Source organism: Flavobacterium flavigenum (assembly GCF_027111255.2).
Classification (GTDB): Bacteria; Bacteroidota; Bacteroidia; order Flavobacteriales; family Flavobacteriaceae; genus Flavobacterium; species Flavobacterium flavigenum.
In genome coordinates, this window is record NZ_CP114285.2 from 2,710,559 (window position 1) to 2,768,229 (window position 57,671).

Sequence of the window (57,671 nt, forward strand, 5' to 3'; positions counted from 1 at the left end):
CAGTAGCATTTCAGTCTGATTACGGACAAAGACACGATCAATCTACAAATATCGGAAATACCGGATTTGGAATTGGTGCGGTTCATTGGATAAACTTTTCATCAGCTGCTAATGGCAATGAATATTTTAATGAACACTTTAAAGTTCGTTCTGAAATTTCGTTTTCTCATACGAACTTTCAACATTATGGAAAATGGATTGAAGGCAAGCCATCTGCCGGAAAAGAAAAACTAAAAGCGATGAGTGGAAAAACCAGTATGCTAAATATTGGAGCTCAACTAAATTATTCGCCCTTTATGACGATTCATGAATTCGAAAAGTACGTAGGCAGTTTTTATCCTTATATAAGTGTTGGTGCTATGGCAAGTTACTATGACACTAAAGCGAATTCTTCTCTAGGCCCATTAGGATCGCCAGCAACAACATTTGATAAATATCTAGTGCCATCAGACGGGCATAAATATGGTTTTGCATCCGAAAACGGCATTGCATTTTCCCTGCTTCTTGGAGTTGGGGTACAATATAAACTGGATGAAATGAACGATTTGCTTTTTGAAGTACGCTATCAGGGATTCAATTCTGACTGGATTGACGGATTAAATCCGAACCGGGATCTTTACAAAGAAAACAAAGCAAATGATTCGCAAGTGTGGTTTAATTTTGGATATTCCCACTATTTAGAATTCTAAAAGCAATAATAATATTAAAATACAAACCCCAATTCTTTCGAGTTGGGGTTCTGTTTTTTATGATAAAGCTTGTTCTAAATCCGCTATTAAATCTTCAGCATCTTCAATACCTACACTTAGACGAACCAAGTCATCTGTAATTCCAACCTCAGCTCTTTTATCTGCCGGAATTGAGGCATGGGTCATTAAAGCAGGGTGATTCGCCAATGACTCTACTCCTCCTAAAGATTCAGCCAAAGTAAAAACTTTTAGTTTCTCCAAAAAAGCAATTGAATCTTCCTTTTTACCTGAAGCGAATGTAAAAGACACCATTCCGCCAAAAGCTTTCATTTGTTTTTTAGCAATTTCATGAAACGGATGACTTTCTAATCCAGGATAATAAACGGTTTGAATTTTTGGATGGTTACTTAAAAATTCAACTACTTTTTCTCCGTTTTCACAATGTCTCTGAACTCTTAATGAAAGTGTTTTTATTCCTCTTAAAACCAGAAAACTATCCATTGGTCCTAATGTTGCACCAGTTGCAAATTGCTGGAAATGTAGTTGTTCACCCAAAGCTTCATCTTTCACAATTAAGGCTCCGGCAATAACATCTGAATGACCACTCAAATATTTGGTTGCTGAATGCATTACGATATCAGCACCTAAATCAAGTGGTTTTTGCAAATAAGGTGTTGCAAAAGTATTGTCTACCGCCAGCCAGATTTTATTTTGTTTTGTGATTTTGGCGATTTCCTCAATATCGGCCAGCTTCATTAAAGGATTCGTTGGCGTTTCTACCCAGATTAACCTGGTGTTTTCATTGATCAAAGATTTCAGTTTTGCAATATCAGTCATATCAACAAAATGGAATTTAATTCCCGAATCTTTGTAAATTCTGGAGAACATTCTATAAGTTCCTCCATACAAATCATCCATAGCAATTACTTCATCACCTGCTTTAAATGATCTCAGGATACAATCCGTAGCCGCCAAACCCGATGAAAATGCCAGTCCGCGGGTACCGTTCTCAATACTTGCCAATGCATTTTCTAAAGCCGTTCTTGTAGGATTTGAGGCACGGCTATATTCGTAATCACCCAATGGTTTACCCGGACTTGTCTGAACATATGTTGACGTTTGATACACCGGAGGCATAACAGCTCCTGTAGCCGGATCATGATGCTGACCTCCATGAATCACTTTTGTATTGAATTTCATATAGTTATAAATTTTAAATACTTAATACTTTCACAAATTTACTTTTAAATTTATTCAAATCCAGATACAACTTCTTACCTTTAAGTATAATTAACACTTTTAAGATGAAACTTTATTCTCTTCTTGCTGCGGTGGTCCTATTACTAACAGGCTGCACAAAAACATTAACTTTTGAAAATGAGGTATTTGAAAAAGAATCTAAAATACCTTGTAAAAAAGATTGTCCTAAAATTACAATCGAAGTGCCAATTGCAAAAAATATTCCTGTTGTAGCTGATAGTATTAATAAAAAGATATTAGGTGTTTTAAAAGACATTGTTTATTTCGGAGAAAAACCTTCAGAAATTAAAGATTATAAAAGCCTGGTTGATTCTTTTATTGGTTCTTATGAAGAAATGCATAAAAAATTCCCAACTGAAACATTCGGCTGGGAAGCTAAAGTGAAAGGAAATATCGAATATCAATCCGATCAGATTTTAAACATTAAACTGGATCACTATACTTTTACAGGCGGTGCTCACGGATATCAGGGCTTTCGTTCGCTTCTATTTAATCCTGATACCGGAAAAACCATTTTTAGCGATGAATTATTTAATAACGAAAAAGAGTTTAAAGCTTATGCCGAAAAAGAGTTCCGAAAAAAATATAAAATACCGGCTAAAGCCAATATAAATGCAACAGGATTGATGTTCGAAAAAGATGTTTTTCAATTGCCTCAAAATATATTTTACACTGAGGAAGGCCTGTTACTATATTACAATTCGTACGAAACAGCTTCCTATGCGGATGGCCCAAAAGAGATTTTGTTTCCGTATGAACAGATAAGTAAATATTTAAAATTTAAATAATTAAGTCATATCATGGCAGTAAATCTCTGCAGAAGATTACTAAACATCATATTTCATTTTACGTAAAACCCGTAATGATTCCTTAAAAGAAAGATATATTTGGCTAAAGGGTTTTAAAAGTAATTTGGCATCAATAAGTTTTTGTCTGGCTTCGTCAAAACCATTCAGATAACAAATCATAAAAGTGGAAGGCAAGTTTTCTAAATCTTTTAATTCACGCTCCGACAAAGCAAAACCATTTTGCAGTTTTTGAAGCAATGCAATATTCGAATTATAAATATGAAAAAGCATTCGTTTATTGAACTCCGGAGGCTGAAAAAGCATTTGACGGTCTATCTTATAATAACCGTTATCAAAAAAATGTATAGTTTGCTTTTCTAGTGGATAATAACTGGTTTTATCGTTTAACCCCAGAGGAATATATTCGGTTATAGTAAAAGTATCATCATCAAAAACAATTGTAACAACATCCTGAGCCGAATAAAAAAGCTTAATCTGTTCATTTATCAATTCAATATCTACCCGGGAAAGAAAGGTTTTATCTCTGGATTTTTTTGGTACTCCGGCCCAGCAGATCACAAACAATTCTTTAAAAACACGATACTTTGGAGACATATCTTTATGCCTGAAATTCATAAAATCGAATACACCGTCAAGCGTATACTGGATACTGTTTCGGGAACTATTTTCGATTCCGATAACTGTTTCGGTATTCTGATAATTTTTTTCAATTTCACCTTCTACAGGAACCGAATTGCTTCCCCGCCTAATAAAAATACTATTGGCCGGAATAGTATGAATTCCTTTTTTGAAAGATGAAATCTGGCTTTTGGGCTTTATCGTAACCAGTCCAATCACCTTATCTTTTGGAAGATTGGGAAAAGGCACATTTTCGTACTGAATTTTAGGCGGATTTTCCAGAAAAGCATTGACAAGATTCTGAATCCGGCTATCATCAAAGAAATCATCGCCCACAATTTCGTTATCATGATCTTCAACACCAACAACGATATACGAATTATTCGCAGGGTTTGAATTCGACAAAGCACAAATATGCTTTAAAAACTTTCCTTTACCTTCGCGTGAATGCAGATTCAACTGCCTTTTTTTGTCATAAAAACTGCTCTCGTCATTATGAGCAAGCAGGTTTTTTATTAAAAGGCGTTTATTGATCATTTTCGCTGATTATTTTTTGCCACAAATTGCATTAATTTTCACAAATTTTTATTTTCAAACACATAGAAACATAGATTATTACAACCTATAAAAAGGCATTTCACTTTTTCTAAATACACATAGCTATGAATTGATGCAAATGAAATGCCTTTTAAGATAAAGCAAAACTATGTTTCTATGTGTTAAAAAATCTTCTAACTATTTTTCTTAACAATCGTTGAAGAGGCCTGTGCCGTACTCATCACAATCAAATCGGCAATATTAACGTGATAAGGTCTTGAAACTACAAAATGAATAATGTCGGCTATATCTTCTGCTTTCAGTGGATCAAAACCTTTGTAAACATTTGAAGCTCTTTCGGTATCTCCTTTAAAACGTACTTCACTAAATTCTGTTTCAACCAAACCCGGATGTATTCCGCTTACTTTAATTTTGTGTGGGTTCAAATCCATTCGCATTCCCTGAGTAATGGCATCCACAGCATGTTTTGATCCGCAGTATACATTCCCATTCGGATAAACCTCTTTTCCGGCTGTTGAACCAATGTTGATAATGTGTCCCGATTCCCTTTCAGTCATTTGCGGAATAATAGCTTTCGAAACATATAAAAGTCCTTTTACATTGATATCAATCATGGCATCCCAATCTTCAATATCTCCATACTGAATTGGATCTAATCCGTGTGCATTTCCTGCATTATTGATTAAAACGTCAATTTTCGAAAAATATTCCGGTAAGGAATTTATACTTTCAAAAACAGCATTTTTATCCCTGACATCAAAAGACAAAGAATGTACTTCCGTATATTCTGAAAGTTCTTTTTCGAGTTCGCTTAAACGTTCTTTACGTCTTCCGCAAATGATAACTTTATAATGATTTCGTGCAAAAATCTGAGCTGTTGCCTTCCCAATTCCGCTTGTAGCACCGGTAATTAAAACTGTTTTTTTCATCCTGATTATATGTTTTGCCATAAATTAAACAACTTTCATTTATTGAAAACTCCATTTTAATTTGTGACAACTATCTTCGCTTAAGCGAATTTCACTTTTGTTATGTTTATAAATATTATTTTAAAGCAACTCTTCTCCCCTGCTTTCAGTCCATATTGCAAACCAGTCTTCTTTATCCATTTCAAGTTCTACTGCTTTCATCAACGATTGAATTCTGGCGACATTTACAGTTCCTGCAACCGGAATCACTTTTGCTGGATGTTTTAAAATCCATGCTAATAAAAGTGTATCAGATCCTAAATGATATTTTTCTACTAATGTCGAAAGTAATTTCTTCAGACGGCGTGTTTGTTGACTATCTTCCCTAAAAACAGTACCCAGCGGATTCCATGCCAACGGACGGATTCCGTGTATTTGTGCATAATCAAAAGTTCCGTCAGTCATTGGCTCAAAATTCGTAGCTGAGAATTGTACTGAATGATAACTAACATCTGTTTTCTGACGAATTAACTCAACTTGTGAATTGCTGAAATTTCCAACTCCAAAATCAATGATTTTCCCTTCTGTTTTTAGCTTTTCAACCGCTTCAGCAATTTCATCAGCCTGCATTAACGGACTTGGTCTTTGCAATAAAAAAACATCGATATAATCTGTTTTTAATTTTTTCAGGGATTCTTCTGCTGACCAGATTATATATTCTTTAGAATGTTCATAATGCCTGACTTTATTATTACGGTTTTCGGTAACCATCTGAATACCGCATTTGGTAATTAACTGCAACTTTTCGCGAGAAATTTTACTGTCATGAAGTGCTTTTCCAAAATCTGCTTCGGTGGTGTAATCTCCGTAAATATCAGAGTGGTCGAAAGTAGTAATTTTGTTTTCGATACAAAGCTGTATCATGCTTTCCATTTCTTTTGATGTAAGATTTTTATCCCAAACTCCCCAATTCCTAACCCCTGAAATTACAGGTGATAATAAAGTTTTGCTCATGTTTTGTTGTATTATTTTTAGTAATAATGATGTCTGCTTACAGCATAATCACCAAAGTTCTTAAAAATATAAAAATAGATTCACAATTCGTCCTTAAAATTAGGGTTTTGGTCGAAGTTTTAACCATTTTTTAACATCTTACTTCTTAAAAAATATTCAATTTGCACTCTCAAAAATCAGGTATAAAAATCACAAGTTTTAAAAGGTTTTTAAAAATATTTATATGGAAGAAAATACAACGACTTTAGACATTAGAGCGATAAATGAAAAAATTGAGAGAGAAAGTGCTTTTATAGACCTTCTTACAATGGAAATGAACAAAGTTATTGTGGGCCAGAAACACATGGTCGAGCGTTTATTAATCGGGCTATTAGGGCAAGGGCATATTTTACTGGAAGGTGTTCCTGGTTTAGCAAAAACTTTGGCGATTAATACTTTATCACAAGCAGTTCAGGGTTCTTTCAGCCGTATCCAGTTTACTCCGGATTTATTACCTGCCGATGTTATCGGGACAATGATTTACAACATTAAAGCAAACGAATTCTCTATTAAAAAGGGGCCAATTTTTGCTAACTTCGTACTTGCCGATGAGATTAACCGTGCTCCTGCCAAAGTTCAGTCTGCACTTTTGGAGGCAATGCAGGAAAAACAAGTTACGATTGGCGATACGACTTTCAAACTCGATCGTCCGTTTTTAGTATTGGCCACGCAAAACCCCGTTGAACAAGAAGGAACATATCAGCTTCCTGAAGCTCAGGTTGACCGTTTCATGCTTAAAACTGTTATTGATTATCCAAAAATTGACGAAGAACGCTTTGTAATTCGCCAAAACCTAAAAGGAAGTTACGAAAAGGTAAATCCTGTAGTTTCTGTAGAACAAATTCTGCGTGCACAGGAAGCTGTTCGTGAAGTTTACATGGATGAAAAAATCGAAAAATATATCTTAGATATCATCTTTGCAACACGTTACCCTGAAAAGTACAAACTGGCCGACTTAAAACCTCTTATCAGTTTTGGAGCATCACCACGTGGAAGTATCAATTTAGCCAATGCAGCAAAATGTTATGCTTTCATCAAACGTCGTGGTTACGTAATTCCAGAAGACGTTCGTGCCGTTGTGCATGATGTTTTACGCCATAGAGTTGGGATAACATATGAAGCTGAAGCTGAAAACATTACTTCTGTAGACATTATCAACAAAATCGTAAACGAGATTGAAGTACCTTAAAAAGTTGATGGTTGATAGTTTTTTGTTGATGGTTCATACGCCATCAACCAACAACCACAAACCATAAACCAAATCTAAAATGGATACAAAAGAGCTTTTAAAAAAAGTACGGAAAATAGAAATCAAGACCAAAAGACTGAGCAATCATATCTTTTCGGGAGAATACCACTCTTCATTTAAAGGACGAGGAATGACGTTTAGCGAAGTGCGTCAATACCAATACGGAGATGATATTCGTAATATCGATTGGAATGTAACCGCACGTTATAACGAAGCCCACGTAAAAGTTTTTGAAGAAGAACGTGAATTAACCATGGTTTTAATGGTTGATATTTCGGGGTCCGAAGGTTTTGGATCAAAAAGTCAGTTTAAAAAAGACATCGTAACTGAAATAGCGGCAACGATGGCTTTTTCGGCTACACAAAATAACGATAAAATTGGTTTGATATTATTTTCTGATAATGTCGAATTATACATCCCACCAAAAAAGGGGCGTTCACATGTTTTGAGAATTATTAGGGAATTGATCGAATTTGAACCAAAAAGCCAAAAAACAGATATCGCCCAAGCTTTAAAGTTTCTTTCCGGAACTCAAAAAAAGAAAGCAATTGTTTTTATGATCTCTGATTTCATGTCTGAAAACTATGAGCATACTTTAAAAATTGCTTCCAAAAAACATGACATTACTGGTGTCCGCGTTTACGATATCCGTGAAGAGAAAATTCCGAATTTAGGAATGGTAACGATGCTTGATGCCGAAACCGGAAAAATTCAGCTCGTAGATACCGGTTCTAAAAAAGTTCGAATGAATTATGAAAAACACTATCAGGAACGTGTAAGCTACTTTAAGGAAATTTTCAGCAAATCTGGAGCCGGTGTCGTAAACACAAGAGTTGACGAAAATTACGTAACTAAATTACTGGGGTATTTCAAATCAAGATAATTTTAGATTATCAGAGATCTTAGTTTGTTAGAATATTAGATTAATTTGAAGAATAATCGTAAATAAATCGCTTAAGCTGAATCTGTTTTAAGCTTTCATTTTAGACTAAAATCTGAAATCAAATCAAATGAAATTAAAATTTTACATATTTCTATTTTTACTTTCCTCAACTGTTTTTGCACAAAATAAGCAGATTGAAACCAGTATTGATACTACAAAAAATAAAATTGGCGCCGAGTTTAAGCTAACACTTAAAACGATCGTAAGTTCAAAATCTAAAGTGGTTTTCCCTGCATTAAAGAATATTGGCCCGTTAGAAGTTATTCAATCATACCCAATAGACACGGTTAAGAAAGACGGCACTTATGAGCTTATCAAAAAATATGGCTTAACACAATTTGATTCCGGAAAATATGTTATACCTCCGGTGAAGATTCTGATTGATAAAAAACCTCATTTAAGCGATCCGGTTTCTGTTGAAGTAGCCAGTGTGAAAGTAGATACTCTACAGCAAAAAATGTATGATATTAAAGATATCTCAACTGTTGAAAATGGTATTGGAGAATGGTGGATTTATCTTTTGATTGTGGTTCTGATTATAGGAATTGGTGTTTTCGTTTATTGGTATATGAAAAAACACCAAAAGAAAAAAATTGAAGAAGAAGTTTATAAAACGCCTATTGAAAAAGCGACAAGCTTATTAAACAATCTTGAGAAAAAAGAACTTTGGCAAAAAGGCGAAGTAAAAGAATATTATAGTGAACTGACTGATATTGCCCGTAATTATATAGAAGAAGCAATTCAGATTCCGGCAATGGAAAGCACTACTTCTGAACTGATTCAGGCACTTAAAACGGCTTCTGCCAAAAAGAAAATGAGCCTGACTCCGGAAACTGTTGAAAATCTCGAGCGTGTTTTAAGACAGGCAGATTTGGTAAAATTCGCGAAATCTAAACCATTAGAATTTGAAATTACTGAAGACAGAAATAAGATTCAAAAAGCAATTTTAACGCTGGATAATGCTATCCCTACAGAAGTTCCTGTTGAGGAAGAAGATCAATTATTAAACGAAGCCCAAAAACAAAAACAAATTCAGCTTCAGTTAAAGAAAAAAAGAAATAAACGTATTGCAATTGCCGCTGCAACTGTAGTTTTTTTACTTACTGCAACCACTACTTATTTCGTTGTCACTAAAGGCTTCAATTATGTAAAAGACAATATAATTGGACACCCAACCAAAGAATTACTGGAAGGGGAATGGATAAAGAGCGAGTATGGTAATCCTGGTGTTTTAATTGAAACCCCAAGAGTTTTACAACGACTTGATACTCAAAAAGTATTACCAAAAGAGGCTATGGCCCTTATAAAGGAAATGCAGCTTTTTGGTTACGGGAGTTTACTGGATAATTTTTATGTAACGGTTTCTACAGCTAAATTTAAAAACCCTACAGACATTGATTTATCAAAAGCCCTTGAAGGCAATTTAAAAATAATCGAAGCTCAGGGTGCCAGAAATATGATTACAAAACAAGAAGATTTTGAAACTAAAGAAGGCATTACAGGAATAAAAGGGTACGGAACTTTTACGTTTATTAATGAAAACCTGAAAACAAGCGCTAAACTTTACTACGAAGTCCTGATGTTTAAACAAGATGGCGGATTACAGCAAATTGCTATATTCCATGAAGAAGGAGATACGTATGCTAATGATATTTCGGACAGGATTTTAAATTCTGTTGAACTTAAAAGAGCAAGCAACTAATGGAAAAAATAACTTTTTTAAATCCGGAATTTTTTTGGCTGTTTTTATTAATCCCAATTGCAATAGGATGGTTTTTCTGGAAACGCAATCAGCAATCAGCTACTTTAAAAATGAGTTCAACTCAGGGTTTTAAAAACAGCGAATCACTATTAACAAAATTAAAACCTTGTTTGTATGTTTTCAGGATTATTGCTCTGTGTTCTCTGATTGTGGCTTTAGCAAGACCAAGAACTGTTGACATCAGCAACGAAACTAAAACAACGAAAGGAATTGATATTGTAATGGCAATTGACGTTTCGGGAAGTATGCTTGCAAAAGATTTAAAGCCCAACCGTATGGAAGCTTTAAAAAGAGTTGCGGCTGATTTCGTTAACGAAAGACCAAACGACAGAATCGGATTGGTTTTATATGCCTCTGAAGCCTACACTAAAACTCCTGTTACCAGCGATAAAGCCATCATTTTAGAAGCTATTAAGGAAATCAAATACGATAATGTATTACAGGATGGTACCGGAATTGGGATGGGACTTGCAACGGCTGTAAACCGACTTAAGGACAGTAAAGCAAAAAGCAGGGTGATTATTCTTTTGACAGATGGTGTAAATAATGCGGGATTCATTGAGCCGGAAACAGCTTCTGACATTGCAAAACAATATGGGATAAAAGTATATACGATTGGAATCGGAACTAACGGAATGGCTGAATTTCCTTATGCATATGCCCCAAACGGCGGTTTCTTGTTTAAAATGCAAAAAGTAGAAATTGACGAACAGTTATTAAAAAGTATTGCCAGAAAAACCGATGGAACTTATTTCAGAGCTACCAGCAATGACAAGTTAGCCGAAATATACAATTCGATCAACAAATTAGAAACCACTGAAATTCAGGAATTAAAATTCTACGATTACGATGAAAAATATAGGTTTTTTGTATTGCTCGCAGGAATTTTGTTATTGTTGGAAGTAGGTTTAAGAAATACGGTTTACAGAAGCTTCATTTGATTTTTTTAAAATCAAAAAATACCAAATTCAAAAATACCAAATTACAAAATTGGGATTTGGAATTTAAAAATTGGAATTTAAAAAATTTATGGAATTAGACGAAAAAAAATATTTATATCTATTGTTTCTCATCCCGATTGTGGTATGTGTTTTTCTTTTTAATATGTATTGGAAAAGAAAAAAACAACGTGAATTTGGTGATTTGGAAATGGTAAAAAAGCTAAGCCCTGAACGCTCAGTTTTTAAACCTGTTTTAAAATTAGTAGTTTTTCTTTTGGCACTGGCTTGTTTGATCATAGGTTTGGTAAATCCGAAGATTGGAACCAAAATGGAAACGGTTAAACGCGAAGGAATTGATATCGTTTTTGCTGTCGACGTTTCAAAAAGTATGCTGGCTGAGGATGTTGCACCTAGCCGTTTAGAAAAAAGCAAACAATTGGTTTCTCAGATTATCAATAATTTAGGCAGCGACAGGATCGGAATTGTTGCTTATGCCGGAAGTGCTTTCCCAGTCTTACCAATTACAACAGATTACGGTGTTGCTAAAATGTTTCTGCAAAGCATGAATCCCGGAATGGTGTCATCACAAGGAACCTCACTTGACGAAGCGATTAAATTATCAGCAACCTATTTTGATGAAAAAAGTAAAACCAGCAAACTTTTAATCCTTATTTCTGATGGAGAAGATCACTCTGAAGGTGCTGAAGCAGCTGCAGATGAAGCCAATAAAATCGGAATGAAAATCATTACCATTGGTGTTGGAACAGAAAAAGGAGCTACAATTCCGTTGAAGGAAAACGGTGTAGTCAGAAGTTATCAGAAAGACCAAAATGGTGAAACAGTTATTACAAAACTAAATCAGGAAGGTTTAAGAGCAATTGCAAAAGCAACCAAAGGCGGGTATGTTTATGGAGGAAGTACAAAAGAAGTACTGGAATATGTAAAAAATGCATTGAATAATATTCAGAAAACTGAGTTTGAAGCAACACAAATGGCAGAGTTTCAATCGCAGTTTCAATGGTTTTTAGGCTTTGCCTTTTTCCTGTTATTTCTGGATATCTTTTTATTGGAAAGAAAAACAAACTGGATAAACGAGTTGAATTTATTTAACGAAAAGAAATAATTGTTCTGGACAAATCGGGAGCAAAAAAATAAAAACACAGAATGAAAAATTTACTTCTTTATATTTTACTAACCTTTTCTTTGGCAGTTTCTGCTCAGGAAAAAGACAAAACATTGCCTGAAGCCAATGAAGAATATAAACAGAATAAATTTGTTGATGCAGAGGCAAATTACAGGATTTCACAATCAAAATTTCCTAAAAAAGCTACAGCTTCTTATAATTTGGGAAATACAATTTACAAACAAAACCAGGCATCAGAAGCAAAATATGCTTATGCAAAGGCTATTAAAAATGCCAAAACCAGACCTGAAAAGCACAAAGCTTTCCATAATTTAGGAAATGTTTTTATGAAAGAGAAAGATTATACTCAGGCTGTTGAAGCTTATAAAAACGCTTTGCGTAACGACCCTACTGATGATGAGACACGTTACAATTATGCTTTAGCCAAACAAAAACTAAAAGAAAACCCTCCGAAAAACGACAAGAATAAGGACAAGGATAAAAAGAACGACAAAAAAGACGATCAGAAAAAGGACGGCGACAATAAAGATAAAAAAGACGGCAAAGACGATCAGAAAAAAGACGACAAAGGCGATAAGGACAAAGATAAAAAAGACGGTAAAAACGATCCTAAAAAAGATGATAAATCAAACAATAACGGAGAGCCAAAACCTATGCCGGGAGGAATTTCAAAAGATCGTGTCCAGAATTTATTAGATGCGGTGAATAATGAAGAAAAGAAAATTCAGGATAAAGTTAATGCCCAAAAAGTAAAAGGAAGTCCTAAAAAAGCAGAAAAAGACTGGTAGAATTGTTATTGTTTTTGGTTTATTGTTTTTCTGATTTAATAAAAACAGTTTACCATTTCATCTAAATTAAAAGAATAAACTTTTAAAAGATAACCAGAAACTATAAACTACTAACAAACAAAAATTGATTAAACAAGTAATGAAAAGATATTTAATTCTATTACTATTCACTTTTCAGGGACTTATGGCTCAGGTTCAGTTTGAAGCCAGGGTAAGCAAGAATACGCTTGGAGTTAACGAAAGACTCCGTATTGACTTTATCATGAATGTTGATGGGGATAACTTTGACCAGCCTTCTTTTGAAGGTTTCAGAATTGTTGGAGGGCCAAGCCAGCAGATAAGTCAGTCATGGGTAAATGGAAGAAGTTCATTTCAGAAAATTTATTCTTATTTTTTGCTGCCGAATCAAAAAGGTACATTTACCATCAAACAGGCTTCAATTGAATATAATGGGCAGGTTTATAAAACATCTCCCATAAAAATAACAGTTACCAATGCAGTTCCACAAGAAAGAGATCCAAATTCACAACAACAGCATCAAGGGGGCGGAAATGAGATACTGAATCTGATTGCAGAAATTTCCAAAACGAATCCTTATATAAATGAACCTATTACAGTGGTTTATAAACTATATTTTAATGGTATTGGTGTAACAGGATTTAAAGAACTGGCTAAACCTAAATACAAAGACTTTTGGAATCAAAATATTGACATCAAACAGCTTCAAATTGAAGAGGGAATGTACAAAGGTGAACGCTCTTACTTTGTAGTCCTTAAAAAAACGATTTTATACCCTCAAAAATCAGGAAAACTTACTATTGAACCGCTTTCTTTAGACATCGGAATTCAGGTACCAAGAGGCCGGAACATGTTTGGCCAGATGATGCTGGATGATGCAAACAAAACCGTTTCTGCCGGAGCCAAAACAATTAATGTAAGAGCGCTGCCTGAGGCAAATAAACCTATTGGTTTTACCGGAGCTGTAGGTAAATTTGATTTTAGTGTTACCCCATCAAAAACTACCTTAAAAAGTGGAGAAAGCCTTGATTTGATTGTTAGTGCAAACGGAACAGGTAACATGAAACTATTTACTTTGCCAAAACCAGTTGTACCTAATGCATTAGAAATGTATGATCCGGTTCATGACGAAAAAGTAAATACATCACTTGCAGGAATGTCTGGAAAAATTTCGGACAAATATACTATCATACCTCAATTTAAAGGAAAGTATGCTATAAAACCAATGGAATTCTCGTATTTTGATTTGAATTCCGGAAGCTATAAAACCATAACTTCCCCTGAAATCATGATTGATGTTTTGGATGGTCCTGTACAGGCTGAAGCAGTGGCGTCAAATACGTCTAAAAATGTCATTACAAAATCAGAACAATTTAAATATATCAAACCAAAAACTGTTTTGATTTCAACGGTAAAAGATGATTTTTACGGCTCCGATTTATATTACAGTCTATTGTTACTGCCTTTTGTAATTTTACCAATTATTGTAATTGCCAAGAAGAAAAAAGAGGCAATCGACAGTGATGTTACCGGTAACAGAATTAAAATGAATAACAAACTGGCGAAGAAATATCTGTCTGAAGCCAAAAAACAGCTTAATAATAAAGAATCGTTTTATATTGCCCTTGAAAAAGCAATGCATAATTTCCTGAAAGCCAAATTACACATTGAGACCTCAGAAATGAGTAAAGACAATATTCTCGAATTGCTGTTATCAAGAAGTGTAAATCCGGAAACGGTTCAGAACTTTATTAATTTGACCGAAAACTGCGAGTTTGCGAGATATGCACCTGCATCAAGCACATCTATCCAACAGGATTATGACAAAGCTGTTTTGATTATTTCGGAATTAGAAAAACAAATTGTTTAAACCTAACGTCAAAGTTTACGAAAGGTTAAAATTTACAGAAAATGAAAAATATAGTATATCTCTTTTTATTAATCTCACAGTTTTTCTTTGCTCAGGGCAGTTTTGAAAAAGCAAATGCCTTATATCAAAAGGCAAAATACCAGGAAGCAGCACAAACTTATGAAAGCATTATTAAGGATGAAAAACAACACTCTGCCGAGTTGTATTTTAACTTAGGGAATTGTTATTACAAACTTAATAAAGTGGCACTTTCGATTTATAATTATGAAAAGGCTCTTGTCCTGAAACCACATGATGCTGAAACTTTAAACAATCTGAAATTTGCCAAAAAACTCACTATAGACGAAATTAAAGAAGTTCCAAAGGTTGGTTTTGCAAAGCTGATTCAGAATTTTACAGGTATTTTTAATTACAATACCTGGGCCTGGATTTCAGTAGGAATTGCATTTGCTTTTCTGCTTAGTTTTATTGGCTATTATTTTTCACAGCTTACACTTTCCAAAAGAATCTATTTTATCGGAATGTTTATTTTACTGTTTGCCTTATTATTAAGTGTTTCAGCAGGAATAACTGAAAAAGATCATTATAATAATGATCGTCCTGCAATCGTTTTTGCTGAAATGACGGAAGTACGAAGTGAACCTCAGAAAGGAGCATCAAGTATTTTCTTATTACACGAAGGTGCTAAGGTTTACGTAACCGAATCCCTTGAAAACTGGAAAAAAATTGAATTGACGGATGGCACCGAAGGATGGATTGATGCTTCTGCTATAAAAGAAGTAAAATAGAAAATTATTATACAAAAAGAGTCCATTTCTGCGATAGAAACGGACTCTTTTTTTGTCTTGAACTTTTTAATTCTTAATCTAAAGATTCTGTTAGTTTTTTGAAAACGGTCTTGGCATTTTTACCTTCGTATAAGACGGCATAAACCGCATCAATAATTGGTGTTTTGGCACCATAACCCTGATTTAATTTATAAGCACTTTTAGTTGCATAATATCCTTCGGCAACCATACTCATTTCCATCATCGCACTTTTTACTGTATAGCCTTTTCCAATCATATTGCCGAACATTCTATTTCTTGAAAATACGGAATATCCTGTTACCAATAAGTCGCCCAAATAAGCAGAATCATTAATATTTCGTTTCATTCTGTGTACTTTCTTGATAAATTTTCGCATCTCACGGATTGCGTTGCTCATTAATACAGACTGAAAATTATCGCCATATCCCAGACCATGAGCAATTCCGGCAGCTATTGCATAAATATTTTTAAGCATTGCTGCATATTCAGTCCCGATGATATCGTCTGAAATTTTAGCTTTTATATAATTACTGGATAAGGATTTTGCAACTGTGCAGGCTTTCTCCGGATCACCGCAGGCAATCGTCAAATAAGAAAGTCTTTCTAAAGCTACTTCCTCAGCATGACAAGGTCCTGTAATAACCCCTATATTGTAATAGGGAATATCATACTGAATGTGAAAATGTTCACCCACAATCAAACTTGTCTCAGGAACAATTCCTTTAATGGCTGAAAAGATAATTTTATTTTCAAGAGAAACTGTCAAATGTTCTAATTCAGCATTTAAAAAAGCAGAAGGAATTGCAAAAATAAGGTAATCTGCATATTCAATCGCTTCGTTTATATCGTTGGTTAATTTAAGTTTATTGATATCAAACTCAACTGAACTCAAATAATTTGGATTATGTTTATATTTTAAAAGGTGCTCTATCGCAGCGTCATTTCGCATATACCACGAAATTTCATCCAGGTTCACACACAGCATTTTTGCAATAGCTGTTGCCCAGCTCCCACCACCAATTACTGCAAATTTTAAATTTTGGCTCATTATTCAAATAATTTAGAGCAAAAGTACTTAATAATGCAGTAATATCACAAAATGTAATTTAAGAATTTTAAAAACAGCTTTAAATACAAAGTTTTTTAAAGAATTTCAAAAAAACGAAAAATATTTTCTCTTCTGTACAATAAAAAACAAACAGTTGCGTTGTAAACTATCATTAATTAGATTATTAAATGAATTTAGTAAGAATTGAGTTAGTTAGTTTTGTTTTAGTATTTTAAAAAGGCGTTCCTAAAAATTTAAGAACGCCTTTTTTGTTATAAAAATTCCAATATTTTAAAATCCAAATCCCAAATTTGAAAATCTGAAATAATTAAATTGAAATGCCAAAATTGGAATTTGGAATTTATAATAATTTGAAATTTGTTTTTTTAATAACTAAGCTCCACAATAGATTTTACTTTATCTAAAGTCACCAGTTGTTTTTCGCCTAAGCCTTTCCACCCTCTTTCATCAAAACGACTAACAATAAAATCAGCTGTTTTATCATAATCGTTTGTGTATTGTGAAAGTTTGGTATCCATTCCCATTGTATGGAAAAATTCAACGGTTTTATTGATCGCTTCTTTAGCAACTTCATCGTCTGAACCTGTTAAGTTGAAGATTCTTCTGCCGTATTGGGCCAGTTTTCCTTTTTTGGTTTCAAACATGACATTATATAGACTTGGACCAATAATAGCCAGAGTTCTCGCATGATCAATTCCGTATAAAGCTGTTAGTTCATGACCAATCATGTGCGTTGCCCAGTCGCTTGGAACACCTTTCTGGATTAATCCGTTTAAAGCCATCGTACAGCTCCACATAAAGTTAGAAGCCAAAGTATAATCGGTTGGGTTTTCTACAACGCCTGGACCAACTTCTATTAAAGTCTGCAAAATTCCTTCTGCAATTCGATCCTGAAGAAAAGCATCGGTTGGATACGTTAAATATTGCTCCATAACGTGAGTATAAGCATCTACAACACCATTTTCAAGTTGTCTTTTAGGTAAAGATGCAATTACAGTTGGGTCACAAATAGAAAATTGTGGAAATAATGCACTTCCGCCTGAAGCTAATTTTTCCTGAGTCGCTTCGATCGTCACCACATATCCTGAATTCATTTCGCTCCCCGTAGCCGGAAGAGTCAAAATTGTTCCAAACGGCATTGCATTTTCTTTAATTAAAATTCTCTTTTGAAGAATATCAATCGGATTTCCATCAAAATTAACTGCTGCCGAAATAAACTTTACACCATCAATAACAGATCCTCCTCCTACTGCGAGAATAAAATCAATTTTTTCTGCTTTTATAACTTCTACGGCTTTCATCAAAGTTTCAAAATGTGGATTGGGTTCGATTCCGCCAAACTCTACAATTTCAAAACCTTTCAGATTGCTGATTACCTGATCGTAAATTCCGTTTTTAAAAATACTTCCACCACCGTAAGCCAAAAGGATTTTAGCTTCTTTTGGAACCAAAGTCGAAAGTTTTTCAATTTGTCCTTTCCCGAAAATTAAATTAGTCGGATTGTATAATTCAAAGTTTAACATCTGCTTATTATTTTAATTTTGCCATTAATTTTTCAGCTACCAGTTTTGATGAAGCCGGATTTTGACCTGTAATCAACAAACCATCTTCTACTGCATAAGGCGCCCAATCAGCTCCTTTTGAATATTCGCCACCATTAGCTTTCAAAGCATCTTCCAATAAAAACGGAACCACTTTTGTTAATCCAACTGCTTCTTCTTCAGTATTTGAAAATCCGGTAACTTTTTTGTCTTTTACTAAATAAGAACCATCAATCTTTACATTTTTTAATGCTGCCGGTGCGTGACAAACAAAACTTACTGGTTTTTTATGATTGTAAAAAGATTCAATCAAAGCGATAGAATTTTGATCAACGGCCAAATCCCACATTGGTCCGTGGCCACCCGGATAAAAAACTGCATCAAAATCTTTCTGATCCACTTCTGTAATTTTATGCGTACGTTTTAACTTTTCCTGTAAAGCTAAATCGGCATCAAAACGTTTAGTGTCTTCTGTAGCAGCACTCGGATCATTACTTTTTGGATCAATTGGCGGCTGACCACCTAAAGGACTTGCAATTTCGACAACATATCCCTGATCTATAAGGGTATAATATGGCGCAGCAAATTCTTCTGTCCAAAATCCTGTTTTTTCACCTGTATCTCCTAATTTGTCATGGCTCGTAAGCACAAATAATACTTTTTTCATCTTTTTTTTATTTAATTTTTGAGCAGTAGTCGAAATACTACTAACCGTTAAAGCTATAATTGCAAATAATGCTATTTTGTTCATTTGATTAATTTTAAACAAATTTACAGCTTATATGATATTTGTAAAAATAAAATAAACTATGTTTGTTATAAGTAAATTTATAGCTATGGTCAATTTAGAATGGTATAGAACATTTAAGGCGGTCTACAAAAACGGAAACTTTTCTGTTGCCGCAAAAGAGCTTTTTATGAGTCAGCCCGCAGTTAGTCAGCAAATCTCAATGTTGGAAGCTCATGTTGGGAATAAATTATTTATTCGAAAGTCAAAAGGCGTAGAACCAACAGAGTATGCTAAGTTACTGAATAACTTGATTATAGATGCACTTGACCGTCTTGAAAATGTAGAAACTACTTTTAGGTCAAAAGCTGAAGATGCTACGCGGTTAATTTCTGTGGGCATATCAAAACATCTTTTCAGCAGTGTTGGCAATGCTTTAATTGCAAAATTTGATTTAATCGATTTTACTTTTGCCGATGATGACACGCTGTTTTCCTTAGTCGATTCTAAAAAACTGGACTTTGCCATTGTTTCCAAAAAATACGATACGTTTGATACCATTCAGGAAACGGTTGCTAAGATTAAATTAGTAATGGTTGGACCAACGAATTTGGATATTACCGAATTTCGCCAGAAACTAAAATCAGATAATTTTACTGAAGCGGAACAATGGCTGAACGAGCAAAAATGGTATTCACATGATGCCAGAATTCCACATATAAAATTGTTCTGGCTTCATGCTTTTCATAAAAAAAGACCATCCATGGTTCCTAATTACATTATTCCATCAGAATTTGAAATGCTGGAGATGCTCTCTAAAAATTCCGGTGTTGCTGTAACATGGAATTGCAATGCCAGAAAATTTATTCAGCAAAACAAGCTCCAACTGGTATGGAACAGCTTCCACGTTCCGGAAGAATATGTTTATTTACTGGCAGCTAAGAACAACAATTTGAAGACCTTTTTTGATATCATTGCCAACGAAGTAAGAATTGCATTATCGACTTAAAACTTAAGATAGTTAATGAGTTGAGTGTATTTTTTTTAATACAAATTAAAAACGCTGATAAAACAGATTTGCTTTCGCAAAAACACAGATTTACACGGATTTATATATAGAATCAAAAAGAAATCAGTGTAAATCTGCGTCAAAATATGCGTCTTTAATAATTAGACTCAACGGATTTGTCCTTACTTAAAATCATCAAAAATGATGAGTTGTACTATTCCATCCCACATTAAATTTGTCGTATGCCGAAATTTGATTTTTACGATCTTTTTCTGAGTTAAACTTTAATTAGCTCAGCGTAAGAAATATAAAATTTTATATTTGTGTAAATCTTACGCATTTTAATTATGACTGAAAATCAAAATATCAGAGTTGCTGTGGATGCCATTGTTTTTGGTTATCAAAACAGCCAGTTGTACGTTCTTTTAATCCAACAGAAATTTGGAACTCAGGAATCGTACTGGGCATTGCCCGGAGGTTTGGTTAAAAATGACGAATCACTAAAAGACGCTGTAAAAAGAGAATTGAAGGAAGAAACAAATGTTGAAGTAAATTACTTTGAGCAACTATTTACTTTTGGCGATGATACAAATCGGGATCCCCGAAACCGTGTAATTTCTGTAGCCTACTATGCCTTGGTAGATCCTTCAAAACTAAAAGTTCAGGCTGATACAGATGCAGAACATGCGCAATGGTTTATAATTGATGAAGTCCCTGCCCTTGCTTTTGACCATAATCAGATTCTTAAAAAAGGATTGGAACGTTTAAAAGCCAAACTCACTTACGAGCCCATTGGTTTTGATTTGCTTTCAAAAGAATTTCTTTTCTCAGAGCTGGAAAACCTCTATTGCACTATTTTAGAAAAGGAAATCGAACGCCGAAATTTCAGAAAAAAAATCCTGAGCTTCGGAATCGTAGAAGAAACAGAAAATTATTCCCCGGTAAAAACAGGGCGGCCGGCCAAATTATTTCGGTTCAACCATAAGAAATACAATGATTTACGCAAAGAAGGCTTTCATTTCGAAATAAAGTTTGCGTAATTTTTACACAAAATAGATTGTTTATTCAAAATTAAATTCTACATTTGCGTATAATTAACGCAAACAACAACACTATGATACTAAATCTCGACCCAAAATTTACTCCGATACAAAACCAGAAACAAATCAATTTTCAAAGTTTTACCTTTTCTGGAGGAGAGCCACACATCAAAATCGATCCTAATTTTGATATCAATGAAAAAGTAACTATTACTCACAGATTAAATTCATTCAATGATTTGGGCTTATTGTGTATCACAGTAGATGCTTTACGCAGAATGGATGTTAAGGTAATCGATTTGTTTATTCCGTATTTTCCGGCCGCAAGACAGGATCGTGTGATGATTAAAGGAGAATCTCTTTCTGTAAAAGTGTACGCGGATATCATCAACGGATTACAACTGAATAAAGTTTTTGTTTTTGATGCACATTCTGAAGTTACGCCCGCTTTAGTTAATAATTGTGAAGTGATTCCAAATCATGCTTTTATCGCAGCAGTTTTAAAAGTAATTGGAGAAAACGTAAAATTGATTTCTCCCGATGGAGGCGCTTTGAAAAAAATCTACAAAGTCTCTGAATTCTTAGGTGGAATTGAAGTTGTAGAATGCAGTAAAAGCCGTGACGTAAAAACCGGAAGATTATCTGGTTTCAAAGTCTACGAAGAGGATTTAAACGGAATAGATTGTCTAATTGTAGACGATATCTGTGACGGCGGAGGAACTTTCGTAGGATTAGCAGAAGAATTGAAAAAGAAAAACGCCGGAAAATTATATTTAGCAGTAAGCCACGGAATTTTCAATAAAGGTTTTGAAGTTTTAAACTGCTTTGATAAAATCTTTACCACCAATTCTTTCAAAGATTTTGATGATGAAAAGGTAGAGGTTATAAAATTAAAATTATGAATAAAAATTATAGAGTAGAAATAGCAAATAAAACCTTAGAAATCATAAAAAATGGTTTTTATGAATACAAAGGAAAAAAGATTGTCATAGAAAAAGAACTTGAAGAGTCCAAAAAAAATACGATTACCATTGTACCAAACGACTGGGACGAAATATTGAAAAGTCCAATTGAAAATAAGTTTAAAACAGAAATTGTGACAAAAAACTGTTCGACAATTGAAGCAATTGCTCAAGAGGAAAACGGAAAAATCTGTGTCTTGAACTTCGCTTCTGCAAAAAATCCGGGCGGTGGTTTTTTGGGAGGTGCTTCCGCTCAGGAAGAAAGTTTGGCTCGATCATCTAATCTTTATGAAACGCAGATCAAAGACAAAACGATGTATGATTTTAATAGAAATCAGTCTTCGTTTTTATATTCAGATTACATGATTTATAGTCCGAATGTTTTGTTTTGGAATGATGATAATGGCAATTATTTTGAAAAACCATTTGTAGTTGACATTATTACAGCACCAGCACCAAACAAAGGCGCGATGTTGCAGCATAATAGAAAAGAAGAAATTGCTGAAACAGAAGTGATTTTCAAAAAAAGAATGGACAAAGTATTGGCAATTGCGGCAAAACAAAATATTGACACACTGATTTTGGGAGCCTGGGGTTGCGGTGTTTTTAGAAATGAGCCCAAAGATGTTGCCCATTTTTTCAAAGAAATTATTGCAGAAAAATATACAGGTGCTTTTAAAAAAATAGTTTTTGCAGTATTTGACAATTCGGAAAAAAAATCAAATTTTAAACATTTCGAAGATACATTTAATTGATATGAAAGTCATTTATCCAGTAAACGAAATTGAAAAAGAAGGAATCAAAATCTTTCTTGCCGGAACAATCGAAATGAGTAATTCGGAAGATTGGCAGCAAAAAATAGTCACAGATTTTCAGGATTTTTACAAGGAAAAAGAAGTCGTTGTTTTTAATCCAAGACGGTTTGACTGGGATTCAAGCTGGGTGCAGTCAATCGAAAATAAACAGTTCAGTGATCAGGTAAACTGGGAGTTAGATGCTTTAGAAGCATCAGATTTCATCATTATGTTTTTTGATAAAAACTCTAAATCTCCCATTTCAATGCTCGAACTTGGATTGTTTGCCGATTCAAAAAAAATGCTGGTATGCTGTGAAGAAGGTTTTTGGAGAAAAGGAAACATCGACATTGTTTGTAAACGAAAGGGAATTTCAACTTTTGAAACATTAGATGATTTAGTATTAGAATTAAAAACTAAAATTAATTAACTATTAATCAGATTCCATGTTTTAAGTATCAAAGCAATCTGAAACCTAAAACAACAAACTATTAACAATAAACCAAAAAACCATGAGCGACGATTTAAAACCAAGATTTATTGAGTCTTTAAAAAGAAACAATGATCAGATTAGAGAAGACAGAGCCAAAGTAATTGGCGAAGATTCTGAATTAATTTACAGACGCAGAGTTGAAGATATTGAGCTAAAAATCAAAAGACTCGAAAGAGAACAGGAAGGATTGATCGATATTAGTCCACTGGATAAAAACAGTCTGACATTTACTGATTTTCAGCCCGAGGCCTTTGTTCAGAAAGATATGGAACTTTCGCTGACCATCAGAAATCTGAATATCCAGTTTGAAGTAACAAAAAAGAGATTTGAGTATTTATTCGGTAAAACATTTTAATCATGGGAGGAACAAGATACGATTTCGGTGCTCGCGAAAGCAGAGCAAAAAAAGTAGGTTACGCCAGTAAATCAGCAGGCGAAATTTTTACACAGAATGCATTACGAATGGCTCATGAGTCGATGAACCCAAACGGAGTGATTGTAAGAGAAGCCAGAGATTCTGAGGTGCATCCAAACACAGTTCCGATTATTTTAGGACTGGACGTTACCGGAAGCATGGGTCATATTCCGCATGAACTGATTAAAGATGGATTGCCTAAATTAATGGGCGGCATTATTCAGGGAGGCGTTCCGGATCCGGCACTTTTATTCTTAGGAATCGGAGATCATGAGTGCGACAGATATCCGTTACAGGTAGGACAGTTTGAATCTGGAGATGAAGAATTGGATATGTGGTTAACGAGAACGTATATTGAATCTGGCGGTGGCGGAAACGCTGGTGAAAGTTATCTTTTAGCTTGGTATTTCGCAGCATTTCATACCAAAACCGATGCTTTAGAAAAACGTGGACAAAAAGGATTGTTGTTTACCGTTGGTGACGAGCCGGGTTTAAAAACACTTCCGGCTTCTGCCATAAAAGAAATTATGGGTCAGGGACAACAGACTTATACGCATCTTGAATTATTAGCAGAAGCTCAAAAACGATACGATGTATATCACATTAGTGTTTTGCACTCAAATCAGGCGATTAATGCCGATGTAGAATGGAAAGAATTGTTAGGTCAGAACTGCTTGTCTATTGAAGATCACAGAGAAATTCCAAACGTAATCAAAAATATTATCTGCGACCGATACAAAAGTTCTGGTTTAGGAACCACCGTTTCAGGAACAGACAGTTTAGATAATATCGAAATGCTTTAAAGTTTTGCGACTCTGCGTCTTTGCGAGATTAAAATAACAACAAAATGAAAACAGCAAAAATAGTTATAGGTTTAGGATTTGGTGATGAAGGAAAAGGCATCACAACCGATTTTCTTGCAAAGCAAAATCCTGAAGCTATGGTTATTCGGTTTTCGGGAGGTCAGCAGGCAGCGCATACGGTTATGATTGGTGACAAGAAACACGTTCATTCGAGTTTTGCGAGTGGTGCGCTTCGGGGTTTGCCTTCTTATTTTAGTGAACATTGCACGGTTCATCCTCTTTTTTTATATAATGAAAAAGCGGAGTTAGAAAAAAATGGAGGGAATACGGAAATTCACATTCATCCTTTGGCAAAAGTTACCACGCCTTTTGATGTCTGGCAAAACAGAAATAATGTTCGAAATCTCGATCATGGAACCTGCGGAAAAGGTATCGGGGCAACCATGAAAAGAAACGAAGGTCCGTACAAATTGTTTGCGATAGATTTGATTGCGCCACGCGAAATGCTTTTAGAAAAGTTAAACCAAATCGCCTATTACTATGGTTTTCTAAACGAAAGTGAAATCGATCAGGAAGTCGAAAAATATCTGGAAGCCATTGACCAAATAAAATGGATCATCAGTGATTATAGTTTTTTAGAGAATTATGAGACTTTAATTTTTGAAGGCAGTCAGGGAATCCTGCTCGATATGGATCATGGTGTTTTTCCGAATGTGACGTATGCAAATACGACTTCAAAAAATGCAATTGAAATTTGTAATAGATTAAAGATTGAAAATATTGAAGTGTTTTATGCAACCAGAAGTTATACCACAAGACATGGACACGGCTGGATGCCAAATGAAAGGGAATTAAAATTAAAAAACAACGAAGAAGAAACCTGTGTGTTCAACGAATATCAAAAAGAACTTCGCTTTGGCGATTTAAATTATGATTTATTGAATTACGCTTTAAAAATCGATGCAGCTTACAGTCCGAATGCGAAAAGAAATTTGGTCGTAACCTGTATGGATCAACTCGAGAAAGAATATGAATTTGAAAAGCTGACGACCGATTTTAATGAAATTTACGGATCATTTTCGCCCGATTCAAAAGATTTTAAAAACATCACTTCTTTGTTTCAATAAGTAAAAGATGAAATATACGATAGAAAATATAGCTCCTGAAAGTAAGTTTTTGTTTTTCTGGGGACATCAGCCCAATAAAGACGGGAAAATTACCAAAACCTGTTTCAGTCAATGGTGGTTAAGTTCTTTTAAAGTAGATAAAGTTACCTACAAAACTGCCGAACACTGGATGATGGCCAAAAAAGCCGAATTATTTCAGGATCAGGAAATTTTAGAAAAAATCCTTGAAGCTGATTCTCCGGCAGAAGCCAAAAAGCTAGGAAGAGAAGTTAGAAACTACGATGACAAAATCTGGTTAGAAAATCGTTTTGAGATTGTAAAAGAAGGAAATCTTCATAAATTCAGTCAAAATAAAGCGTTAAAGGAATTTTTGATCAATGCGAAAGACAGAGTTTTGGTAGAAGCAAGTCCGGTGGATCCTATCTGGGGAATTGGAATCGCGAGTGATCATAAAGATGTCATGAATCCGGAAAAATGGAAAGGACTGAATTTGTTGGGTTTTGCTTTGATGGAAGTTAGGGATGAATTGAAATAAATTGATTATGGAAGATGTTGAAGTTATATTAGAAAGAGCAAAAGCTCTTAATGCGGATAAAAAATGGGATGAAGTCCTAAAATTTCTTCCTGAATCAGTACTTAAAACGTACAAAAATTCGAATTTATATTTGGAAAAAGCTGAAGCTTTTTGGCATCTAAAAAAGTTTCTAAATTGTGAAAAAGTTGCAAAAATATCTTTAGAAATTTTATTAAGTGCAAAAGCACTCAATTATTTAGGATTAGTTTCTACTTATAAAAAAGATTATAAATTAGCTGAAAATTATTTTAAAAAATCAATTGAAATCAACTCAGAATTTACATCTCCCTATTATAACTTAGGTAACTTATATCGTCAATTAGGAAAATATAAATTAGCGACTACTTTTTTTGATAAATTTCTAAATTTAAAACCATCTTCTGTAAATGGATATATTGCACTAGGAAGGATTTATATTAGAAAAGAGGAATATGATATTGCAAAAAAAAATTATCTTAAGGCTCTTGAGATTGACCCAAATAATTCTTTGTCCCACTACAATTTAGCATTAATCTATACTTTATTAAAGGAAAATTCTTTAGCAGAAAATCATTTCAAAGAACTTATACGCTTATATCCTAATTATACTTATGCATACAATGGCTATGGAAATTTGTATAAAAATATGGGTAAGTATAAAGAAGCAGTAGATTGTTATAAGAAATCAATAGAATTGGATGCTTCATATGCTACACCTTATTATAATTTAGGTTTGCTTTATGATGAACAAAATAAAATAGAAGAAGCTAAAGAAAATTTTGAATTATATGTATTATTTACAAAGGATAAGGAAAGTTTTACATACAAAAATGCATTGTCAAAAATTGACGAGATAAATAAAAAAATTGATAACTCTTCATATAAAAGGATAAGTGAAATTATCAAAAAAATTAAACTCTTAATTAAGTTTGAGGAAGATTGTATAACTCATTATACAAGTATAACAACGGCTCAGTTTTTAATTCTAAAAAATAGTTCATTCAGATTATCAGAAGGTACTTTTTTAAATGACACATCTGAGGGAGAAGAGTTGTTTAAATTTTTAGAAGTAACAACTACTAATACTAAAATTAATAATAATCAGTCAGAAATCTTTACTAAGAGACCATTTATAGGAAGTTTTGTTGATGCTACTAAAAATAATGATTTGACCTTATGGAGAATGTATGGTAAAGAAGGGCTTGAAGAAGCGAAGGGTTGTTCTTTAACAATGAATATTAAGGAATTCAAAGAAGAGATTAAGAAGTTGGTAAATACTGGTGGAGAAGCAAATCTACCAAATAATTTAGATGCTGAATTTTATAAAGTTATTTATAGAAAAGATGAAAAGTTCTGTTTCTCAGGTTCAACATCCGAATCTAATGAAATTTTGGCTAAATTAATGGCTGATTTAAAAACAGAATATGCTAAATTTTTTAAAAAGAAAAATAAAGCAAAGAATGAAGAGCTGGAAATTGTTGAATTACTTAATGAAATTGCCTATCTATTCAAAAGCATAGAATATCTATATGAAAATGAAATCCGCCTTGTGATTAATGAAGCTGTTGGGTTTGATAAAAAAATAGATTTTAAAGAAGAGAATTTCCTTCCATCTCTTTACCCTAATCGAGTTTATATTGAATTAATATCAATCGCACCTTTATTAAAAAATATTACTATTGGACCAAAAGTTGAAAGAGCAGAGGAATGGGCTTCAACATTTCATTATTTTCTTTCAAATAAGGCGTTTAAACCTGAAATTCATATATCAAAATTACCTTTTAAATAAATCTGATAAATTGAAATTATGAATGAAAAAACAGCAAAAAGCGTCAGCAAGTTTTTGAGCCTGGTGCTGCGACATTCGCCTGAAACTATCGGATTAAAATTAGACGAAAATGGATGGGCAGATGTAGAAGAATTAATTATAAAATGTAATAATAGAGGAAGTCAGAATCAAATGACAGCCGAAATTTTGGATTATGTTGTCGAAAATAACGACAAAAAGCGTTTCGCATTTAGTGAAGACAAAACCAAAATCCGTGCAAGTCAGGGACATTCGATTTCAGTTGAATTGCATTTAGCAGAAGTTCAGCCATCAGAATTTTTATATCACGGAACAGTCTCAAAGTTTTTAGATAATATCAAAAAGGAAGGTTTACAAAAAATGAGCCGTCAGCATGTGCATCTTTCACAAGAAAAAGAAACAGCGACAAAAGTGGGAAGCAGAAGAGGAATTCCACTGATATTAACCATTAGAAGCGGTGAAATGCATAAAGACGGATTCAAATTTTATTTGTCCGAAAACAATGTCTGGCTCACTGATGAAGTACCGGTAAAATATATAGAGTTTTGATAAAATTGTTTTTAATGAAAGATAAAATAAAATCAGGTTTATTAGGTTTGGCAATTGGCGATGCTTTAGGTGTTCCGGTAGAATTTCAATCCAGAGGGTATTTGAAACAGAATCCAGTTTCGGAGATGTTTGGTTTTGGAACCCATCATCAGCCGGCAGGAACCTGGAGCGATGACAGTTCGCTTGCTTTTTGTTTAGCCGAAAGTTTGTGCAAAGACTATGACTTGAATGATATCGCCAGAAATTTTGTAAAATGGTACAGTGAAGAATTATGGACACCACACGGAAAAGTTTTTGATATCGGAATAGCAACCAGACATGCGATCCTTAATATAGCAAAAGGTCATCAGCCGGATTTATGTGGAGGCTTTAATGAAGAAGATAACGGAAACGGTTCTTTAATGCGTATTTTGCCTTTGGTTTTTTATCTCCAAAATGAAAAAGATCTAAACGTTATTTATCAAAAAGTAAAAGAAGTTTCATCCATCACACATGCTCATTTCCGGTCTGTATTTGCCTGTTTTATTTATGTAATTTATGGTTTGAAAATTCTAAAAGATAAAGATAAATTCGAATCATATAAAGAAATGCAAAATACTGTTTCGGCATTTTTGGAACATAAAAATTTTAATCCTTCAGAAATTCAGTTATTTGACAGGATTCTTAAAAATGATATTTCGAAGTATAATGAAAGTGAAATTCATTCTTCGGGATATGTATTGCATAGCTTAGAAGCAAGTTTATGGTGTTTCCTGAATTCGGACTCGTATGAGGAAACAGTTTTAAAAGCCGTTAATTTAGGCGAAGATACCGATACAACCGGAGCAATTGCAGGAGGTCTCGCAGGCATTTATTACGGAATCGAAAATATTCCAAAAAAATGGATTGATGAGTTAGTCAAATCCAATGATATAAAAAATTTAGCAGAACGATTATCAGATAATTTAAATAACAATATATGAACCCATTATTATTAACTGACGGTTACAAAGTTGACCACAGAAGGCAGTATCCTGAAAAAACCACTTTAGTATATTCTAACTGGACACCCAGAAAATCAAGAATTGAAGGTCTTGAAGAAGTGGTCTTTTTCGGATTGCAGTATTTTATCAAAAAATACATTATTCATGATTTTGATACACATTTCTTCAAACAGCCAAAAGAAGAAGTCGTTAAAAAATACGCCCGAAGAATCAATAATTATTTAGGCGAAAATCAGGTGGGCACCAAACACATTGAAGATTTACATGACTTAGGATACATTCCGATGGTTTTTAAAGCATTGCCTGAAGGTGCAAGCGTTCCGTTGAGAGTACCAATGTTTACAATGTACAATACCATTCCGGAATTTTTCTGGCTGACCAATTATTTCGAAACCTTGCTTTCTGCCGTAATCTGGCTGCCTTGCAATTCTGCTACAATTGCAAGAGAATACAGAAAGGTACTGGACAAATACGCTGAAGAAACTTCATCTGCACCTGATTTTGTAAACTGGCAGGGGCATGATTTCTCTATGAGAGGAATGGGCGGAATCGAAGCAGCCGTAACTTCTGCAGCAGGCCACTTATTGAGTTTTACAGGATCAGATACCATTCCGGCAATTGATTTCTTTGAAGAATATTACAACGCCAATTCTGATACCGAATTAATCGCAGGTTCAGTAGCTGCAACCGAGCATTCTGTTATGTGTATGGGAACTACCGAAGGCGAATGTGAAACTTTCAAAAGATTAATTACAGAAGTGTATCCAAAAGGAATCGTTTCTATCGTTTCTGACACCTGGGATTTATGGAAAGTTTTAACCGATTATCTGCCACGCTTAAAAGAAGAAATCATTTCAAGAGAAGGCAAAGTCGTAATCCGTCCTGACAGCGGTGATCCTGTGGATATCATCTGCGGAAACCCGAACGGGAAAACAGAACAGGAAAAGAAAGGTGTTATCGAACTTATCTGGGATGTTTTTGGCGGAAGCGTAAATGACAAAGGATTTAAAGAATTGGTACCGCAAATTGGCGCTATTTACGGCGACAGTATCACGGTTGCCAGAGCGATTCAGATTTGCGAGCGATTAAAAGCAAAAGGATTCGCTTCTACCAATGTAGTTTTGGGAATTGGCTCTTTTACGTATCAATATAACACCAGAGATACTTTTGGTTTTGCGATGAAAGCCACATATGGAGAAGTTGATGGCGAAGGAAGAGCCATCTTCAAAGATCCGATCACGGATGACGGAACCAAAAAATCGGCTAAAGGCCTTATGAAAATTGATCTCGTTGATGGCGTATATCATTTAACAGACAATGTTTCATGGGAAGAAGAAAAACAAGGCGAACTGAAAGAAGTGTTCAGAGACGGAAAACTTTTGGCAGATCAGTCTTTAAGTGATATTAGAGCGAGAGTAAAATGCGACATAATTATTGAAGCTTAATCACCATCAAGAAATGCTATAAAAACTAAAGCCTGAAACATGCCCTAAAAGTTAACCACTCTTTAGGGCATTTTTATTTCTTATAAAAATTATTGTGATCAATATATTCCCAAACTTTTGAAGGCAAAAGCGGCCGGATATTTTTTCCTTTTTTGATATTGTTCCGAATAAAAGTAGACGAAATTTCTACAACCGGTGCGTCAATAATATGAATTTTAGGATGCGATTTTAATTCGGTATTTTCTGCTTCTGCTGAAATGCGTGGGTACACGAAAATATCATGATTCTCTAAAATTACTTCATAGTTTTTCCATTTGTGCAATGTCTTCAGATTATCTTCCCCCATAATCAGCGAGAATTCATGGTTTGGGTATTTATCGTGTAAATGAGACAGTGTGTTTACAGTATAATTCGGCTGGGTCAGTTTAAACTCAATATCCGAAGGTTTTATCTTTGGATAATCTTCTGTTGCAAGAAAAACCATTTCCAGTCGATGGTGATCATCTAAAAGTGTTGCTTTTTTCTTCAATGGATTGTGAGGCGTAACCACCATCCAGATCTGATCCAGATCAGTAAATTCAGCCATGTGATTGGCAATAATCAAATGACCAACATGAATGGGATTGTAGGTTCCGAAATAGAGTCCTATTTTCATTTTTTGAAGTTTCACAGAGATTCGCTAAGATAGCACAAAGATTCGCAAAGTTTAAAAAATACTTTGCGAATCTCTGTGTATAACCTTTGTGAAACTCTGCGGAATAATTACTTATTTACGAAGTCTTTCACCAGCTGATGCGCTTCTTCCAAAGCCACAGCCAAATCATAGTTTTTAATAATCACGTCAAATTGTGGAGCAGTTGCAAGCTCAACCGAAGCTTTTGCGATCCGCATATTGATTTTGTCTTCGCTTTCTGTGGAACGTTCTTTTAAGCGGCGTTTTAATTCGTCGACACTTGGTGGTTTGACGAAAACAGCCAGAGTTTGTTCAGGGAATTTGTGTTTGATACGTAGTCCGCCGGCAACATCAATGTCAAAGATTACATTTTTGCCCAAGGCCCAGATTCTTTCAATTTCCGATTTTAAAGTACCGTAAAAGTTGTCTCGGTACACTTCTTCCCATTCCAGGAAATCTTCGGCTTTGATGTGTTTTTTGAATTCTTCCAGCGAAATAAAATAATAATCTTTTCCGTTAACCTCTTCCCCACGCGGAGCACGTGAAGCTGCTGAGATTGAAAATTCTAAATTTAAATCTTCCTGTTTCAGTAAATGTTTTACTATCGTTGTTTTCCCGGATCCTGAAGGTGCCGAAAAAACAATTAATTTTCCTTTGTTCATTGTTATTGGTAATTAGTAATTAGTAAAAAGTGAATAGCATTACCATTCACTTCATTAATTACTTTATAATACGTTTAGTACCTGCTCTTTAATCTTCTCCAGTTCATCTTTCATCATTACGACCAATTTCTGCATCTGTGCATGATTCGATTTTGAACCCATGGTATTAATTTCGCGGCCCATTTCCTGAGTGATAAAACCAAGTTTTCTACCGTTTGCTTCAGTTCCTTTTATGGTTTCCAGAAAATAATCCAAATGATTCGTCAAACGAACTTTCTCCTCAGTAATATCTAATTTCTCCAAATAATAGATCAATTCCTGTTCAAAACGGTTTTCATCAACATTTACCTCAAGTTCAGAAATCGCTGTTTGCAAACGGTCTTTTATCGCCTGAACACGCTCCGGATCAAGAGCCAGCGCATCATTCATATACTGACGGATATTACCAATCCGAAGATTGAATTCTTTCTCAAGCGACTCTCCTTCGTCTTTTCTGAAACTTAAAATATTTTGCAATGCCTCATCAATGATTACCTGAATCTGCTCCCAGTCGTTTTCGTCAATTTCCTCACGCTCTGTTTTCAGAACATCCGGCATACGGACCGCCATTTTCATCAATTCGGTTTCGTCAGCATCCGGATAAACTTCCCTTAACTGGGCTATATAATTTTTTACAACCGGAACATTTACCTTGGTAGAAGTCTGCTCTGAAGTACTTTCAACATAAATCGCAAAATCGACTTTTCCTCTTTCCAGTCTGGTTGAAATCAGGGTTCGTAAACCCAATTCCATTTCACGGTAAACAGAAGGCATTCTCACATTCAGGTCTAAACCTTTACTATTTAAAGATTTTACTTCTACAGTAATTTTTTTCGTTGGCAATTGCAAAGAAGCTTTACCAAAACCCGTCATCGATTGTATCATATATTGAGTATAAAGGCGCAAAGATACTAAAAAACTTTACAGGGAAGATTTCTAGTTTTTCATGGCGTCTACGTTTTAAATTCTATGGGCGTTGCCTAACGGCCGGGCTATCCGCTGCAATCTTTTCCCTTATCTTACTAAGCCAGGAATTACATTCGTCACTTCGAGTGATTTTTAATAATGATGCGACAGCTTTATGATTAAAAATTGTATCGAGAAGCTTTTTAATACTAAGGTTCTCGATACATTTTATTTAAAAAAACTATCGTCTTTTTTAAACAAAACACTCGAACTGACGAGTAATATATTACTTTTCTTCTAAAGTTTTCATAACCTGCAAAATATTCTGCTGGCTGTTACCAATGTAAATTTTGCCATCAATGATAAAGACCGGACGGCTGATAAAAGTATAATGCTCCAGAATGTATTTTTTAAAATCAGCTTCAGTCAGTGATTTGTTTTTCAGATCCATTGACTTGTACAATTGTGCTTTTTTGCTGAATAACACTTCGTAGCTTCCAGAAAGCTGGTACATTTCTTCCAGTTCAGCTTCAGTAATCGGATTTTGCTTGATGTCATGAAAAACTAAATCATTATCTTTTGGCAGGCCTTTGATTATTTTACGGCATGTATCGCAAGAGGCTAAGTAGTATATTTTGTTCATAATTTTTAGTTTATTTCGGTACAAAGAAAATTCATTGAAACTTAAAATTGTCTAATTTTATTAAAAAAATAAATTTATGAATTCAGTTTTCGAAGTACAAAAAACAAGCAGGGAAATTCTTCTGAAAGTTTTAGACAATCACTCATTAGAACAATTAAATAAAATTCCGCAAGGTTTTAAAAACAACCTTATTTGGAATATTGCGCACTGTATAGCTGCCCAACAAGCTTTAGTTTATAAATTATCAGGTTTGCCTTCAATAGTCTCTGATGAGTTTATTACTAAATATAGAAAAGACACCAAACCGGAAGGCGACGTTTCGCAAGCTGAAGTTGATGAAATCAGAAGATTGCTTTCAGACACCTTACATCAGGCTGAAAAAGATTACGCAGATAAAATTTTCACAAACTATACTGAGTACACCACAAGTATGGGATTTACACTTCGAAATGTAGAAGATGCCCTCTCATTCAATAATTACCATGAAGGCACGCACACAGGAATAATAATGAGTATCCGAAAGTTGGTTTAGAAACTTTCGGATTTTTTATTTTTCAATAGTTTCAATTGTCACATTCATGGCACCTGCTCCTTTGTTTTTGGCAATCTCCATAAAAGCTCTTTTAGATAAATCTATTTCTCTGGTTTTAACAAATGGCCCTCTGTCTGTAATTTCAACAATTACAAATTTGCCATTGGCTTCATTTGTAACTTTTACTTTTGTTCCGAAAGGTAATTTTTTGTGGGCGGCAGTATATTTATTATTATTGAACCGTGCTCCGCTTGCTGTTCTTTTTCCGTTAAAACGATCATGGTAATAAGAAGCATGAGCTGATTTTTTGTAAACCTTCAATTTCAGGCCTTCAACGCTAAAAACAGAATCGTTTAAAGGCACCATTTTTAGTTTATCTGTTTTTAAAGTATCCTGAGAAACCTTGGTTTCAACCGGTTTACTCTGACTCATAACGTAGGTAAAGCAACTTAATAAAGTCACCGAAAGGAGAGAGAGCAAAATATTTTTTTTATTCCTCATAATTTATTTTTTTTCAGACTTGGGGGGACTTATACAAATAATATGCCGAGATAAAAAAAGCCCTGTAGGAAGGGCTTATTTTGGTATTTTTAGAACCATAAGTTCCATGGAATTCTGCTTAAAATAAGCACCAAACCAATTCCGTAAAATATGGCAAATGTTTTAAATTTTGCTTCGCTGTTAATTAGTTTTTTATGTTTTGACCATCCTATTGTGATTAGGGCAATCGCAATTAAGTTGATTAATGGGTGCTCTAATGAAGTTAATCGAAGTGCAGCGTTAGACATTTGACCAAAAGCATCTTTTCCTAACGGAGATACAAAATAAAGAATCAAACCAATTAACAATTGTGTATGTGTTCCTATTAAAGCGAACAGGGCAATTTTTCGGTCTTTGGCTGTAAAATCTTTTTTTGAAGTGAATCCGAGAATGGCGTTTACAACTGCAATTAATAAAAGTAGTAATGCCAAATAAGCCCAACCGGAGTGGAGTTTTTGAATAAAAGGGTACATAGATTAATATTTTGTTTAAAACAAATATAACAAAAAAGGTGAAAAAAAAACGGCATTAAACTAAAAGTCAATGCCGTTTTTGATATTTATTTTGATTCTTATTTAGCAGATATTAGTTACCAAATGTATATCTAAGTGTAAATTGTGCTTGCCAAACATCAAAAGTAGAACTATTTTTTTGGAAAGTGTCTTTAATTAGAGTTTTAGTTCCATTTGCATCTGTTTGTGTTGCTAATTGATAAACAGGAATATTACCCGCAGCAGTCGAACTATAAGCTAATACATTTGCATTTGTTGCTCTCTGAGTTACCCCCCAGTCCTTATTTAACATATTTGTAAAATTTAAGATATCGGCTCTAACTTGGAAAGCATTCTTTTTTCCTGCTATTTTAATATAAATATCTTGTGTAACAGACAAATCTAATCTATGTAACATTGGCAAAATAGCACCATTTCTTTCAGCATATTTACCTCTTCTGTCACGAAGATATTTGTCCTGATTAATATAAGCATCAAATGCTTCTTGTTGTTGAGCTTCACTATATTTGGTTACAACATTTACCCCATTTACAACATTAGTTACTGATAATTCTGCAAATCTTAATTCACTAGCACTATTAGGAACATAAATCAAGTCATTCCCATTAATTCTGTCTCCATTCATATCTCCTCCATAAGCGTAAGTAAATGGACTAGCCTGTTCTCCAATATAACCTAAGTTGATAGAAGTAGCTCCTCCTAATCCTTTACCATACTCAATTTTGTAGCCTATAACCCCAACTAATCTATGCGGAGTGTTGTTATTTGATGCAGATACTGCTAAATCATTATTACCGTTAACAGATCTTGCACCTGTCCATGAACCAGACGCAACTGATCCTGGAGAAATTAAATCTGTTGCTCTTGAATGAGTATAAGCAAAAGATCCCCAAAGACCTCTTTGATAAGGATACTCTAGCTTGAAAGTTGTAGAGTAAAAGAATCCTTCGTCAGAATTAGTTAATACAATCCCGTTTGAAACGTTATCATTTACTCTTACACCAGCATCATTACGCGAGTATCTTGGTCTATTATCTGGTCCTGCAAATGTACCTACAGGTGCATCGAAGTTTGCATTATAATATTGAATTGCATTGATATTTTTTTGCAAAATCCCTTCAACCGTTCCAACAAATCCAAAAGGAAGTTTTTGATCAACTGCCATAGTAGTTTTCCAAACCTGAGGAGACTTGAATTTTTTATCATTAAAAGATAAATCATAAGAAGATGGAGCTGTTGGTGTAGCCGGAGTAAAATACTGTGCTGGTGTTGGTGTAAAACCATATCCTCCAGCAGCTAAAGCAGCACCACTTACGTCAACAAATCCTGTAAGTACTCCATTGTTTCCAATTTGATTTGATATATATACCCCTGGAGATCTACCAGTAAAAATACCTGATCCTCCACGAAGTATTGTCGAAGCATTTCCGTTCAAATCCAAATTGAAACCAACTCTAGGCTCGAATAAATAAGCAGGATCCGGCATATCAGCGGTATTGAATTTTTCTCCATTTGCAAAAGTCATAGCCGTAACAACTGGGTTCTCTAATGCTGTATCTGCATACCAAACTCTGGTAGCTCTTAATCCTACAGTTAATTTAAATCTGTCACTCAATCTCATCTCATCCTGAGCATATATATCCAATTTATTCGATTTCATAACCTGCATTGGTTCTTCAGCACCTGGTAAAGCAGAATATCTATATTGAAAGCGGGCAGGAGAAGTTGTTGTTGCTGAAGAAGGAGCACCTCCATTTGCAACAGACTCATTAGCTGCAGCATAAAAATCAGTTAAAGAATTGAATATATAAACACCGTTTGATCCTGAGAAAAACAAATTGCTTGACTTGAAATATTCAAAGTTTGCACCAAACACCAAAGAATGTTTTCCGATAGTTTTGGTTAAATTATCTGTAAAGTGTAAAGTTGAATAGGTAAGTTTATTTCCTTGTGTAAAAGGATCTAATCCAACAGAAATGTATGTAGCCGTTCCTTGTTTTATATCTATAGTAGGAAACAAACCTCCTCCTTGCAAACCTCTGTCTTCAATTTGTTTATCGTAACCAGCGATAAAGTTATTATGCCAGGAATTACTTAATTTACTGTTTAACTCTAAAACAATAGATCTTGTATTATCCAAAATAGTATAACCACTATTTTGAAAAGACATTGCAAGTGCACTTGTTCTTCTATTACCAAATCCTAATGAATTTGAATTTGAAGTTAACTCATCAGATGAAGAATCATGAAATACATAACGAGCACTAAGTTTGTGGTTATCATTAATATTCCAGTCAATTCTGGCTAAGAATTTTTTTGAAATTTTCTCTGCATTATAATTTTCCCAAGGACCAGTTTCGTAACCAAATTTTTCTTTCATAAAGTTAGAAAGAGTCTGCATTTCAGTATAAGTTGGGGCAGAAACCTGTCCGCTAGAATTTGGAGAACCTGTAGATGTCCAGGTCGTTGCCGGACTGATATTTTCAAGAGTTTCAAAATTACCAAAAAAGAATAATTTATCTTTTATAATAGGAGCGCCAATACGTGCTCCCCATATTTTCTCATCAAATTTCCCCGGCTTAATTGTTACATCTCCTGCATGAGTACCAATAAATTCTTTTTTATTACTTCTAAAAGAGTGATAAACAGAACCTTCAATCTCATTGGTTCCACTTCTTGTTACAGCATTAATTCCAGAACCTAAAAATCCTGATTGACGCACGTCATAAGGAGCAATGTTCACTTGCAATTGTTCAATAGCATCTAATGAAATTGCTGTCGAACCAGTTCTACCACCAGCTTGTGAATCACTTCCCAAACCAAATCCATTATTAAAAACAGAACCGTCAATTGTAAAATTGTTTAATCTTGAATCCTGTCCTCCAAAAGTACCATTAGCTCCTGCATTCGCATTGTACTTTGTAATGGTATTAATTGATCGAGCCCCTAAAACAGGAACAGCTGCTATCTCTCTATTTGTAAACTGCTGAGAAGCACCCGTACGACCTTTATTAAAATTTCCTTTTGACTTTGTACTAACAATAACTTCCTGTAATGCGTTTGATTCTTCATCAATGACAACATTTACAGTTAAATTACTACCTAAAGCAGCATTAATTTCAGTGATTTCTGTTGTTTTATAACCAATATAACTTACTTTAACAGTGTATGGACCACCCGGTCTTAAACCCTGCGCAGAATATCCTCCGTCAAAATCAGTTGTAGAAAAATACTTAGTTCCAGTTGGTTTGTGAACAATCTCCACTGTTGCTCCTGGAAGAGCTTCTCCCTTGTTTGATCTAACTTTTCCTGACATTGCTGATCCAGTTACCTGAGCTTGGCCAAGAGCCGTTAGAAAAATAGTCAAAATAAAAATAATTCTTTTCATTTTTGCGTTTGTTTCGTTATTTGTTTTTGGCAAAATTATAACAAATTAATCAGATAATGTTATCAAAAAGTTAAGAATAACAAGTTTTATGCATTGCATTGAACATTAAAACGATTTTATCTTTAAATGATAAATAAAATACAATATTTCCATTTAATGCTTAATTTTTTTATTAAAAGAATAATAATACTTAATAATGAATTTGCATAACCATGTAAAAACCAGTATGTTTTGTAAGAATTGTTAAAATTACTTAACAAAAAAACGCCTTAATTAAAAAATTAAGACGTTTATATTTTAAAACAGATGATAAGATTATTTTTTGTTTAAAAAATGATTAAGTAAAAATGAAGTCGAACTATCATGCGTTTTTACCGCCTTAGAATTGATTTCTTCTAAAATAGAATTGGCCAGCTGTTTTCCTAATTCAACTCCCCATTGGTCAAAACTAAAGATATTCCAAATTACGCCCTGAACAAAAATCTTATGTTCGTATAAAGCAATCAAAGAGCCTAAACTTTTAGGTGTCAGTTTTTCAATTAGAATTGTATTGGTCGGTTTGTTACCTGTAAATACTTTAAATGGCAATAAGTAAGCTGCTTTTTCTGCAGAAAGCCCTTGTTTGTCAAACTCAGCCTGAACCTGTGCAGCTGTTTTTCCGTTTAGCAAAGCTTCTGTTTGTGCAAAAAAGTTAGACATCAATTTGTCATGATGGTCATCGTTACCGTATAATGGTTTTATGAATCCGATGAAATCTGTCGGAATCAGTTTTGTTCCCTGATGGATTAGTTGGAAAAAGGCGTGCTGCGAATTGGTTCCCGGCTCTCCCCAGATAATAGTTCCGGTTTGATAATTAACCGGTTTTCCGTCACGGCCAACACTTTTCCCATTGCTTTCCATGGTTGCCTGCTGCAGATAGGGTGCTAATTTTTGCAAATATTGCGTGTACGGAATCAAAGCTTCACTTTCTGCACCATAAAAATTATTGTACCAAACGCTCAATAAAGCTAAAATTACCGGAATATTTTGATCAAATTCAGCAGACTTGAAATGTTCATCCATTTCGTTGGCACCTTTGAGTAAATCATTGTAATTATCAAAGCCAATTGCTAAAGCAATGCTCAAACCAACCGCACTCCATAAGGAGAATCTTCCTCCAACCCAGTCCCACATCGGGAAAATATTATCAGGATTAATTCCGAATTCGGTTACTTTTTGAATATTGGTTGAAACTGCCACAAAATGTTTCGCGATATCTTCCTGAGAGGCGGACTTTAAAAACCACTCTTTTATAGTTTCGGAGTTTGATAAAGTTTCCTGAGTGGTAAAAGTTTTAGAAACAATCAAAAATAATGTAGTTTCAGGATTTAATTTTTTGATTACTTCATTTACGTGATCACCATCAACATTTGAAACAAAATGTACATTTAAGTGATTTTTGTAAAATTGAAGGGCTTCAACCGCCATTGCAGGACCTAGGTCAGAACCTCCAATTCCTATGTTTACGATATCAGTAAAAGCTTTTCCAGTAAAACCTTTTCTTTGTCCCGAAATTACTTCGTTTGTAAAGTTTTTAATTTTATTTTTTACTTCGTAAACTTCCGGAATTACATTTTCTCCGTCCACTTTTATAACGGCATATTCCGGCGCACGTAAAGCTGTATGCAAAACCGCTCTGTTTTCTGTCTGATTGATGATTTCTCCTCCGAAATAATCAGCAATTGCACTTTTTAATCCAATTGAATTTGCCAATTTTAACAAAAGCAAAATAGTTTCTTCACTAATATTGTTTTTAGAATAATCTACTAAAAAGTCATTCCATTGCAAGCTGAATTTCTCTGCACGTGCACTATCTTTTTGAAATAATTCCTGTATTGTAGTCTGCTGGATTGCGTTAAAGTGGTTTTGAAGATTTTTCCACGCATCAGTTCCTGTTGGATTTGTTGTATTTAAAGCCATTTTTTAATAAGATTGTAGTTTTTTTAGAAACACAAAAATACTGAAATTAGCTTTTAATACTTGTTTGCAGGGCAATTAGTTACGAAAACGTTTTATAATGGATTTATAATTTCGAAAAAATCACCAAATCTTCCACCACGGCTTTTTATTAATTTCAATGATCTTTTTATCCTTGTTGATCTCAATTCTTTTGGGTTCTTCAATTTTTATGGTTGCATCATCGAAAAACATTTCGCCCTGATCATTCATTCCAATAGACGATTTTGTTCTTTCTTTCCAGTTTTCTGTCTGCAATTCAGGAATTAAAGGAGCATTGATTTTGGAACTAAATTTTTGCCTGGCTTTTTCTGTTATTTCTTCTTCGAGATTAGAAGTTGAGTTTTTAAAAAGCGAAAGTGAATTATCAGGAATATGAAGCAGAAAAACCTGTGTTTTATTTCCGATTTTCAAGATATCCAAAACTTTAAAAAACGAAATTTCATCCAGAAGAAAATGCCCGATTTTCACAGAATCAGGATTAAATTTCGATAAATCTTTTGCATTGGCACTTGCAATTAAATATCTCAAATTCCCCGAAAGCCCTCCTCCCATAGAAGTCATATCGGTAAATCCTTTTTCTTTGATTATTTGGCCAACTTTATACTTTTCAATTAAGCTGTCAGTCAAATTCGTGTCTCTGTAGAATAGTTTTAAATCTGAAAAAGTCTCGTCAAGAGTTTCTTTAATGCGTTTGTTCTTCATATTTCAAAACTAAAGATTCCCAATACTATCCAATTCTCTTTTTAAAGGTTCCATTTGTTTTAAGAAACGTGTTTTATCATTTCCTGTTAAAGATTCTCCCGTTGGAAGGTTTAATCGAAGGGCATCTACCTGAATACCGTTTTTCCAGAAACGATAACAAACATGTGGCCCAGAAGCTAAACCTGTACTTCCAACAAGTCCGATAGTCTGTCCTTGTGTTACTCGCTGTCCGCGGCGTACCAGAATTTTAGACATGTGTAAGTATTGGGTCGAATAGGTTCCGTTGTGTTTTACCTTTACAAAGTTTCCGTTTCCGGCAGTATAGCCCGTTTGCTCTACCACTCCTGATGCGGTTGTAGAAATTGGAGTTCCTCTTGGAGCTGCATAGTCTGTTCCTTTATGGGCTTTCCATCTGTGCTGTACCGGATGAAACCTGTTCATCGTAAATCTGGAAGTAATCCGGCTAAATTTAATAGGTGTTTTTAGGAAGAAGTTTTTCAGTGTTTTTCCTTCATCATCATAATATTCAATTTTTCCGGACAGCGTATCTTTTTCAAAAGGAAAAGCATAAACGATTTTTCCTTTGTATTCAAAAAAAGCAGCCTGTAAATCTTCAACACCGTCGTAGGTTTTACCATTGATAAACCGTTCTGTAAAAATCAAACCGTAACGATCCCCTTTTTTAAGTTTAAAGAAATCAATCGACCAGGAAAATACTTTGGTAATGCGACCTGCAAGTGCCGCTTCTACACTATTGTTTCCCAAAGTTTCAGATAAGGAGCTTTTTAAAACCCCGCCAATTATTTTACGTTTAAACGTAACCGGTTTTACTTTTTTATAAGCATTTGCAACCGTATCCCTAAAATCAATAACATAATAAGTAAGGGCATCCGGCTGATAAATAAAAAATTGCAGTTTATTGGTTTTATTTTTTGAACGAAGAATAGTGTAAGGCTTATTATAACGAATGGACCTTACATTAAAAGAATCTTTAACCTGTTCAACTATATTATAAACCTGTTTTGAGCCAATATTTTGACGCTGAATGATGGATCCAAAAGAATCACCCTTTTTTACAGTATCGTGAACCACATTAAAATCATTGTAATTAAAGCCAAATTCTACCTTTTTAGTTTTTGGTTTAGTAATTTTAGTTGCAACTTTTTCTTCTTTTTTATTACAAGAAATTATTGAAAATAAGAGTATTATAATTACGAATGCTTTTTTCAAACTTTTATTTTTTTCTGGAAAACTAAGCCGTCGGCTCATTCCCCCAATTGGACAATTCTTCTTCGGTCCACAATTTAGGAAAAAAGATGCGTCTTTGGTATTTTGGATGCATATATTTTTGCCAGTCGCTTCCACCTGTAGCTTCTCCGTTTCCTTTTCCGCTTTCTAAAATATATTTTATAGCTGTATTTAAATGCTGCATTACCCAGGTAATATTTACAGTATAATCATAATGACGCATTGCCTTAATCAACTCAGTATTTTGCTGATCTTGAATTGGTAACTGGGTAAATTTCTGCCAGATGTTCTTCGTTTTAAACTCTGACATTTGGCGCAGGAATTGTCCTTTATATTTTTTTTCAAATTCCTGAAGCAAATATGATTTCTCGCCTGTCTGATAATCTTTCCCTGCTGCCTGCCAGTATAAATGCTCAAAAGAGGTTTCTACATCTGTATTTTCATCAAAATTAGCTTTGTACCTTCTGTCTGTTAAATTAATAACGTCAGTCGAAGCAAATTCAATCATTCTATACTGGGCACTCTGGAAACCACTTGCAGGAGTCAGGGTATTTCTGAACTTCATATATTGCTCTACCTCCATTCCGTTTTCCATAATACTGAAAGAATTGGTCAGCATATCAAAATAGCGGGTAATTCTGGAAAGTCTTTCGCTAAAAAAATCAACCTGAATATTTTCTGTATCCGCAATCTGGTCAATTTCCCACAGAATCATTTTAAAAATCAGTTCGTTTACCTGATGGTACATAATAAAAACCATTTCATCAGGAAGCGTAGTACGCTGAATTTGAAGGCTTAAAAGCGCATCAGTCTGAATATAATCCCAATAGGTGATTGGTTTAGACCAAAGCAACCCTTCAAGCTGGACATCTGTTTTTTGATTTATGGCTTTATATTTAAGATCAATTTCTTTTAGGATTGATTCAGAATTATCCGTGGTATTCATTATTTTTTTACTTTAAATGGATATTTTAATCCTTTGTATTCGTCAATATCAGCCTTAAGTGATCCAACTGCTAAATCTGCTTTTATTCTAACCGGAACTTTATTGTTATCATCTGTTATCCAAAGCGTTACACTTTCTTTTTCTTTGAAAACCCGGCCTGTCTGTACTAAAGGTTTAAAAACCATAGTAGAAACGGTGCCAAATTTAGTTGTAATATCCTGACGACCTATATATTTTAACTTAAATTTTGTGATCTCTTCATCAAAAAACATATCAATTGTAATGGACTCACCCGATTTTAGTTTGTCGATATTAGGATGATTACGGAGGTAGTAAAAAGCCGAAATTATATCCTGCACATTATCATTAACAACAATTGTTTTTTCGGTTTTACGTTTATAATCTTTTACCAAAACACGATTTTGTGACTGCATGAAAAAACCTTCCTGATTTTTCGTGTAACCTCCTTCGTTTATTTTTCGGATGTATCGATAAGGATCACCGCTTTCTTTATCAAAATAGCTTTCATATAAATCTTCTACTTTGAAAAAAAATTTTGACATTCCGGTTGTGTATCCTTTACCCACGGCATGAAAAACTTTTTTATTGTTTACAACAGCTTCCTTAACTTCTAAAGTAGCATAACCTGCATTAACAATTCCGTAGTGGATCCTGAATTTGAAATATTCCCCCACATCAAAAGCATCTTCTTTGTAGGTATCAAAACTTAGTGTGGTGAGTATAAATATGAATAGAATTAGTTTTTTCATAATAAGATATTTACTGTTTACTAGCCATAAACGCAAATTTTATTCCAAATATACCAAAACAAAAAAACTCAGTCAAAAGAATGACTGAGTTTTTATGCTATTAACTAACCAAAAAACTATAAATTATGAAAATTTATATCAATTTAGGAAGGAAACCACCCCTTCCTGATTTGCGAGTGCAAAGATAGATACAAAGTTTAAATAATAAATAGCAAAAAAGCAGTTTAACAAAACATTTGCATTAAAATCATCAATTTACAGGGGATTTTTTTACATAATGTAAAAAAAACATAAATTTACAATGTACCTCTTAACGCCTGCTCTCTTTCTATCGATTCAAACAAGGCTTTAAAGTTGCCTGCACCAAAGCCTTTAGCCCCCATTCTTTGTATAATTTCGAAAAAAAGCGTCGGTCTGTCCTGAACTGGCTTGGTAAATATCTGTAATAAATAACCATCTTCGTCTGCATCAACCATAATAGCTAATTTTTCAATTTCATTAATATCTTCTTTCATCATATCCATGTGAACTCCCAATCTTTCTGGGATGGCCTCATAATAAGTATGTGGAGGAGCTGATAAAAATTCAACCCCGCGAGCTCTTAATTGTGATACTGTTTTAATAATATCATCTGTTGCAATAGCAATATGCTGTATTCCGGGTCCGCCATAGAAATCTAAATATTCTTCGATCTGAGATTTTTTCTTTCCTTCAGCCGGTTCGTTGATTGGAAATTTAATCCTTCCATTTCCGTTTGACATTACTTTACTCATCAATGCCGAATATTCTGTGGTAATTTGCTTGTCGTCAAAAGACAGGAAATTTACGAATCCCATCACCTCTTCGTAGAATTTTACCCAGATATTCATTTCGTTCCAGCCCACATTTCCAACCATGTGATCGATATATTTTAATCCAGTCTGTTCTGGATTGTAGTCTGATTTCCATTCTTTATAACCCGGAAGGAAAACACCATTATAGTTTTTTCTTTCTACAAAAATGTGTACGGTTTCTCCGTAAGTGTAAATTCCGGAACGAATTACCTGGCCAAATTCATCTTCTTCAACCGTTGGTTCCATAAAAGAACGTGCCCCTCGTTTCATAGTTTCTTCGTACGATTTTGTAGCATCTTCAACCCAAAGTGCTGCCACTTTTACTCCGTCTCCATGTTTTTTTAAATGTTCATTTATTGGAGAATCTGCGGTAAGAGGTGTTGTCAAAACAATCCTGATTTTGTCCTGCTTCAAAACATAAGACGCCCTGTCTTTTACTCCCGTTTCTAATCCGGCATAAGCCAGTGACTGATAACCAAAAGCTGTTTTGTAATAGTGGGCCGATTGCTTGGCGTTCCCAACATAGAATTCCACATAATCTGTTCCTAATAATGGAAGGAAATCCTGTGCTCCTTCGAATATTTTCTCTAATCCGTATTCTACTGATTTTACTTGTTTCATAATGAGATAATTTGTCAATTAGATAATTAGATAATTTTGAAATGAGTGAATGTGATAATTTTCTAATTGACACATTGACTAATTATCTAATTCCTCTTAGATGTTGCTATTATTTTGTTTAAAATTTTTAATATTTCTGAGAGTTCATTCAATAATTTTTTGCAGTCAGGATAGCTTTTGTGTGCATCACATAAAAAAAGCCAATATTCAGTTTCGTCTGCTTCCTTAATTGCTATTTTTAATTTGTGTATAAAATCTGCTTTGCTTTCTGCATTTTGTGATTCTTTTGAGTTGGCTCCAATTGATGTTCCGCTTTTTAATAATTGATTGGCAATTACAAATTTCTTTTGTTCTTGTAATTCTTCCGTATAATCAATTATGTTTAAAGCGAAATTGAATGTTTTTAATAAAAGAGCGTTGTTTAAGTATTTTTCGTTAAAGGTCATTTTGGTTAATTAGATAATTTGAGAATATGTTAATGAAATAATTATTCAAAACTATAAAATGTAATCCAAAAACTACAATTTAATTTATAAATTGTCTAATTAGCTTATTCTCTAATTCATGGAATTATCTAATTTTCTAATTGCCACATTAACTAATTACTACTCCGTCCACGATTTATAATACTGACCATCATCCAATCTCATAGCTTCTTCAGTTACCATAAGCGGCCTGAAGGTATCGACCATTACAGCTAATTCCTGCGTTTCTTTGTGACCAATGCTGCGTTCCATAGCTCCAGGAGCCGGACCATGTGGAATTCCTTTTGGATGTAAAGTGATATGACCCTGCTCAATATTATTACGGCTCATAAAATCGCCATCTACATAATATAATACTTCGTCTGAATCTATATTGCTGTGATTGTATGGTGCCGGAATAGATTTTGGGTGATAATCGTAAAGTCTTGGGCAAAAGGAACAAACTACAAAAGCAGCTGTTTCAAAAGTTTGATGTACCGGAGGCGGCTGGTGCACACGCCCCGTTATAGGTTCGAAATTATGAATGGAGAATCCGTATGGAAAATTATAGCCGTCCCAGCCTATAACATCAAACGGATGTGTGGCATAAACCACTTCGTGAATCATTCCTTCTTTTTTGATTTTGATTAAAAAATCCCCTTTTTGATCGTGTGTTTCCAATTCGTTTGGCAGAATAAAATCACGTTCGCAAAATGGCGAGTGTTCTAAATGCTGGCCGGATTGGTTTTTATAACGTTTTGGAGTATAAAATGGAGCATACGATTCTACATAAAAAAGTCGGTTTTCTACTGTATCGAAATCAATTTGATAAATGATACCACGCGGAATAATTAAGTAATCGCCATATTCGAAAGGAATATTGCCCAACATGGTGCGAAGTTTTCCTTTTCCTTTGTGAATAAAAATCATTTCGTCTGCATCGGCGTTTTTGTAGAAATAATCCCGAAGCGATTCTTTTGGGGCAGCAAGACCAATAATACAGTCTTTATTGACCAGCATGGGTTTTCGACTGTCCAGAAAATCATTCTCTGGCTTTAACTCAAAACCTTTAAAAAGTAGTGATTTTATATTTTTTCCGATTGCAATTTTAGGCTCAACTGAATAGGAATTTAAAATTGCTTTAACCTGCGTAGGCCTGTGTATATGATAAGACAATGATGAATGTCCGTGAAAACCTTCGGTCCCAAACAATTGTTCGTAATAAAAACCTCCGTTTGGTTTTTCAAACTGGGTGTGTCGCTTTTGCGGAAAATTTCCGAGTTTATGGTATAATGGCATGGCTTTTCAATTAGATAATTTATAAATTAGATAATTCGAAAAATTAGAATTGAGTGAACAGATAATCTGATCATTTTTAGATGACCCAAATTGTCTCAATTCGATAGCTTACTCAGGATTTCTCTTGATGAGGAATTGAAGATACTCTAATAAACCTGTCCATTTTGTTTTCATTACAACAAATATCGTAATTTTTATTGAGCTAAATTACAAATTAAAACGAAAATCCAATATTGAACCATGTATATCCTTTAGCATTTTCCGGCGACCATGAATACTTTACTTCAATTGGACCAATCATGGTTTCCAGACCATATCCTATCGCATAACCCGAATATTTGGGCATATCAATCCAGTCAACTGTGCTAAAAAGATCATCTCCCAGATTAGCATAATTGGCAGAAAAATTAAGGTGATTTTTTCTGAATATTTCATAATCGAACGTTATACCAGCTTTTATATAACTATCGCCGGAAATACTCAGGAAGTCATAACCATAAAAATAATTAAAATTATTTACTTTATTATAACCATATCCTCCCAGTATATAATCGAAGAACGGTACGCTGTCATTCCCGAAAGCAAGACCGGCATCCGACTGAAACTTTATTGTAGCTCTGTTAAAAATTGTTCTGGCAATACCGATTTCGGCTTTTGCCGTAGAAAAAGGATAGAATTGATGTGTATAATTCGATGAAGCAAGATAAGTCTGAACATCACCTGAAAAATACCACCCTGTTTTTGGGAAACTTTTATTATCAAAAGAATCGTATTTTAAATAACCAAAAACACTAAAATAATTACTTTCATCAATGGTTTTATTCGTATCCAGTGTTGGAGATTTTATTTTCAGGAACTTATATTCAAGTCCACCGCCCATTAGAAATTTTTGCACGAAAATAGTTTGAAAATAAACCTGGTGTGAGATATCCAAAAAATCAACATTAATCAGATTATCCTGATTTCCTGCCAACTGATTACTAATACTTTCTGTTACATTCCGGTTAAACTGATTAAGCCTTGAGTTGAAACCAAAACTGATATTAAAACCGTTTTCGACATAATAATTGAAATCGTACCTGAAATTATCCCCCAAAATGATATCCAGTGAAGTATTATCATTCTTTAAAAACGTCTTTCTATGAGTAAGGTTTAAAAGAACAGCACTTTTATAAAGTCCGTCATAATGAAGTCCCAGTTTTAAATAAGTATGTGTTGGATTCTCTTTCAGTACGAGATTCAAATCATCTTTATTTCCGTTTGGCTCCAGCGAATAAGAAATAGCACTAAAGTTGTGTGTTGCATCTATGTTATTTATTCCTACGCGAAGATCTTCATATGTTATAGTACTTCCTGGTTTAAAGCGAAGCTTACTTGTTAAATATTCTTTCGTATAATCCGTCAGCTTTGTATTGTTTATTTTTTTTATTTCAAGAGTATCTGAACCTATTTTTAATTTGGGCTTTCTATAAAAATTTTGTCCGTCTGCCAGAGCTTTAATTTTTTCATATACTTCAAATGTGGCATCTTCACCTCTTCTGATAATTTCTCCGCCTCTGTCAAATGAAATAACACCGAAATCACGAATATCGGGTTTAATATAAACATCTGTATCTGCCCTTTTGGCCTTCATTTTTTCAATCGACTGCATATTTGTAATCTGAACCAGAATACGGGTTGCGTTTTTGAGGCCTTTTCTGTTTAGCAAATCATCCTGTACATCAACCCCTATGATAATATCTGCTCCTAAATCACGAACCTCCTTAATAGGATAATTGTTCACAACACCTCCGTCAACCAGTAATTTCCCATCTACTTCAACAGGAGAAAATAAAGACGGAAAAGCGGCACTTGCCACCATTGCCTGAGCCAGGTTCCCTTTGTTCAGGAGTACCTCCTCACCTGTTTCTATATCTGTTCCAATACATAAAAACGGAGTTGGCAGTTTGTTAAAATCACGTACATGACGTACATTCCGTGTCAAACTGCTTAGTAAATTATAATTATACATTCCTTTAGAAAGTGCTTCCGGAATTCCAATCCTTAAATTACTAAAAGGCAAAACAATAGCATATAATTCATCATTTCGTTTACCATAGAAATTTTTGGAAGCCCTTGGTATATAATCATTAATGAGTTCGTCAAAATTGGTTCTTTTAAAAATAGAATCAATTTGTGCTGCATTATATCCTGTCGCATAAAGCCCTCCTATAATGGAACCCATACTTGTACCACCAATGTAATCTACTTTTAATCCGGCTTCTTCAAGTACTTTTAAAACCCCGATATGGGCAAATCCTTTAGCCCCGCCACCACTCAATACCAAACCAATTTTTGGCCTTTTAATACTGTCCTGTTTTTTTTCTTGTGAAAATGAGTTTTGCGGATTAAGTGATACTATCATTAAAAACACTGATGCCCCGCCCCAGATGGAAATGGAAAAACGCGAAAGACAAAAAGCTATTTTTTCGTGTAAAAAAAGAGCGACCATAGAAGCTCCTTTTTTTACAATAGAAAAAAAGTTTTTTGACCGAGTGTTTGAAATGGACAGCTGGATTAGGCGCATAAAATTTGCTAATTGGTTTTGTAAAATTCGACAATTTTTTTGGCTTTTGATACCCCTATTACATCTGAAATTTCTTTTTCTGTTGCTAATTTCAATCTTTTAACACTTTTGAAATGCTGAATTAACGCAAGCATTGTTTTTTCACCAATTCCGGGAATACTTTCAACAGACGAATTAAGAGCTGCTTTGCTACGTTTATCACGGTGAAAAGTAATTCCGAATCGGTGTGCTTCATTTCGCAATTGCTGGATGACCTTCAGCGTTTCTGATTTTTTGTCGAGATATAACGGAATCGAATCACCTGGATAAAACAATTCTTCAAGACGTTTTGCAATTCCGATAATAGCAATTTTACCGCGAAGACCTAATTCATCGATACTTTTCAGGGCAGCCGATAATTGTCCTTTACCTCCGTCAATAATAATCAGCTGCGGAAGCGGTTCGTTTTCGTCGAGTAATCTTTTGTAACGGCGATACACGATTTCGGTCATAGAGGCAAAATCGTCTGGACCTACAACCGTTTTTACGTTAAAATGGCGATAATCTTTCTTGCTTGGTTTTCCGTCTTTAAAAACCACACAGGCCGCTACCGGATTTGTTCCCTGAATGTTTGAGTTATCAAAACATTCGATATGTCGCGGCTCAGAAGAAAGACGCAGGTCTTTTTGCATCTGCGCCATAATTCGGTTTACATGTCTGTCAGGATCTACGATCTGCAATTGTTTCAATTGTTCGATTCGGTAGAATTTGGCATTTCGAATGGACAAGTCCAGAATCTGTTTTTTGTCACCAAGCTGCGGAACGGTTACTCTTATATTTTCGCCTAAATCGAGTTCAAAAGGAACAATAATTTCTTTTGATAATAACTGAAAACGCTCCCGCAATTCTACAATGGCCAATTCTAATAATTCCTCATCGCTTTCGTCCAGCTTTTTTTTCATTTCTAAAGTATGTGAACGAATGATCGATCCATGTGAAATTTGTAAAAAGTTGACATACGCCGCACTTTCGTCAGATACAATCGAGAAAACATCGATATTGGTAATCTTGGGATTGATGATTGTAGATCTGGATTGGTAGCTTTCGAGAATTTCTATCTTTTCCTTTATTTTCTGCGCTTCTTCAAATTGCAAATTCTGCGCGTAAGTGTTCATCAATTTTTTGAAATCCTTTAAACTTTCTTTAAAATTCCCTTTCAGGATTTCGCGTATGGCGTTGACTTGTCTCTGATATTCTTCTAAAGGTTCCAATCCTTCACAAGGTCCTTTGCAATTGCCAATGTGATATTCCAGACAAACCTTGAACTTTCCCGAATTGATATTCGATTCACTTAAATCATAATTGCAGGTTCTGAGCGGATACAATTCTTTGATTAAATCTAAAATTGTATACACCATTTTGAAATTTGTATAAGGACCAAAATATTCAGATCCGTCTTTTATCATTCTTCTGGTCAGGAATATTCTGGAAAAAGGCTCTTTTTTAATACAAATCCAGGGGTAGCTTTTGTCGTCACGCAAAAGTACATTATAACGTGGCTGCAGACTTTTAATGAGGTTATTTTCTAATAAAAGTGCATCGGTTTCAGTAGGGACAACTATATGTTTAATGGTGACAATTTTCCTTACCAGTACATTGGTTTTCCTTGTATCATGAATTTTATTAAAATACGAAGAAACCCTTTTTTTTAGGTTTTTTGCTTTTCCAACATATAAAATCTTTCCGTCTTTATCATAATACTGATAGACACCGGGATTATCCGGCAGGGTTTGAATTTGGAGTTCTAAAGACGGTATTGGCATGCTGTTTTATTTCTGGAGAATATTAAAATATCATTGTATGGATAACATTCCGGTGTGTACTGGAAAGCTTAACACTGAAATCTTTTCAAATTTACGAAATCAAAAGAATAATTTCTATATTTAGAGCCTGTTTAAAATCCGACATGAAAAACAATGCCCCAATGGTTCTTTTTGGCGAATCGATTTTGCCCGGAGAAAACAAAACGATCAATGTAGAAATCGCCAGATTACATACTACAACCAAACTTAATATTCCGATTATTGTTCGAAGGTCTAAAATCGATGGACCAGTAGTTTTGTTCTCTGCCGGAATTCACGGCGATGAAATAAACGGTGTCGAAATCGTACGCCAGATTATCAGCAAAAAAATCAATCGTCCTACAAGGGGAACTATTATTTGCATTCCGATTATCAATATTTACGGTTTCGTCAATAAATCAAGGGAATTTCCTGATGGCCGTGATCTGAACCGTGTATTTCCGGGAAGCAAAAAAGGGTCACTTGCCAGTCGTTTCGCCTTTCATATCACCAATCAGATATTGCCTATTATTGATTATGCGGTCGACTTTCATGCCGGAGGTGCAAGCCGGTTTAACGCCCCTCAAATAAGAATTACAGAGCACAATCCCGAATTAAAACTTCTGGCAGATGTTTTTAATGCTCCGTTTACATTGTATTCAAAAAACATCAATGGTTCTTTTAGAAATACATCAGAAAAAGCGAATGTAAAAATGCTCCTTTTTGAAGGTGGAAAATCATTAGACATTAATGATCCGGTTGCCAATGAAGGTATAAAAGGCACCAAACGCCTTCTTGATTATTTAAACATGCTCGATCCCAAACATGTAGTCGAAAAAGCTGATTTCCCGTCTATTTATATTAAAAATTCGGTCTGGCTGAGGGCAAAACAATCCGGGTTATTACACGATTATAATATGGTAAGCCGATTTGTTACGAAAGGAACCATTTTAGCCATTATTACTGACCCTTTTGGAAAATTTGAGCAAAAAGTAAAAGCACCTCATGACGGGTTTGTTATCAATGCCAATCATTCGCCAATTGTTTATGAAGGCGATGCTATTTACCATATTTCTAAAAATGTAGACGACAATGCCGACGACTAAAAAAGAACTGCGATTCCATTATAAAAATCTCAGAAAAGAATTCTCTGAAGAAAATATTGAAGAAAAAAGCATTGAAATAAGCAATCAATTGATCTCCATGTCTATTTGGGATAAAACTTATTATCATGTTTTTCTTCCGATTGAAGAACAAAAAGAAGTAAATACGGAGTTCATTCTGCATTTACTTTCCGGAAAAGACAAAGAAATTGTGATTTCTAAAAGTGATTTTGAAACCAGGAAAATGTCACATTTTTTATTGACTGATAATACGAAAATTAAGAAAAACGAATATAATATTCCGGAACCTGTCAATGGCTTACCTGTTCCATCTCAAACTATTGATGTTGTTTTTGTACCGCTTTTGGCATTTGATGTTTTTGGAAACCGTATTGGCTACGGCAAAGGTTTTTATGATAAGTTTTTAGCCGAATGCAAACCTGAAACGATCAAAATTGGACTTTCTTTTTTTGAAGCTGTAGCGCAGATTGATGATATTTTTGAATCAGATGTAAAACTGGATTATTGTGTGACGCCTGAGAAGGTTTATCGGTTTTGAAACTAACTAAACACGACGTCACTTCAACTATTTTGGCTATACGATTTGTTTTAAAATAGGCTTTATAGCCAAAATGTATCGAGAAGACTCATTTTTAAAAGAGTTCTCAATATATTTTTTGATTCGTTTCCCTACTCAAAAAACACTCGAACTGACGAATTTATAATTACAATAAGCAACCTTTTAAACCTATTTCACCATAATTCCTTCAACAAAAAGAATTGGCACTTCTTCCGTATTGTTTTCATTGATTATGTTTGATTTGAAGATGAATTTCTTATCGTACAAGGTATTTCCAATAAAGAAAGTCACCATAAATTCATTGTTTAAAACCAAAAGGCTCTTTTCGATCATTTCGATTTTTACTACTGAAACCGCAGGAACCTCAGCAAATGCATGGCGCAGGATTGACGTTTTTTTCATTTCGCCATCAATAGTTCCGAAAGCTTTTGAAACCACCATTAAGCTGTCTAAGTTAAAATCGCTGTCATTAATCAAATAAGCGTACCACACTTTTTCCATAAAATCGTCGCTCCATTCCTGCACTGCGGCAAGAAATACGTTTTCAACTTCTGGAATAATTATATCTTTTTTCATTTTTAATAAATTTCAAAAACCTCTGTCAAAGCCTGAACTTCAACAAAGGTTTATTTTTAACGTAAAGCCCTAGCCCTGATGGAAGCGGCATCCTTTTATTTTTTTCTTTAAAAAACAAAAGATACAGCGGACAGCAGGAAATAGCTCCTAAATATTCGCTTTAAACTGCTCTAAGAAACGAACATCATTTTCGTAAAACATACGGATATCACCAATTTGATATAATAGCATTGCAATACGTTCAACTCCCATTCCGAAAGCAAAACCGTTATATTCGTCTGGATTGATGTCACAGTTCTTCAAAACATTTGGATCTACCATTCCGCAGCCACCAATTTCTAACCATCCGGTTCCTTTAGTGATACGGTAATCCGTTTCGGTTTTTAAGCCCCAATAAATATCAATTTCGGCACTTGGTTCTGTAAACGGAAAGTATGACGGACGAAGACGAATCTTAGATTTTCCGAACATTTCTTTGGTGAAATAAAGCAAAGTTTGTTTCAAATCGGCAAATGAAACATCTTTGTCAATGTACAATCCTTCTACCTGATGGAAAATACAGTGTGAACGTGATGAAATCGCTTCGTTACGGAAAACACGTCCCGGAGAAATCGTACGAATTGGCGGTTTGTGATTTTCCATATAACGCACCTGAACAGAGGATGTATGTGTACGCAACAAAACGTCAGGATTGGTCTGGATGAAAAACGTATCCTGCATATCACGCGCCGGATGGTATTCCGGTAAGTTCAATGCCGTAAAATTATGCCAGTCGTCTTCAATTTCCGGACCTTCGGAAACATTGAAACCGATATTGGCAAAAATATCGATAATCTGATTTTTAACAATCGAAATAGGATGACGTGAACCAATAATTACAGGCTCAGGCGAACGCGTTAAGTCTCCAAAAAAGCCTTTGACCTCTTCTTTGCTTTCCAATTCTTCCTGAATAACTCTTACTTTTTCTTCGGCAACCGCTTTTAAAGTATTGATTACCTGTCCAAAATCCTTTTTCTGGTCGTTTGGGATATTTTTGAATTCCGTAAAAAGTTCTTTCAGCAAACCTTTACTTCCTAAATATTTAACACGGAACTTCTCTAAAGATTCTTTGTTTTTCTCGTTAAAGGCTTTAGCTTCCTCGATATGTTCTTTTATCTTGTCTATCATTTCCATTCTTCAATTGAGGGTACAAATTTAAGGAATTTGTTTCAAGTTTTAAGTTTAATGTTTAAAGTTTCCTTTACAGTAAAGAGTTAGAGCCAATTTATGTTATAAAGTCTCAAGAAAACAGTCTCCTTTTGCAAAGAAATCAGCAAAATCTAACTTTTTTCGTTTTAAAAAAGTGTTTTTAGAATTGTTTTACAATACTTATTTTAGCCTCTACTTCTTTGACTCTTTCAAGCCAATATTCAATTCCTTCCTGATTTTTAACAACCTCTTTTCTATAATTTGAAGATATTTGACCTAATTCAAACCAGTTTTTATTAGAATCCTTTTCCTTCTCTTTTTTCGTCGAAGGTTCTGTTCTGTTTCTCCAAAATTCAAGATTTTTAAAATAAGTATCTTTTATCTCTTCAAAATACTCCATTAATTTTGGTTTTGAATTCGGAATATAACCTGGTCCGCCACAACCACAAGAATGAAACGTAATCCCAACAGTATATAAGCTTTTAAGATGTTCCCATTTTTTAACATCGTCTTTTTTAGGCGATTCAAAATCAAGTCCCATATTAGCCATTAATGCTGAACATTGCGGGCATTTGGCTTCAAGAAAAGATTCTTCTCCCTTCTTTATATCACTCATTAATCGTCTTTTAAATGTCTTTCGACAATTAAAACAAGCGTAATGAGGTTTATAGGATGTCATTGCATATCTACACATGTTTTTCGTTTTTGAAAACTAGTCGATCAATTTTCTTTCCAAAAAATAATTCACAATCGCTTCTTTCATCAAAACCGATTGTTCCCCGGCTTTTAAAGCAGGTAATTGTTCTTTTACTTTATAATGTGGCCAGCCCTCTTCGTCAAAATATTCGAATTCATAAAACCCGTAAGGCTCTAAAAGTCTACAGATTGCAATATGCATCAGGTTGAGTTTTTCATCTTTTTTGAATTCACGGTGTACTTTCCCGAGTTCCTGAACTCCAATTAGGTAAATTATGGCGTCCAAATCTAAGTCTTCTCCCTGTGAAAACTGATTGGACAATATATCGACGAGCTTTTCCCAGCGCTCTTTTAGTTGTGTATCCCTTGACATTTTTTATAATTATAAATTATGAATTGTGAATTATAAATTCAAAAACCATAAAATTTAGCTTACAAAGATACGGAGTTGAAATCCAATCATCCTAAAAATAAAAAAATATCAATATTTACAAAAATCTATATTTGAAACACAATTGATCATTGATATTCAATAACCGTTTTTGAAATCACATTATTACTTTCTTTTGAAATCTTTTTTATTTCTATTGGAAAGTTGTCATTATTATAAACTATATCATTAATATAATATTTAGGAACTTCATTCGTAATTGGATAATAGGATTCTCTTGATACTAAATTATTCGTTGTTTGTCCACTAAATCCTTCTGATATAAAAACCATGCGATAATACTTATTCATAAATTTCATCGGGTTATTCTTGTTATCGTAAAAATAGTTTTCTTTTGAAATTATTTCAGAACCTGTAAAAGAAGACTTATTTATAATTTGAGTTATATTTTTAGTTTTATCATAAGAAATGGATAATTCGCTTTGAATAATAAATTTGTTTTCATCAATGTAGCCTATTTTTTCTGTAGCAAGAACCCCATTAACATATGAATATTCCGTTTTTTCATCCGGGTTTCCTTCAGAATAGATATAGCTTAAGAAATCTCCATTATAGTGAAATACTGCAGAACCGGAAGCTACATTATCTCTAAAGTAATTCAACTTACTTATTTTTTCACCATCATATACGAATTCAGTTTTATAACGAGTATTTGTAGTAACACTTTTTAAAACTCCATTTTCATAGACAAAATCCATGATACTAGTATCAGACTCACCTGAGTAATAAACCGTTTCAGTTATTTTTTTTATTAGAACTGATTTTTCATTTGAAGTATTATCTTTGCCGTCGTCATCATTGGAACAAGAGATAAATAATACAACACAAAAAACACAAAGACTTTTAATTAACACGCTTTTTCTCATTTTATCTATTTTTCACAAAAATAGAAATATATAATCCATTTCAAAGTTAATCAGTATGAGTTTTTTCGATATCATTTTAGGCGCACTTTTAGCCTTGAGTTTATACAAAGGCATCAAAAACGGTCTTTTTGTAGAAGTAGCTTCTTTTATTTCTTTACTGTTAGGAATTTATATAGCTATTAAATTCTCTTCTTTTATAAAAAACATCATCGTAAAATATGTTTCGTGGAATCCCAACACAGTACAGGTTACCGCTTTTATTCTGACTTTTATTTTAGTGGTAATTGGCGTTTATTTCTTAGCGAAAATTTTA

The 57,671-nt window shown here is 34.2% G+C and carries 56 protein-coding genes (2 of these 56 running past the window's edge); 27 read left to right on the top strand and 29 right to left on the bottom strand.

From position 1 onward, the window contains the following. Window positions 1-689 carry the 3' portion of a THC0290_0291 family protein gene (locus OZP09_RS11115; RefSeq protein WP_269233738.1) on the top strand. 97 nt of this gene lie to the left of the window's left edge, so 689 of the gene's 786 nt are visible here — the last part of the coding sequence; the start codon falls outside the window, past its left edge; the stop codon is at window positions 687-689. A gap of 57 nt (window positions 690-746) precedes the next feature. Here OZP09_RS11115 and OZP09_RS11120 read toward each other — a convergent pair whose 3' ends face one another. Then, window positions 747-1,889, bottom strand: a complete 1,143-nt coding sequence (locus OZP09_RS11120) for a cystathionine gamma-synthase (RefSeq protein ID WP_269233740.1) — start codon at window positions 1,887-1,889, stop codon at window positions 747-749. A 104-nt stretch (window positions 1,890-1,993) separates the two neighbouring features. Here OZP09_RS11120 and OZP09_RS11125 point away from each other — a divergent pair, with 104 nt between their 5' ends. Further along, window positions 1,994-2,737, top strand: a complete 744-nt coding sequence (locus OZP09_RS11125) for a DUF3298 and DUF4163 domain-containing protein (protein WP_269233742.1) — start codon at window positions 1,994-1,996, stop codon at window positions 2,735-2,737. Window positions 2,738-2,776: 39 nt separating this feature from the next. Here OZP09_RS11125 and OZP09_RS11130 read toward each other — a convergent pair whose 3' ends face one another. From OZP09_RS11130 to OZP09_RS11140, 3 genes are all read right to left on the bottom strand, one after another. Then, complete coding sequence (locus tag OZP09_RS11130; RefSeq protein WP_281310753.1) at window positions 2,777-3,913, bottom strand: ATP-binding protein; 1,137 nt, start codon at window positions 3,911-3,913, stop codon at window positions 2,777-2,779. A gap of 194 nt (window positions 3,914-4,107) precedes the next feature. Then, complete coding sequence (locus OZP09_RS11135; protein ID WP_269237865.1) at window positions 4,108-4,863, bottom strand: SDR family NAD(P)-dependent oxidoreductase; 756 nt, start codon at window positions 4,861-4,863, stop codon at window positions 4,108-4,110. Between the two features lie 120 nt (window positions 4,864-4,983). Continuing rightward, window positions 4,984-5,856, bottom strand: a complete 873-nt coding sequence (locus tag OZP09_RS11140) for an aldo/keto reductase (protein WP_269233743.1) — start codon at window positions 5,854-5,856, stop codon at window positions 4,984-4,986. A gap of 223 nt (window positions 5,857-6,079) precedes the next feature. On the opposite strand from OZP09_RS11140, the gene OZP09_RS11145 reads away from it, so the two are divergent. From OZP09_RS11145 to OZP09_RS11180, 8 genes are all read left to right on the top strand, one after another. Beyond that, window positions 6,080-7,084, top strand: coding sequence for an AAA family ATPase (locus OZP09_RS11145; RefSeq protein ID WP_017497457.1), 1,005 nt, complete (start codon window positions 6,080-6,082; stop codon window positions 7,082-7,084). A gap of 79 nt (window positions 7,085-7,163) precedes the next feature. Next, complete coding sequence (locus tag OZP09_RS11150; protein ID WP_223682254.1) at window positions 7,164-8,027, top strand: DUF58 domain-containing protein; 864 nt, start codon at window positions 7,164-7,166, stop codon at window positions 8,025-8,027. A gap of 127 nt (window positions 8,028-8,154) precedes the next feature. Beyond that, window positions 8,155-9,789: a hypothetical protein gene (locus OZP09_RS11155; RefSeq protein ID WP_281309394.1), complete on the top strand. Its 1,635-nt coding sequence runs from the start codon at window positions 8,155-8,157 to the stop codon at window positions 9,787-9,789. After that, the gene (locus tag OZP09_RS11160; RefSeq protein WP_269233747.1) at window positions 9,789-10,790 is read left to right on the top strand and encodes a vWA domain-containing protein; all 1,002 of its coding nucleotides are present in this window, start codon (window positions 9,789-9,791) and stop codon (window positions 10,788-10,790) included. The genes OZP09_RS11155 and OZP09_RS11160 overlap by 1 nt, the downstream gene beginning before the upstream one ends. An 88-nt stretch (window positions 10,791-10,878) precedes the next feature. Further along, entirely contained in the window at window positions 10,879-11,913 is a 1,035-nt protein-coding gene (locus OZP09_RS11165) for a vWA domain-containing protein (protein ID WP_269233748.1), read from the top strand. A 41-nt stretch (window positions 11,914-11,954) separates the two neighbouring features. Further along, window positions 11,955-12,722 carry a tetratricopeptide repeat protein gene (locus tag OZP09_RS11170; protein ID WP_269233749.1) on the top strand — a complete coding sequence of 256 codons (768 nt, stop codon included), beginning with the start codon at window positions 11,955-11,957 and terminating at the stop codon, window positions 12,720-12,722. Between the two features lie 139 nt (window positions 12,723-12,861). Then, window positions 12,862-14,610, top strand: coding sequence for a BatD family protein (locus OZP09_RS11175; protein ID WP_269233750.1), 1,749 nt, complete (start codon window positions 12,862-12,864; stop codon window positions 14,608-14,610). Window positions 14,611-14,651: 41 nt separating this feature from the next. Beyond that, window positions 14,652-15,398, top strand: coding sequence for a tetratricopeptide repeat protein (locus OZP09_RS11180; protein ID WP_269233751.1), 747 nt, complete (start codon window positions 14,652-14,654; stop codon window positions 15,396-15,398). Between the two features lie 73 nt (window positions 15,399-15,471). Here the strand turns inward: OZP09_RS11180 and OZP09_RS11185 are convergent, their stop codons facing one another. The 3 genes from OZP09_RS11185 to OZP09_RS11195 form a co-directional block, all read right to left on the bottom strand. Further along, window positions 15,472-16,467, bottom strand: a complete 996-nt coding sequence (locus OZP09_RS11185) for an NAD(P)H-dependent glycerol-3-phosphate dehydrogenase (protein ID WP_025572239.1) — start codon at window positions 16,465-16,467, stop codon at window positions 15,472-15,474. A gap of 386 nt (window positions 16,468-16,853) precedes the next feature. Then, complete coding sequence (locus OZP09_RS11190) at window positions 16,854-18,011, bottom strand: iron-containing alcohol dehydrogenase (protein ID WP_269233752.1); 1,158 nt, start codon at window positions 18,009-18,011, stop codon at window positions 16,854-16,856. A 7-nt stretch (window positions 18,012-18,018) separates the two neighbouring features. Beyond that, window positions 18,019-18,780 (bottom strand): type 1 glutamine amidotransferase domain-containing protein, encoded by a 762-nt coding sequence (locus OZP09_RS11195; protein ID WP_281309395.1) that lies wholly within the window; start codon window positions 18,778-18,780, stop codon window positions 18,019-18,021. An 85-nt stretch (window positions 18,781-18,865) separates the two neighbouring features. Here OZP09_RS11195 and OZP09_RS11200 point away from each other — a divergent pair, with 85 nt between their 5' ends. The 13 genes from OZP09_RS11200 to OZP09_RS11260 all read left to right on the top strand — a co-directional run bounded on the left by OZP09_RS11200 (window position 18,866) and on the right by OZP09_RS11260 (window position 30,736). Continuing rightward, entirely contained in the window at window positions 18,866-19,765 is a 900-nt protein-coding gene (locus tag OZP09_RS11200; protein ID WP_269233753.1) for a LysR family transcriptional regulator, read from the top strand. A gap of 347 nt (window positions 19,766-20,112) precedes the next feature. After that, complete coding sequence (locus OZP09_RS11205; RefSeq protein ID WP_281309396.1) at window positions 20,113-20,805, top strand: NUDIX hydrolase; 693 nt, start codon at window positions 20,113-20,115, stop codon at window positions 20,803-20,805. A 74-nt stretch (window positions 20,806-20,879) separates the two neighbouring features. Beyond that, a complete protein-coding gene (gene prs, locus OZP09_RS11210) occupies window positions 20,880-21,707 on the top strand; it encodes a ribose-phosphate diphosphokinase (RefSeq protein WP_269233754.1) in 828 nt (275 codons plus the stop codon). Continuing rightward, window positions 21,704-22,522: a TIGR02452 family protein gene (locus tag OZP09_RS11215; RefSeq protein ID WP_281309397.1), complete on the top strand. Its 819-nt coding sequence runs from the start codon at window positions 21,704-21,706 to the stop codon at window positions 22,520-22,522. Before prs ends, OZP09_RS11215 begins: the two co-directional genes overlap by 4 nt. Window position 22,523: 1 nt before the next feature. After that, complete coding sequence (locus tag OZP09_RS11220; protein WP_281309398.1) at window positions 22,524-22,991, top strand: nucleoside 2-deoxyribosyltransferase domain-containing protein; 468 nt, start codon at window positions 22,524-22,526, stop codon at window positions 22,989-22,991. Between the two features lie 82 nt (window positions 22,992-23,073). Beyond that, window positions 23,074-23,409: a hypothetical protein gene (locus OZP09_RS11225; protein ID WP_269233756.1), complete on the top strand. Its 336-nt coding sequence runs from the start codon at window positions 23,074-23,076 to the stop codon at window positions 23,407-23,409. 2 nt (window positions 23,410-23,411) lie between these two features. After that, window positions 23,412-24,272 (top strand): hypothetical protein, encoded by an 861-nt coding sequence (locus tag OZP09_RS11230; RefSeq protein WP_269233757.1) that lies wholly within the window; start codon window positions 23,412-23,414, stop codon window positions 24,270-24,272. Window positions 24,273-24,316: 44 nt separating this feature from the next. Then, the gene (locus OZP09_RS11235; protein WP_269233758.1) at window positions 24,317-25,399 is read left to right on the top strand and encodes an adenylosuccinate synthetase; all 1,083 of its coding nucleotides are present in this window, start codon (window positions 24,317-24,319) and stop codon (window positions 25,397-25,399) included. A 7-nt stretch (window positions 25,400-25,406) separates the two neighbouring features. Then, window positions 25,407-25,934 (top strand): riboflavin biosynthesis intermediates N-glycosidase, encoded by a 528-nt coding sequence (gene ybiA / locus OZP09_RS11240; protein ID WP_269233759.1) that lies wholly within the window; start codon window positions 25,407-25,409, stop codon window positions 25,932-25,934. A gap of 7 nt (window positions 25,935-25,941) precedes the next feature. Next, complete coding sequence (locus OZP09_RS11245) at window positions 25,942-27,741, top strand: tetratricopeptide repeat protein (RefSeq protein WP_281309399.1); 1,800 nt, start codon at window positions 25,942-25,944, stop codon at window positions 27,739-27,741. A gap of 18 nt (window positions 27,742-27,759) precedes the next feature. Next, window positions 27,760-28,308: an RNA 2'-phosphotransferase gene (locus OZP09_RS11250; protein ID WP_269233762.1), complete on the top strand. Its 549-nt coding sequence runs from the start codon at window positions 27,760-27,762 to the stop codon at window positions 28,306-28,308. 14 nt (window positions 28,309-28,322) lie between these two features. After that, window positions 28,323-29,270 carry an ADP-ribosylglycohydrolase family protein gene (locus tag OZP09_RS11255; protein WP_269233763.1) on the top strand — a complete coding sequence of 316 codons (948 nt, stop codon included), beginning with the start codon at window positions 28,323-28,325 and terminating at the stop codon, window positions 29,268-29,270. Next, complete coding sequence (locus tag OZP09_RS11260) at window positions 29,267-30,736, top strand: nicotinate phosphoribosyltransferase (protein ID WP_269233764.1); 1,470 nt, start codon at window positions 29,267-29,269, stop codon at window positions 30,734-30,736. Before OZP09_RS11255 ends, OZP09_RS11260 begins: the two co-directional genes overlap by 4 nt. Before the next feature lie 73 nt (window positions 30,737-30,809). On the opposite strand, the gene nadD is transcribed toward OZP09_RS11260, so the two are convergent. The 4 genes from nadD to OZP09_RS11280 all read right to left on the bottom strand — a co-directional run bounded on the left by nadD (window position 30,810) and on the right by OZP09_RS11280 (window position 33,659). Beyond that, window positions 30,810-31,391: a nicotinate (nicotinamide) nucleotide adenylyltransferase gene (nadD, locus tag OZP09_RS11265; protein ID WP_269233765.1), complete on the bottom strand. Its 582-nt coding sequence runs from the start codon at window positions 31,389-31,391 to the stop codon at window positions 30,810-30,812. Between the two features lie 107 nt (window positions 31,392-31,498). Then, a complete protein-coding gene (gene gmk, locus OZP09_RS11270; RefSeq protein ID WP_281309400.1) occupies window positions 31,499-32,071 on the bottom strand; it encodes a guanylate kinase in 573 nt (190 codons plus the stop codon). Window positions 32,072-32,134: 63 nt separating this feature from the next. Further along, window positions 32,135-32,995 carry a YicC/YloC family endoribonuclease gene (locus OZP09_RS11275; RefSeq protein ID WP_269233766.1) on the bottom strand — a complete coding sequence of 287 codons (861 nt, stop codon included), beginning with the start codon at window positions 32,993-32,995 and terminating at the stop codon, window positions 32,135-32,137. 307 nt (window positions 32,996-33,302) lie between these two features. Beyond that, the gene (locus tag OZP09_RS11280; RefSeq protein WP_269233768.1) at window positions 33,303-33,659 is read right to left on the bottom strand and encodes an arsenate reductase family protein; all 357 of its coding nucleotides are present in this window, start codon (window positions 33,657-33,659) and stop codon (window positions 33,303-33,305) included. Window positions 33,660-33,735: 76 nt separating this feature from the next. Here OZP09_RS11280 and OZP09_RS11285 point away from each other — a divergent pair, with 76 nt between their 5' ends. Further along, the gene (locus OZP09_RS11285) at window positions 33,736-34,191 is read left to right on the top strand and encodes a DinB family protein (RefSeq protein WP_269233769.1); all 456 of its coding nucleotides are present in this window, start codon (window positions 33,736-33,738) and stop codon (window positions 34,189-34,191) included. 15 nt (window positions 34,192-34,206) lie between these two features. Here the strand turns inward: OZP09_RS11285 and OZP09_RS11290 are convergent, their stop codons facing one another. The 13 genes from OZP09_RS11290 to uvrC all read right to left on the bottom strand — a co-directional run bounded on the left by OZP09_RS11290 (window position 34,207) and on the right by uvrC (window position 51,880). Then, window positions 34,207-34,692 carry a septal ring lytic transglycosylase RlpA family protein gene (locus OZP09_RS11290; protein ID WP_025572605.1) on the bottom strand — a complete coding sequence of 162 codons (486 nt, stop codon included), beginning with the start codon at window positions 34,690-34,692 and terminating at the stop codon, window positions 34,207-34,209. 89 nt (window positions 34,693-34,781) lie between these two features. Next, a complete protein-coding gene (locus OZP09_RS11295; RefSeq protein WP_269233772.1) occupies window positions 34,782-35,204 on the bottom strand; it encodes a hypothetical protein in 423 nt (140 codons plus the stop codon). A gap of 112 nt (window positions 35,205-35,316) precedes the next feature. Next, complete coding sequence (locus OZP09_RS11300; protein ID WP_269233774.1) at window positions 35,317-38,631, bottom strand: TonB-dependent receptor; 3,315 nt, start codon at window positions 38,629-38,631, stop codon at window positions 35,317-35,319. Between the two features lie 315 nt (window positions 38,632-38,946). Next, window positions 38,947-40,590, bottom strand: coding sequence for a glucose-6-phosphate isomerase (gene pgi / locus OZP09_RS11305; protein ID WP_281309401.1), 1,644 nt, complete (start codon window positions 40,588-40,590; stop codon window positions 38,947-38,949). Between the two features lie 120 nt (window positions 40,591-40,710). Beyond that, window positions 40,711-41,331, bottom strand: a complete 621-nt coding sequence (locus OZP09_RS11310; protein WP_269233775.1) for a hypothetical protein — start codon at window positions 41,329-41,331, stop codon at window positions 40,711-40,713. A gap of 9 nt (window positions 41,332-41,340) precedes the next feature. Beyond that, window positions 41,341-42,561 carry a peptidoglycan DD-metalloendopeptidase family protein gene (locus OZP09_RS11315; RefSeq protein ID WP_269233777.1) on the bottom strand — a complete coding sequence of 407 codons (1,221 nt, stop codon included), beginning with the start codon at window positions 42,559-42,561 and terminating at the stop codon, window positions 41,341-41,343. Between the two features lie 22 nt (window positions 42,562-42,583). After that, a complete protein-coding gene (locus OZP09_RS11320; protein ID WP_281309402.1) occupies window positions 42,584-43,525 on the bottom strand; it encodes a tryptophan 2,3-dioxygenase family protein in 942 nt (313 codons plus the stop codon). Beyond that, the gene (locus OZP09_RS11325; RefSeq protein WP_025571166.1) at window positions 43,525-44,295 is read right to left on the bottom strand and encodes a DUF3108 domain-containing protein; all 771 of its coding nucleotides are present in this window, start codon (window positions 44,293-44,295) and stop codon (window positions 43,525-43,527) included. The genes OZP09_RS11320 and OZP09_RS11325 overlap by 1 nt, the downstream gene beginning before the upstream one ends. 296 nt (window positions 44,296-44,591) lie before the next feature. Further along, window positions 44,592-45,752 carry a 4-hydroxyphenylpyruvate dioxygenase gene (gene hppD, locus OZP09_RS11330; protein ID WP_269237866.1) on the bottom strand — a complete coding sequence of 387 codons (1,161 nt, stop codon included), beginning with the start codon at window positions 45,750-45,752 and terminating at the stop codon, window positions 44,592-44,594. 83 nt (window positions 45,753-45,835) lie between these two features. Next, window positions 45,836-46,195 (bottom strand): four helix bundle protein, encoded by a 360-nt coding sequence (locus OZP09_RS11335; protein ID WP_269233778.1) that lies wholly within the window; start codon window positions 46,193-46,195, stop codon window positions 45,836-45,838. Between the two features lie 159 nt (window positions 46,196-46,354). Continuing rightward, window positions 46,355-47,512 (bottom strand): homogentisate 1,2-dioxygenase, encoded by a 1,158-nt coding sequence (locus tag OZP09_RS11340; protein ID WP_269233779.1) that lies wholly within the window; start codon window positions 47,510-47,512, stop codon window positions 46,355-46,357. A gap of 214 nt (window positions 47,513-47,726) precedes the next feature. Then, a complete protein-coding gene (locus OZP09_RS11345; RefSeq protein WP_281309403.1) occupies window positions 47,727-49,916 on the bottom strand; it encodes a patatin-like phospholipase family protein in 2,190 nt (729 codons plus the stop codon). Between the two features lie 170 nt (window positions 49,917-50,086). Then, a complete protein-coding gene (uvrC, locus tag OZP09_RS11350; RefSeq protein ID WP_281309404.1) occupies window positions 50,087-51,880 on the bottom strand; it encodes an excinuclease ABC subunit UvrC in 1,794 nt (597 codons plus the stop codon). A gap of 143 nt (window positions 51,881-52,023) precedes the next feature. Here uvrC and OZP09_RS11355 point away from each other — a divergent pair, with 143 nt between their 5' ends. After that, entirely contained in the window at window positions 52,024-53,004 is a 981-nt protein-coding gene (locus OZP09_RS11355; RefSeq protein ID WP_281309405.1) for a succinylglutamate desuccinylase/aspartoacylase family protein, read from the top strand. Continuing rightward, entirely contained in the window at window positions 52,991-53,560 is a 570-nt protein-coding gene (locus tag OZP09_RS11360) for a 5-formyltetrahydrofolate cyclo-ligase (RefSeq protein WP_281309406.1), read from the top strand. The genes OZP09_RS11355 and OZP09_RS11360 overlap by 14 nt, the downstream gene beginning before the upstream one ends. Window positions 53,561-53,749: 189 nt before the next feature. Here OZP09_RS11360 and OZP09_RS11365 read toward each other — a convergent pair whose 3' ends face one another. The 5 genes from OZP09_RS11365 to OZP09_RS11385 all read right to left on the bottom strand — a co-directional run bounded on the left by OZP09_RS11365 (window position 53,750) and on the right by OZP09_RS11385 (window position 57,358). Next, window positions 53,750-54,157, bottom strand: a complete 408-nt coding sequence (locus OZP09_RS11365; protein WP_269233782.1) for a hypothetical protein — start codon at window positions 54,155-54,157, stop codon at window positions 53,750-53,752. A gap of 147 nt (window positions 54,158-54,304) precedes the next feature. Then, window positions 54,305-55,324: a phenylalanine--tRNA ligase subunit alpha gene (pheS, locus tag OZP09_RS11370; protein ID WP_269233784.1), complete on the bottom strand. Its 1,020-nt coding sequence runs from the start codon at window positions 55,322-55,324 to the stop codon at window positions 54,305-54,307. Between the two features lie 181 nt (window positions 55,325-55,505). Beyond that, window positions 55,506-55,961 carry a hypothetical protein gene (locus OZP09_RS11375; RefSeq protein ID WP_269233786.1) on the bottom strand — a complete coding sequence of 152 codons (456 nt, stop codon included), beginning with the start codon at window positions 55,959-55,961 and terminating at the stop codon, window positions 55,506-55,508. A 96-nt stretch (window positions 55,962-56,057) separates the two neighbouring features. Beyond that, window positions 56,058-56,414, bottom strand: a complete 357-nt coding sequence (locus OZP09_RS11380) for a hypothetical protein (protein ID WP_281309407.1) — start codon at window positions 56,412-56,414, stop codon at window positions 56,058-56,060. A 146-nt stretch (window positions 56,415-56,560) separates the two neighbouring features. Next, the gene (locus OZP09_RS11385) at window positions 56,561-57,358 is read right to left on the bottom strand and encodes a hypothetical protein (protein ID WP_269233790.1); all 798 of its coding nucleotides are present in this window, start codon (window positions 57,356-57,358) and stop codon (window positions 56,561-56,563) included. Between the two features lie 55 nt (window positions 57,359-57,413). On the opposite strand from OZP09_RS11385, the gene OZP09_RS11390 reads away from it, so the two are divergent. Further along, window positions 57,414-57,671, top strand: partial view of a CvpA family protein gene (locus OZP09_RS11390; RefSeq protein WP_269233792.1) — the start only. It continues 273 nt past the right edge of the window; the window shows 258 of its 531 coding nt (coding positions 1-258); it begins with the start codon at window positions 57,414-57,416; its stop codon lies off the right edge, out of view.

Excerpts from the sequence above, each read along its gene's own strand:
- OZP09_RS11120 (WP_269233740.1), bottom strand. The coding sequence starts at position 1,889 with ATGAAATTCAATACAAAAGTGATTCATGGAGGTCAGCATCATGATCCG.
- OZP09_RS11125 (WP_269233742.1), top strand. The coding sequence starts at position 1,994 with ATGAAACTTTATTCTCTTCTTGCTGCGGTGGTCCTATTACTAACAGGC.
- OZP09_RS11130 (WP_281310753.1), bottom strand. The coding sequence starts at position 3,913 with ATGATCAATAAACGCCTTTTAATAAAAAACCTGCTTGCTCATAATGAC.
- OZP09_RS11135 (WP_269237865.1), bottom strand. The coding sequence starts at position 4,863 with ATGAAAAAAACAGTTTTAATTACCGGTGCTACAAGCGGAATTGGGAAG.
- OZP09_RS11140 (WP_269233743.1), bottom strand. The coding sequence starts at position 5,856 with ATGAGCAAAACTTTATTATCACCTGTAATTTCAGGGGTTAGGAATTGG.
- OZP09_RS11145 (WP_017497457.1), top strand. The coding sequence starts at position 6,080 with ATGGAAGAAAATACAACGACTTTAGACATTAGAGCGATAAATGAAAAA.
- OZP09_RS11150 (WP_223682254.1), top strand. The coding sequence starts at position 7,164 with ATGGATACAAAAGAGCTTTTAAAAAAAGTACGGAAAATAGAAATCAAG.
- OZP09_RS11155 (WP_281309394.1), top strand. The coding sequence starts at position 8,155 with ATGAAATTAAAATTTTACATATTTCTATTTTTACTTTCCTCAACTGTT.
- OZP09_RS11160 (WP_269233747.1), top strand. The coding sequence starts at position 9,789 with ATGGAAAAAATAACTTTTTTAAATCCGGAATTTTTTTGGCTGTTTTTA.
- OZP09_RS11165 (WP_269233748.1), top strand. The coding sequence starts at position 10,879 with ATGGAATTAGACGAAAAAAAATATTTATATCTATTGTTTCTCATCCCG.
- OZP09_RS11170 (WP_269233749.1), top strand. The coding sequence starts at position 11,955 with ATGAAAAATTTACTTCTTTATATTTTACTAACCTTTTCTTTGGCAGTT.
- OZP09_RS11175 (WP_269233750.1), top strand. The coding sequence starts at position 12,862 with ATGAAAAGATATTTAATTCTATTACTATTCACTTTTCAGGGACTTATG.
- OZP09_RS11180 (WP_269233751.1), top strand. The coding sequence starts at position 14,652 with ATGAAAAATATAGTATATCTCTTTTTATTAATCTCACAGTTTTTCTTT.
- OZP09_RS11185 (WP_025572239.1), bottom strand. The coding sequence starts at position 16,467 with ATGAGCCAAAATTTAAAATTTGCAGTAATTGGTGGTGGGAGCTGGGCA.
- OZP09_RS11190 (WP_269233752.1), bottom strand. The coding sequence starts at position 18,011 with ATGTTAAACTTTGAATTATACAATCCGACTAATTTAATTTTCGGGAAA.
- OZP09_RS11195 (WP_281309395.1), bottom strand. The coding sequence starts at position 18,780 with ATGAACAAAATAGCATTATTTGCAATTATAGCTTTAACGGTTAGTAGT.
- OZP09_RS11200 (WP_269233753.1), top strand. The coding sequence starts at position 18,866 with ATGGTCAATTTAGAATGGTATAGAACATTTAAGGCGGTCTACAAAAAC.
- OZP09_RS11205 (WP_281309396.1), top strand. The coding sequence starts at position 20,113 with ATGACTGAAAATCAAAATATCAGAGTTGCTGTGGATGCCATTGTTTTT.
- prs (WP_269233754.1), top strand. The coding sequence starts at position 20,880 with ATGATACTAAATCTCGACCCAAAATTTACTCCGATACAAAACCAGAAA.
- OZP09_RS11215 (WP_281309397.1), top strand. The coding sequence starts at position 21,704 with ATGAATAAAAATTATAGAGTAGAAATAGCAAATAAAACCTTAGAAATC.
- OZP09_RS11220 (WP_281309398.1), top strand. The coding sequence starts at position 22,524 with ATGAAAGTCATTTATCCAGTAAACGAAATTGAAAAAGAAGGAATCAAA.
- OZP09_RS11225 (WP_269233756.1), top strand. The coding sequence starts at position 23,074 with ATGAGCGACGATTTAAAACCAAGATTTATTGAGTCTTTAAAAAGAAAC.
- OZP09_RS11230 (WP_269233757.1), top strand. The coding sequence starts at position 23,412 with ATGGGAGGAACAAGATACGATTTCGGTGCTCGCGAAAGCAGAGCAAAA.
- OZP09_RS11235 (WP_269233758.1), top strand. The coding sequence starts at position 24,317 with ATGAAAACAGCAAAAATAGTTATAGGTTTAGGATTTGGTGATGAAGGA.
- ybiA (WP_269233759.1), top strand. The coding sequence starts at position 25,407 with ATGAAATATACGATAGAAAATATAGCTCCTGAAAGTAAGTTTTTGTTT.
- OZP09_RS11245 (WP_281309399.1), top strand. The coding sequence starts at position 25,942 with ATGGAAGATGTTGAAGTTATATTAGAAAGAGCAAAAGCTCTTAATGCG.
- OZP09_RS11250 (WP_269233762.1), top strand. The coding sequence starts at position 27,760 with ATGAATGAAAAAACAGCAAAAAGCGTCAGCAAGTTTTTGAGCCTGGTG.
- OZP09_RS11255 (WP_269233763.1), top strand. The coding sequence starts at position 28,323 with ATGAAAGATAAAATAAAATCAGGTTTATTAGGTTTGGCAATTGGCGAT.
- OZP09_RS11260 (WP_269233764.1), top strand. The coding sequence starts at position 29,267 with ATGAACCCATTATTATTAACTGACGGTTACAAAGTTGACCACAGAAGG.
- nadD (WP_269233765.1), bottom strand. The coding sequence starts at position 31,391 with ATGAAAATAGGACTCTATTTCGGAACCTACAATCCCATTCATGTTGGT.
- gmk (WP_281309400.1), bottom strand. The coding sequence starts at position 32,071 with ATGAACAAAGGAAAATTAATTGTTTTTTCGGCACCTTCAGGATCCGGG.
- OZP09_RS11275 (WP_269233766.1), bottom strand. The coding sequence starts at position 32,995 with ATGATACAATCGATGACGGGTTTTGGTAAAGCTTCTTTGCAATTGCCA.
- OZP09_RS11280 (WP_269233768.1), bottom strand. The coding sequence starts at position 33,659 with ATGAACAAAATATACTACTTAGCCTCTTGCGATACATGCCGTAAAATA.
- OZP09_RS11285 (WP_269233769.1), top strand. The coding sequence starts at position 33,736 with ATGAATTCAGTTTTCGAAGTACAAAAAACAAGCAGGGAAATTCTTCTG.
- OZP09_RS11290 (WP_025572605.1), bottom strand. The coding sequence starts at position 34,692 with ATGAGGAATAAAAAAAATATTTTGCTCTCTCTCCTTTCGGTGACTTTA.
- OZP09_RS11295 (WP_269233772.1), bottom strand. The coding sequence starts at position 35,204 with ATGTACCCTTTTATTCAAAAACTCCACTCCGGTTGGGCTTATTTGGCA.
- OZP09_RS11300 (WP_269233774.1), bottom strand. The coding sequence starts at position 38,631 with ATGAAAAGAATTATTTTTATTTTGACTATTTTTCTAACGGCTCTTGGC.
- pgi (WP_281309401.1), bottom strand. The coding sequence starts at position 40,590 with ATGGCTTTAAATACAACAAATCCAACAGGAACTGATGCGTGGAAAAAT.
- OZP09_RS11310 (WP_269233775.1), bottom strand. The coding sequence starts at position 41,331 with ATGAAGAACAAACGCATTAAAGAAACTCTTGACGAGACTTTTTCAGAT.
- OZP09_RS11320 (WP_281309402.1), bottom strand. The coding sequence starts at position 43,525 with ATGAATACCACGGATAATTCTGAATCAATCCTAAAAGAAATTGATCTT.
- OZP09_RS11325 (WP_025571166.1), bottom strand. The coding sequence starts at position 44,295 with ATGAAAAAACTAATTCTATTCATATTTATACTCACCACACTAAGTTTT.
- OZP09_RS11335 (WP_269233778.1), bottom strand. The coding sequence starts at position 46,195 with ATGACCTTTAACGAAAAATACTTAAACAACGCTCTTTTATTAAAAACA.
- OZP09_RS11340 (WP_269233779.1), bottom strand. The coding sequence starts at position 47,512 with ATGCCATTATACCATAAACTCGGAAATTTTCCGCAAAAGCGACACACC.
- OZP09_RS11345 (WP_281309403.1), bottom strand. The coding sequence starts at position 49,916 with ATGATAGTATCACTTAATCCGCAAAACTCATTTTCACAAGAAAAAAAA.
- uvrC (WP_281309404.1), bottom strand. The coding sequence starts at position 51,880 with ATGCCAATACCGTCTTTAGAACTCCAAATTCAAACCCTGCCGGATAAT.
- OZP09_RS11355 (WP_281309405.1), top strand. The coding sequence starts at position 52,024 with ATGAAAAACAATGCCCCAATGGTTCTTTTTGGCGAATCGATTTTGCCC.
- OZP09_RS11360 (WP_281309406.1), top strand. The coding sequence starts at position 52,991 with ATGCCGACGACTAAAAAAGAACTGCGATTCCATTATAAAAATCTCAGA.
- OZP09_RS11365 (WP_269233782.1), bottom strand. The coding sequence starts at position 54,157 with ATGAAAAAAGATATAATTATTCCAGAAGTTGAAAACGTATTTCTTGCC.
- pheS (WP_269233784.1), bottom strand. The coding sequence starts at position 55,324 with ATGATAGACAAGATAAAAGAACATATCGAGGAAGCTAAAGCCTTTAAC.
- OZP09_RS11375 (WP_269233786.1), bottom strand. The coding sequence starts at position 55,961 with ATGAGTGATATAAAGAAGGGAGAAGAATCTTTTCTTGAAGCCAAATGC.
- OZP09_RS11380 (WP_281309407.1), bottom strand. The coding sequence starts at position 56,414 with ATGTCAAGGGATACACAACTAAAAGAGCGCTGGGAAAAGCTCGTCGAT.
- OZP09_RS11385 (WP_269233790.1), bottom strand. The coding sequence starts at position 57,358 with ATGAGAAAAAGCGTGTTAATTAAAAGTCTTTGTGTTTTTTGTGTTGTA.